General features: G+C 57.8%; 40 protein-coding genes and 2 pseudogenes (1 of these 42 running past the window's edge). 24 read left to right on the top strand and 18 right to left on the bottom strand.

What is annotated here, in order from left to right:
• Positions 1-83, bottom strand: the start of a protein-coding gene (locus XI04_RS03130) for a hypothetical protein (RefSeq protein WP_271623385.1). 325 nt of this gene lie to the left of the window's left edge; the window shows 83 of its 408 coding nt (coding positions 1-83); its start codon is at positions 81-83; the stop codon falls past the left edge of the window.
• Positions 84-417: 334 nt separating this feature from the next.
• Positions 418-810 carry an avidin/streptavidin family protein gene (locus tag XI04_RS03125; protein WP_271623384.1) on the bottom strand — a complete coding sequence of 131 codons (393 nt, stop codon included), beginning with the start codon at positions 808-810 and terminating at the stop codon, positions 418-420.
• 742 nt (positions 811-1,552) lie between these two features.
• Here XI04_RS03125 and XI04_RS03120 point away from each other — a divergent pair.
• The 6 genes from XI04_RS03120 (at position 1,553) to asnB (ending at position 10,778) form a co-directional block, all read left to right on the top strand.
• The gene (locus XI04_RS03120; protein WP_271623383.1) at positions 1,553-2,092 is read left to right on the top strand and encodes a hypothetical protein; all 540 of its coding nucleotides are present in this window, start codon (positions 1,553-1,555) and stop codon (positions 2,090-2,092) included.
• 1,417 nt (positions 2,093-3,509) lie between these two features.
• Positions 3,510-5,057 (top strand): PLP-dependent transferase, encoded by a 1,548-nt coding sequence (locus XI04_RS03115; RefSeq protein WP_271623382.1) that lies wholly within the window; start codon positions 3,510-3,512, stop codon positions 5,055-5,057.
• A 395-nt stretch (positions 5,058-5,452) separates the two neighbouring features.
• Positions 5,453-6,610, top strand: coding sequence for an MFS transporter (locus XI04_RS03110; protein WP_271623381.1), 1,158 nt, complete (start codon positions 5,453-5,455; stop codon positions 6,608-6,610).
• Positions 6,611-7,213: 603 nt separating this feature from the next.
• Positions 7,214-7,825 carry a CDP-alcohol phosphatidyltransferase family protein gene (locus XI04_RS03105; RefSeq protein ID WP_271623380.1) on the top strand — a complete coding sequence of 204 codons (612 nt, stop codon included), beginning with the start codon at positions 7,214-7,216 and terminating at the stop codon, positions 7,823-7,825.
• A 33-nt stretch (positions 7,826-7,858) separates the two neighbouring features.
• Positions 7,859-8,644 carry a formyltransferase family protein gene (locus tag XI04_RS03100; protein WP_271623379.1) on the top strand — a complete coding sequence of 262 codons (786 nt, stop codon included), beginning with the start codon at positions 7,859-7,861 and terminating at the stop codon, positions 8,642-8,644.
• A gap of 241 nt (positions 8,645-8,885) precedes the next feature.
• Positions 8,886-10,778: an asparagine synthase (glutamine-hydrolyzing) gene (asnB, locus tag XI04_RS03095; protein WP_271623378.1), complete on the top strand. Its 1,893-nt coding sequence runs from the start codon at positions 8,886-8,888 to the stop codon at positions 10,776-10,778.
• 423 nt (positions 10,779-11,201) lie between these two features.
• On the opposite strand, the gene XI04_RS03090 is transcribed toward asnB, so the two are convergent.
• The 7 genes from XI04_RS03090 to XI04_RS03060 are packed head-to-tail and all read right to left on the bottom strand — an operon-like array spanning position 11,202 to position 17,321.
• Positions 11,202-11,933: a peptidase C39 family protein gene (locus XI04_RS03090; protein WP_271623377.1), complete on the bottom strand. Its 732-nt coding sequence runs from the start codon at positions 11,931-11,933 to the stop codon at positions 11,202-11,204.
• A 26-nt stretch (positions 11,934-11,959) separates the two neighbouring features.
• Positions 11,960-12,844: an ABC transporter permease gene (locus tag XI04_RS03085; protein ID WP_271623376.1), complete on the bottom strand. Its 885-nt coding sequence runs from the start codon at positions 12,842-12,844 to the stop codon at positions 11,960-11,962.
• Entirely contained in the window at positions 12,845-13,780 is a 936-nt protein-coding gene (locus XI04_RS03080; RefSeq protein ID WP_271623375.1) for an ABC transporter permease, read from the bottom strand.
• Between the two features lie 7 nt (positions 13,781-13,787).
• On the bottom strand, positions 13,788-14,690 hold the full coding sequence (locus XI04_RS03075) for an ABC transporter ATP-binding protein (protein ID WP_271623374.1): 903 nt from the start codon (positions 14,688-14,690) through the stop codon (positions 13,788-13,790).
• The gene (locus XI04_RS03070; RefSeq protein WP_271623373.1) at positions 14,691-15,707 is read right to left on the bottom strand and encodes an ABC transporter ATP-binding protein; all 1,017 of its coding nucleotides are present in this window, start codon (positions 15,705-15,707) and stop codon (positions 14,691-14,693) included.
• A 56-nt stretch (positions 15,708-15,763) separates the two neighbouring features.
• On the bottom strand, positions 15,764-16,687 hold the full coding sequence (locus XI04_RS03065) for an ABC transporter substrate-binding protein (RefSeq protein ID WP_271623491.1): 924 nt from the start codon (positions 16,685-16,687) through the stop codon (positions 15,764-15,766).
• A gap of 19 nt (positions 16,688-16,706) precedes the next feature.
• Complete coding sequence (locus XI04_RS03060; protein WP_271623372.1) at positions 16,707-17,321, bottom strand: ABC transporter substrate-binding protein; 615 nt, start codon at positions 17,319-17,321, stop codon at positions 16,707-16,709.
• A 235-nt stretch (positions 17,322-17,556) separates the two neighbouring features.
• Here XI04_RS03060 and XI04_RS03055 point away from each other — a divergent pair, with 235 nt between their 5' ends.
• Together XI04_RS03055 and phnF are read left to right on the top strand one after the other, a co-directional pair.
• Positions 17,557-19,056: an alkaline phosphatase family protein gene (locus tag XI04_RS03055; protein WP_271623371.1), complete on the top strand. Its 1,500-nt coding sequence runs from the start codon at positions 17,557-17,559 to the stop codon at positions 19,054-19,056.
• Between the two features lie 19 nt (positions 19,057-19,075).
• Positions 19,076-19,876 (top strand): phosphonate metabolism transcriptional regulator PhnF, encoded by an 801-nt coding sequence (phnF, locus tag XI04_RS03050; protein WP_271623370.1) that lies wholly within the window; start codon positions 19,076-19,078, stop codon positions 19,874-19,876.
• Between the two features lie 255 nt (positions 19,877-20,131).
• On the opposite strand, the gene XI04_RS03045 is transcribed toward phnF, so the two are convergent.
• Positions 20,132-20,905 (bottom strand): phosphocholine cytidylyltransferase family protein, encoded by a 774-nt coding sequence (locus XI04_RS03045; RefSeq protein ID WP_271623369.1) that lies wholly within the window; start codon positions 20,903-20,905, stop codon positions 20,132-20,134.
• A 305-nt stretch (positions 20,906-21,210) separates the two neighbouring features.
• Entirely contained in the window at positions 21,211-22,068 is an 858-nt protein-coding gene (gene aepX, locus XI04_RS03040) for a phosphoenolpyruvate mutase (RefSeq protein WP_271623490.1), read from the bottom strand.
• Between the two features lie 604 nt (positions 22,069-22,672).
• Between aepX and XI04_RS03035 the strand changes: the two genes are divergently transcribed.
• The 7 genes and pseudogenes from XI04_RS03035 to XI04_RS03005 all read left to right on the top strand — a co-directional run bounded on the left by XI04_RS03035 (position 22,673) and on the right by XI04_RS03005 (position 30,328).
• Complete coding sequence (locus XI04_RS03035; protein ID WP_271623368.1) at positions 22,673-22,846, top strand: helix-turn-helix domain-containing protein; 174 nt, start codon at positions 22,673-22,675, stop codon at positions 22,844-22,846.
• Between the two features lie 1,489 nt (positions 22,847-24,335).
• Positions 24,336-25,634 (top strand): annotated as a pseudogene (locus XI04_RS03030) (S9 family peptidase); the annotation flags it as partial.
• 45 nt (positions 25,635-25,679) lie between these two features.
• Positions 25,680-26,462: a prolyl oligopeptidase family serine peptidase gene (locus XI04_RS03025; RefSeq protein WP_271623489.1), complete on the top strand. Its 783-nt coding sequence runs from the start codon at positions 25,680-25,682 to the stop codon at positions 26,460-26,462.
• Between the two features lie 993 nt (positions 26,463-27,455).
• Positions 27,456-27,830: a helix-turn-helix domain-containing protein gene (locus XI04_RS03020; protein WP_442868187.1), complete on the top strand. Its 375-nt coding sequence runs from the start codon at positions 27,456-27,458 to the stop codon at positions 27,828-27,830.
• Entirely contained in the window at positions 27,724-29,094 is a 1,371-nt protein-coding gene (locus XI04_RS03015; RefSeq protein ID WP_333914754.1) for a type II toxin-antitoxin system HipA family toxin, read from the top strand. Before XI04_RS03020 ends, XI04_RS03015 begins: the two co-directional genes overlap by 107 nt.
• Before the next feature lie 53 nt (positions 29,095-29,147).
• On the top strand, positions 29,148-29,822 hold the full coding sequence (locus XI04_RS03010; RefSeq protein ID WP_271595847.1) for an IS701 family transposase: 675 nt from the start codon (positions 29,148-29,150) through the stop codon (positions 29,820-29,822).
• Complete coding sequence (locus XI04_RS03005) at positions 29,762-30,328, top strand: transposase (RefSeq protein ID WP_271595846.1); 567 nt, start codon at positions 29,762-29,764, stop codon at positions 30,326-30,328. Before XI04_RS03010 ends, XI04_RS03005 begins: the two co-directional genes overlap by 61 nt.
• A gap of 208 nt (positions 30,329-30,536) precedes the next feature.
• Here the strand turns inward: XI04_RS03005 and XI04_RS03000 are convergent, their stop codons facing one another.
• Together XI04_RS03000 and XI04_RS02995 are read right to left on the bottom strand one after the other, a co-directional pair.
• Positions 30,537-32,729 carry a hypothetical protein gene (locus tag XI04_RS03000; RefSeq protein WP_271623367.1) on the bottom strand — a complete coding sequence of 731 codons (2,193 nt, stop codon included), beginning with the start codon at positions 32,727-32,729 and terminating at the stop codon, positions 30,537-30,539.
• Positions 32,730-33,543: 814 nt separating this feature from the next.
• On the bottom strand, positions 33,544-33,993 hold the full coding sequence (locus tag XI04_RS02995; protein ID WP_271595844.1) for a hypothetical protein: 450 nt from the start codon (positions 33,991-33,993) through the stop codon (positions 33,544-33,546).
• Between the two features lie 706 nt (positions 33,994-34,699).
• Here XI04_RS02995 and XI04_RS02990 point away from each other — a divergent pair.
• Positions 34,700-35,200, top strand: a complete 501-nt coding sequence (locus XI04_RS02990) for a Wadjet anti-phage system protein JetA family protein (protein WP_333913143.1) — start codon at positions 34,700-34,702, stop codon at positions 35,198-35,200.
• Positions 35,201-35,223: 23 nt separating this feature from the next.
• Here the strand turns inward: XI04_RS02990 and XI04_RS38660 are convergent.
• Positions 35,224-35,298: pseudogene (locus XI04_RS38660) on the bottom strand (hypothetical protein); the annotation flags it as partial.
• 674 nt (positions 35,299-35,972) lie between these two features.
• On the opposite strand from XI04_RS38660, the gene XI04_RS02980 reads away from it, so the two are divergent.
• Positions 35,973-36,173 carry a response regulator transcription factor gene (locus XI04_RS02980; RefSeq protein ID WP_271595994.1) on the top strand — a complete coding sequence of 67 codons (201 nt, stop codon included), beginning with the start codon at positions 35,973-35,975 and terminating at the stop codon, positions 36,171-36,173.
• A gap of 761 nt (positions 36,174-36,934) precedes the next feature.
• Positions 36,935-37,141, top strand: coding sequence for a cold-shock protein (locus XI04_RS02975; RefSeq protein WP_036030656.1), 207 nt, complete (start codon positions 36,935-36,937; stop codon positions 37,139-37,141).
• 374 nt (positions 37,142-37,515) lie between these two features.
• Here the strand turns inward: XI04_RS02975 and XI04_RS02970 are convergent, their stop codons facing one another.
• Positions 37,516-37,797: a hypothetical protein gene (locus tag XI04_RS02970; protein WP_271595843.1), complete on the bottom strand. Its 282-nt coding sequence runs from the start codon at positions 37,795-37,797 to the stop codon at positions 37,516-37,518.
• 237 nt (positions 37,798-38,034) lie between these two features.
• Between XI04_RS02970 and XI04_RS02965 the strand changes: the two genes are divergently transcribed.
• Both XI04_RS02965 and XI04_RS02960 read left to right on the top strand, forming a co-directional pair.
• Entirely contained in the window at positions 38,035-38,310 is a 276-nt protein-coding gene (locus tag XI04_RS02965; RefSeq protein WP_271595842.1) for a hypothetical protein, read from the top strand.
• Positions 38,311-41,743: 3,433 nt separating this feature from the next.
• Positions 41,744-41,986 carry a hypothetical protein gene (locus tag XI04_RS02960; RefSeq protein ID WP_271595841.1) on the top strand — a complete coding sequence of 81 codons (243 nt, stop codon included), beginning with the start codon at positions 41,744-41,746 and terminating at the stop codon, positions 41,984-41,986.
• 859 nt (positions 41,987-42,845) lie between these two features.
• Here XI04_RS02960 and XI04_RS02955 read toward each other — a convergent pair.
• Positions 42,846-43,109, bottom strand: a complete 264-nt coding sequence (locus XI04_RS02955; protein ID WP_271595840.1) for a hypothetical protein — start codon at positions 43,107-43,109, stop codon at positions 42,846-42,848.
• A 127-nt stretch (positions 43,110-43,236) separates the two neighbouring features.
• Between XI04_RS02955 and XI04_RS02950 the strand changes: the two genes are divergently transcribed.
• Together XI04_RS02950 and XI04_RS02945 are read left to right on the top strand one after the other, a co-directional pair.
• On the top strand, positions 43,237-44,535 hold the full coding sequence (locus XI04_RS02950; protein WP_271595839.1) for a glycoside hydrolase family 28 protein: 1,299 nt from the start codon (positions 43,237-43,239) through the stop codon (positions 44,533-44,535).
• A 300-nt stretch (positions 44,536-44,835) separates the two neighbouring features.
• Positions 44,836-45,792 (top strand): pectinesterase family protein, encoded by a 957-nt coding sequence (locus XI04_RS02945; RefSeq protein ID WP_271595838.1) that lies wholly within the window; start codon positions 44,836-44,838, stop codon positions 45,790-45,792.
• An 847-nt stretch (positions 45,793-46,639) separates the two neighbouring features.
• On the opposite strand, the gene XI04_RS02940 is transcribed toward XI04_RS02945, so the two are convergent.
• The gene (locus tag XI04_RS02940; RefSeq protein WP_271595837.1) at positions 46,640-48,469 is read right to left on the bottom strand and encodes an NEL-type E3 ubiquitin ligase domain-containing protein; all 1,830 of its coding nucleotides are present in this window, start codon (positions 48,467-48,469) and stop codon (positions 46,640-46,642) included.
• A gap of 685 nt (positions 48,470-49,154) precedes the next feature.
• Between XI04_RS02940 and XI04_RS02935 the strand changes: the two genes are divergently transcribed.
• Entirely contained in the window at positions 49,155-50,873 is a 1,719-nt protein-coding gene (locus XI04_RS02935) for an NEL-type E3 ubiquitin ligase domain-containing protein (protein ID WP_271595836.1), read from the top strand.
• Positions 50,874-52,108: 1,235 nt separating this feature from the next.
• Positions 52,109-54,355 (top strand): hypothetical protein, encoded by a 2,247-nt coding sequence (locus XI04_RS02930; RefSeq protein WP_271595835.1) that lies wholly within the window; start codon positions 52,109-52,111, stop codon positions 54,353-54,355.
• A 904-nt stretch (positions 54,356-55,259) separates the two neighbouring features.
• On the opposite strand, the gene XI04_RS02925 is transcribed toward XI04_RS02930, so the two are convergent.
• Entirely contained in the window at positions 55,260-56,840 is a 1,581-nt protein-coding gene (locus XI04_RS02925) for a carbohydrate porin (protein WP_271595834.1), read from the bottom strand.
• Positions 56,841-57,671 lie beyond the last annotated feature (831 nt).

The raw sequence follows: 57,671 nt of genomic DNA, 5'->3' as shown, positions 1-57,671 counted from the left end.
AGGTAATTCTTCAGGACGGCGAGACTGGCGCGGCCCTCCGGTTGGCCGGCGAGAATTTTAAGTATGGAGAGCTGAAAACTCACATCCGTCAACCAAACGCCGCAACACGAACGCCGTATATATTAGCGGCCCCCCTGCTGAGCCCGCGCTCCGTTTCAAAACAAGAACATGAAGAGTAATGCTAACGCGCGGAACGTCGCACAGTGTGGGCGCAAGCTTAAACTGCCGTTTCGAATGCGGGAACGGGCCTGTTGATCGTATTCATCGGCTACGCCGAAATATTGGGCTGCCAAGCATCCAAGCTGAGTGACGCTGGACAGCCCAGAGCTTTACGAAAGCCAAACCTCAACGTCTCCCAGCGACCAGCCAAACGCGGGAGCGCCAATCGAAGGTCGCGACGTTGCAAGAACAGTGAGACTACCATACGCGCGTGAATGTATCCGCGCCCTTCAACTTGCTGGGCTTGCCGTTCTGGTCAACGTAGAACAGCGTCCATGACGTTGGCATTTTGGAGCCATTAAGTTTGCCAACCCAGCGGGTAAAGGAATTACACTGGGCAAAAGTGACAACAAAATACAACCCCCTGGGAGTAACGGCTCCCGATGCGGGATAGGGGATGCCTTGGCACGCAAAACCGTGAGCGTGGTTTGTGAAAGTTCCTTGTATTGCCCCGCTGGTGGCGGAGAAAACGAACAGTTCTGAACCCCGTTCATTCTTCCAGAATGAAGGAGCGGGAAGACCCTGCGCCGTGGCCTCGCTCGATACCACGAAGCATTGGGCAAGCAGCAAAAGTCCTAGAAGTCTCTTCATATTCAAACCTCGAAGCAAGTAAGTCGCGTAAGGGTAGCAACATAGATCGTGTAGTTTGGTACAACTTGAGGTGACGTTCGCTGCCTTGTCCTGCATTCGGCAGTGGAATGCGGCGCATATACCCGAAGTCGCGCCGGATTCCGGCGCTCTACGGCCTGAGTCTCCCGAAGAGTGGTCGCGGCGTCCCCTCGGTAAGCCGATGCTCAGCTACTTTGATGTGAGGCGAGCGCTCCCGGTCGCCGAAATGGTCGGCGCGATGCGGGACCCAGACGACGAGAGCGACATCGGTTCTCGCGCCTTCGCCAATTGCGCGTCGATTTGCTGGAAAGCAAGTTTGAAGGTCTGCCGGCGTCTCGCAAGCAACCGGCTGACTTCGACCGACCTCGCATCAGCTCGCTAGGTGCGTTAAGCCCCCGTATCCATCCGTTTTCGCCGCTGGATCGGCAAAGCCATAAGAAGGTCTGCGTTTACAATGGAGCACTCCTCGGGGAGAGATCGTGGGAGTCCCGAGGAAAGTCATCCGTCATCTTGGTGTGTTAGTGCTCACTTAACCCCGCCAATTCTTGGAGTTTCAACGGCAAGGAAGTGGCCGTAACAGCAGCAAGGTAGCGCTGGCTCGCGGAGCACGTCGTGAACTGAGCTTGAGCACTGGCAATATTGCGCAAAGAGGTGCTGTCGCCGACCGTACCACTTGACGGTTGGCCGGTATGGCGTCAACGAGAAAAGCCAATAGGAACTGGACATGGATGTGATTGATCAAGCGAACGCCTCGGCGTTGCCGCCCGACTTGCACAGGCTTTCAAGGCGCTTTTCTTGGATCCTCGTGCTTTTGGCCGTCTCCATTGGCCTGTGCGCTGGAGGTGCCTATTATTGGACTAGCGTCGAGACGCTTTCCGGGACGTCATCGGCCCGTGAAGCTGCTCAGATGACAGGCTTGTCACACGAAGAAAAGGAAGCTCTCTGGGAGATCCGATTGGGACAACAGAAGGCAAGTGATGAAATTGAGAAGGCAAGTGATGGAATTGCAGAGCTCAATCGCAACATGGGTGCGCAGCAAGCCGATTTGAAGCGGATGGCGGACCAGATCGAGGCATTGACGGCCAAGATCGAGTCTTTGCAGAATTCACCGGTCCCTACATCTGTGCCTGAGGCTCCTTCTCCACCAGCAGCCCGCCCTGTATCGAGGCCGGTGAAGAGAATGGCCCAGCCCGCTAAGTCAGAAGGCCCAATCTCGGTCGGGGGTGCGCCGCTAATTGCTGATCCCGGCTCCGACCAGCGTTGATACACTCCATAGTGTTGTCGCGGGCGTTTCAGCCTTCCGGCCGGTCGGCCGAGCCTCAGTCGATTTTTCTGCGTCTCTTGAGTTCGAGAGATCAAAAGGTCGAGGGCTGCTTCAACCAGCAGTCCGACGAATGGCGTTGCCGTCGGTACCGGCTGGACCATGTTTTCCTCAACGCGTCTGAAGCACCGACGGCGGACTCTGTGACCCTGCTCAACCGAGCTCAATACGCGTGTTGGACGCATCGATAAGCGACTGCGTGTCTCCACGGCCTCGTTAAAGCATTCCTTGCAGCTGATATTGACCGAGAGCGACCTGCATCAATATGGCTGTCAGGGAGCCCGCTTTGATCAGGAAATGATCCGGAGATCGCGAGAATTCTGCCGGCAAGCTTTCCAGCTGCCGAAGTGGATACCTTTGGCGGAAAGGTGATCGCGACTTCCGGAGGCACGCTGGCGCGACCTGTGGATGTCGTTCCCCCCAATTGGTACGACACTGTTGCCTATGAGCATTCCAGAGAAAGCGCGCGAACGTGGGGTCGCATCAGGGCTCCCGGTGTGATCGAAGGGCCGATCAAGGGCGAAGCGTCCTGGCCTATGTCGAAAAGGTGTTGGTGCCATCCCTCCTGCCCGGCGACACTGTCGTCATCAACAATCTCGGCCACCAGGGAAAGATAGCGCGGCGCGACATCCGACCGGAAGGCGCAAAGCTGTTCTTCCTGTCGCCCCACAGCCCGAGCTCATTCCAATCGAGCAAATCTCCGCCAAGCTCAAGACCCGGCTCCGAAAGGCCGTCGAACCGTAAACGCGGCGTAGACGCGCACGGGTGTCTTGCTGGACTGTTTCACGCCCCCCGGGATGCGCCAACTACCTCGTCAACGCCGAATGCGCCTCAACATGACGCACTCACGCTCAAATCATCAGAATGGCAAAAGCGGGTAACGGTAAAAAGAACGATACCATCCTTTGTCGGGTTTGTTGGGTTCGTGACCCTGGTGTTGGAACGGGTTCGCAGAGCCGAACCGACGGAAACGCAATAAACGAGGGCCTGGCGCAATCAGCGAAGTGGCACGAGTTTTGATGCTTTCCTTGCGGTGCGGCAGGCGTTGCCGGCTGGAATTATGTTTCGGTTACCCTCATGGGGAGTACGGAGGAGGGAAAGCGGAATGACGGGCCTCCGTCAAATCGCATGCTTCAAATTGCATGCTATTGGATGCCGGGGATGGCAGAGCTCGCGACCTCGAACCTATGGGCGAGCCGACTTCGGGAAGAATATTTTGAAGGCTGGCTCCAGCCGCTTTTTATGTGCGGCGAGTACTGGTCTAGCAGGCTCGAGAGTTTGTGCGCGCCCGGGCGGTGCCCTGACGTCAGAAATGCAATCCGCATCGGCTCTTCCCTAAAGCCTTACAGGAGGTGCCTGCATGAGCTTGGATATTGAATGCGATGTTGCGCATGTCAGCCCCGTCGCAGGTCAAGTGTTCCGCGACCTTGGCATTGAGCCGATCATTAACTGCACCGGCGTGCGTACATCCTACGGCGGATGCAATCCAACCCGACCTGTAGTCGCCGCAATGGAAGCGTCGGGTCAGGGCTTTGTCGTTCTGGATGAACTAGCGGAAGCGATCGGACGGAAATTGGCGGCGCTCGCCGGTGCCGAATGGGGGCTCGTGACCGCTGGAAGTGCCGCAGCAGTAAGCCAGGCGGTCGCTGCTTGCGTAGCTGGTAACAATCCAGAAAAGATGCTGAAGCTCCCGTTACGAGGCGAGAAGATGGTGGTCGTCGCTGCTGATCAGCGAATGGCTTACGAACATGCAATTCGAGCAGTCGGTTGTATGGTGCTTCCGATCGGCCGTGCCTCAGACCTGGATCAGCTTCAAATTGAGAAGATCGCAGCAATATGCCTTGTTGCCTCGGATATTCCGAAGTCGGCGTTATCGTTCGAACAAATCGCGCTGCGCTCCAAACAACTGGGAATTCCGCTGATCGTGGACGCGGCCGGACAGGCGCCCAAGTTTCCAAACGTTTGGCTTCAAAACGGTGCCGATCTGCTGATTCATTCAGGCGGGAAGTATATCAGCGGACCGCAATCTACCGGTTTCCTACTCGGCTCGGAAAGATTGTGCAGAGCGGCGTATCTAAATGGGCCTCCTGGCCAGTCGTTTGGTCGGTCAATGAAGGTTGGTAAAGACGAGATCATTGGCGCTTATGTCGCGTTGGAGCAATGGGTAAAGGGAGGGGCTGCTCGTGCGATGGAAAGATGGCGCGAGTGTATTTCGATAATGAAGCGGGAATTTTTGAGCGTACCTGGCCTTTATGTCCAAGAGCTGGAACCGGACTCTGCGTTCTGCAATCCACGAATAGCGGTTGCTTGGGACGTTAGGACGTTCTCAGTGAACGCCAACCTGATCACCAAAAAGCTGGCCATTGCCCGGCCACGCATTGTGTTGCACGACTGTTGGCAAGGCCCCCAACGGATCGTAGTCGATCCGACCAATCTGACCAAAGTTGAAGCCGAGATCGTTGGCCGTTCAATCGTTCATGCCATTGCAGAACCGCCGTTAGCACCAGCGGCACCACCAGAGGGTGCTTTCGAGGAGCTAGCGGGAGCATGGCAAGTCTTTATCGACTTTCTTCACGGCAGCGCTGTCCATGCGTTCACGCTACTACAGGATCACCAAGATGTTGCGGGCACGCACATTGGCGCCGAGGTTTCGGGTAGCTGCCGAGGCGACATAATTGGATCGAAATTGAAGCTGTTTTCACAATTGCCGGGAGACCCCTTGGCCTTAGACTATGAGTTCGAAGGAACGCTTCGCGATGGCAGCCTGACGGGCATTGTTCACTTGGGTGCATCCGCACCCAAGTACAGCGGCATTACCTTTAGGCGGCAGTTCGGACAAGCGACTTGGCGCGCTGAGCGTACCCGAACAAATCACGCCGATAGTGTAAGATGTACAAGGTGTGGCTAGGCAGCGGCCTTTTAGGTAGGTCCGAGCAAACTGCGGAGAATCATGGTGGACAGTAAATCAGCCATGTCCATGCTCGCTTAGTCTTGACGGCCTGGCCAAGCTGATTGAGGCGTATTTGGCCCCCTGCAAATCCAAGTGCATGCCGGCCGCTTGATAGGTGCTTAGTGTGGACGGTTACATCAAGACCGGCTGAGGCGTCACGGTTAACCCGATCAAACGCTTTGAAAATCGGCTTGCCACATACTTCGTACCATGACCATGGCTGGACTCGGACGAAAGTGGCTGCAAACAGAGTCTTCTTTGCTCAGGTGAGCCGCATTAGGTGAGACACTCGGCATATGCGACCGGAACCGAGAAGATCACGACGCCTCTGGGAGGATGATAGGCTGATCGTTGTGGCACTGGGTGCTGCAGGAATTATCAGCTACGGCACACTTTATTATTGCGTAGGGGCCATCGCAAAAGAGGCTTCCCGTGACCTCGCCGTCACAGAGGAGTGGATACTCGCTTGCTTCTCCTTGGCGTTGTTTGCCAGTGCGCTGATGTCGCTGATTGCCGGTCGGCTCATGGACCGATACGGCGCAGGCAAAACCATGAGATTCGCCTCATTCGCTGGAGGTGCTAGTCTGGGAATTGCAGCAATATCTTGGAATGCGGTCGTTTTCGCGATAGCCCTATTCGGCATGCAACTTGCGTCGGCCTTTCTCTTTTACGAGGCCGCATTCGTGTTTTTGGTTCAGCGAGATGCGGTTCATGCCAAAGGGCAAATTGCTCTATTGACATTGATCGTGGCTTTCTCGTCAACGCTGTTTTGGCCGCTGACCTCGCTGTTGCTCGCTTCGATATCCTGGAGGCAGGTCTGTTGGATCTATGGAGGTTGCAATGTTCTTCTCGCCCTTCCTTTAATCCACTTCGTTCTCCGCGGGTTCCCCGTGACACTTGGACGTCAACACAAAGTCCATGGGCCGCAAGCCCGCTCCTTTTCCAAGCTGATCGATCTTGTCTTGGTATCGGTCGGCTTTTCGCTAACGACCTTTGTTTTCTCAGCACTTCTCGGCCAGATGATCCCAATCCTTTCGTCGACCGGTTTAGATATCAAGCGGACAGCGTTGGTTTCGACGCTCTTCGGCCCGTCCCAGGTGGCGGTACGGCTATTTGCAGCTTCGTTTACCGAGAGAATATCCCCAATTCAGCTCACCATGCTCTCATGTGTTATGCTCTCGGCTGCTACATTCGTCATTATGTTGGCGTCTCACACGCTCGTCGGAATTCTAACCTTCATTGCCTTCTTTGGGTTTAGCTCTGGTCTAAATAGCATCTGTCGTGGAAGCTTGCCGCTCTCACTCTTCGGGCCGGACGGGTACGGAACACGTGTCGGGTTGATCACGACGTTCCGATTGGCTACGGCGTCATTTGCGCCGTTCTTCTTCAGTTTAATCCAAAGCAACTATGGTATCGTGCTCGCATTGGCATCTCTAGCTCTCTGCGCAATAGGAAGCACGCTTTCATTCGCATTTGTGAGCGCTCGATCAAAACGAGAGCCGAGCCGTTGAAGAAGTGTGTTTCCACCTCAGAGTGAGCGCGACCTAGACTTGACCGGATAGTAAACAATTATAGGAGGCATCTTCGATGGAGAAATCGCATGCCTAACAAGTTTAGGTCGCCAGCCGAGGTCGCCGCGATCCGGCAGAGCTGTGCTGTGCAAGATCCGGGAGTCGCTGCGCGAGCCGACTGGAGCGACCACCGTGGGCAGACCCAGGCGCCGCAAGCCGCACTCGAATGACCGAAGCGCAGGCTGAGGAGGGGCACGTTGATTTGGCCATCGCGATTGACGCCACCATCGGTGGGGCGTTCCGCAGCGTGTTGCGGCTTTGCCTAGGACGAGGCAGGGAGTGATCCGCGCGGTGACGGTGCTTTGGAGCCTTTGAATTTCCGCCTGTATAGGAGAAGGGCCAAGCTAGCCGATGCTCGCAGTCGTCTCGTCTCAACTTCGCGCGGCGGCTGTTCTAGCTCGAGGAACCATTAAGCGCGCCTACTAGGACTGGCAGTTTGCGAACCTGGCGGACCTCGCCCAATTAAGCGTAGTTGCGTTACGCAAGCGGCGGCAGGGGCGTGATTGCGATCGCCTTCGGCAGAAACAACAATATTGAGGTCCGATGATCGCCTTCCTAGCTGACCGGGCAAACGCCGTTACTGCCCTGGGGATCCTCTGTTCTGGTGCAGCGATGGGGCTAGTAGTGAGAGGGCACCAGGAGGCAGGAATAGCGCTCGGACTCTGGGCCATTATCGCAGATGATGTGGACGGCGAAATTGCCCGGCGCACCAAGAATCGTACAGCGGCCACCAAAGCCATTGGTAAATCTCTCGATGCGTTCTCGGACCTCATCTTTGGATCAGTCATCCCGGCAACTGTCATCGCATCTTTCATCGATTTGCCAGCATCTGCGGTATTCACAGCCTTCATGATATTGATCGGGGCTCTTCGCCTGGCATATTTCGACTATTTCGGATTAGACGATCGCGGCTATTCGACCGGTCTACCTCTCTCCTACGCTCTGCCAGTGCTTGCGGCGATCTTGCTAATTGACCACACGATCGCGCCGCTTGAGTTGGGCATCGTTCTTCCTGCTGTCTTTGTACCGCTATCGCTGCTCCACATCGCCCCGTTCAAGATCAAAGCCTCAGGCACTCTTGTGCATGTCATCACCATCTGCGTAGCGGTCACCGGGTCCGCCGGACTGCTGATTGCGAGTAGAACGGGCGCATAAGCGGTGTCGCCTAGAACGCGATAAGGCTAAGAAATGTCGAGCTTAATTGATGGCGTGGTATTTGCCGGAACCAGGGGACTTGCGACCCGCTGTCTTCTGTTTGTCATCGAGACCTGCGGCAAAGACCACATCGCGGGCATTCTCGGCGCTTCCCGGTACGAGAAAACATGGTGGCGGCATGAAACCAGTGAGGAGCTTTGGCAAGTCGCAGATCGCTTCGGGATACCGTTCTTCGAGTCGATAGACGATGTTCCTCCTCTCGGAAAATTTCTCGTCAGTGTCATGTGGAACAAGATCTTCCCTGCCCGAATCCTCGCAGGCTTTGAGCGAGGAGGCATTAATCTTCATCCAGGCCCGCTCCCTGAATATCGCGGCAGCTTTGCGCGGACGCATGCCATACTCAATGGCGAGAAGAGCTTCGGGGTCACTGTCCACTATCTGTCGGAGCGAGTGGACAGGGGCGATATTATCGGCGAGTTGCAATTCCCCGTGCTGCCTTCAGAGACAGCTCTTTCTTTAGATGCCAGAGCCCAACTTTATGGCTACGCGCTGTTCTGCCAGGTGTGGCTGCGTTTGTTGGACGGATCGGCTACCCGTCGCTCCCAAGACGTGTTGATCGCGCAAGATAAGCGCAAGCCCTGCTTCTATCCCATGCGCATGATGACCGCACTTTTGGATTCGTCGGACGTTCCACGCAGCGCCGAAGAACTCGATCGGCTCTACCGCGCGCTATATCTTCCACCACGTATCGAGCCTCCGAACTGGCTCGTGGAACGAGTCCTGACCAACGAGGTTCGGACGCTCATCCGTGGTGTCTAGCCTCCAAGCGTCAGGTTCGACTTGGCGCGCGCCGCGGCAGGTAATCCGGATTGTTTGAGATCGCGCTATTCGAGGAGGTCAACGGAGGCCAGTCTGTTGCCGGCACACTGCCGCTCGGCGACCTGACCGTGATCCTAGCTCTGGAGGGCCTTTTTGGAGCATCCGGCCTATGGAGGGGTGCCAGCGGGCCGGCGACCCGACCGCCTGGGAGCCGGCCTAGCGCATATGAGGAGGGCTAGCTGTGTGTGGAATTTGCGGATTTATCGGACGGATTACCGATAAATCAGTGACCGAACGGAACCTCGCGCGTTGCGTTCAGAGGCTCGCCCACCGCGGGCCCGACGCAAGTGGCAGTTGCGTGACGTCCTCGTTTGCCTTCGCGCATCGCAGGCTCTCTATCATCGATCCGGACCCTCGGTCAAATCAACCGTTCCTCGATGATGAGCTCGGCCTGGCAGTCACTTACAATGGCGAGATCTACAATTACCGAGACCTAAGGCGGGACTTGCTCAGGCTCGGATACCGCTTTCGCACAGAGTCGGATACGGAGGTAATTTGCAAGGCATTTGCTTGTTGGGGAATTGATAGCGTCAAACGTCTGCGGGGAATGTTTGCTTTCGCAATCCACGACCAAAAGACCGGCACAGCGTTCCTCGTCAGAGATCGGCTCGGAATTAAGCCGTTGTACTACGCTTCCGCAGATAATGGAATTGTCTTTGCCTCACAGCCGTCAGCCATCCTGCATTGGCCGAGAGTCCGCTCAAAGCTCGATCCGGTTGGGCTATCAAGCTTCCTCTCCTACCGTGCCGTCTTCGGCGAGAGGTCGCTGTTTGCAGATATTCAAAAGCTGCAACCTGGCACCTGGCTGAAGATCACAGCGCAATCGCACGAGCATACGCGTTGGTGGGATCCTGCGCGCATCGATGATAATGGTGATTGCAGTTCTCTCGAAACGTTGATCGGCAGCGCCGTGAAGGAACATTTGGAGGCCAACACCCCAGTCGCTGCGCTGCTTTCCGGAGGGCTCGATTCCAGTGTCTTGGCCTTCGAGCTTTCAAGGCAATCTTCACAAAAGCCGACATGCTTTACTGGGGTCGTATGCGATGATGAGTACGATGAAAGCGCCTATGCTGTCGAGGTCGCTAAATCCCTCAAGCTCGCCCACGTCTTGGTTCGGCTGCCCGGGGCAACTAGCCTGGATGTCGTTAAGCGCCTTACCGCATTACGTGGTCATCCAGTCGGCATGCATAACGAGGCGGCGATGTATTTGCTCGCGCTGGCGGTCGGCCACTCTCACAAGGTTCTCCTGACCGGCGAAGGTGCCGACGAGATATTCCTTGGATATAGCCGGATCTTCAGATTGTCCTTCGACCTTCGCCGACAGGCAGTGCTAGCCGCTTTGCCTGACGTCATTGGCCGCCCGGCGCGACGTCATATCGGCCTTCCCAAGTTCAAGGCGAGCGAATTCGACCTCTTTCTTGCGCGGTACACTTACTTTCCCCAAGCCGAGAAGCTGCAGCTGGGGACACCGACATGGAGAAAGGAGATTGTTCACGATGCGGATTTGATCGATTGGATGAATAGCGCCTACCATTCAGGCGGCGCCAGTCCGGTCGAGCGCATAAGGCAATTCTTTGTACGGCATCATTTGCCGGCGCTGCTGGAAATGGTCGACAACACCACAATGGCAGCCGGGGTGGAGTCTCGAGTGCCCTTCACAGACCATCGTATCATTGCGTTGGCTCTGCGCATGCCGTTCTCCGAACATCTGCGCTGGAAGCATGCCTTCGCCCCGTTTCAGGCGGCCTTCACTTCGATTGAGAAATTTAGCGAGACGCTTGACGTTTCCAAGGCCGCTCTGCGCACTCTTTACAGAGATCGAATACCCGCAAGCGTGATCACGAGAAAGAAGCTCGGGTTTCCGTTGCCGTTAGGTAAGTGGGCGACAGACCAGAGCTCGGCGCCGTTTCGAGATTTAATCTTCAAAGACTGTCCCGCGATCGCCGATTATCTCGATGTTGGCGCTCTCCGACGATGGTATGCACGCCACTCTCAAGCGCCCAACGATAGATTCGGAAAACAACTTTGGTTGATCTGCAATCTAGAAGTCTTCCTTCGTGAACTATCTTCATAGATCTTTGTAGGATTGGATGCGTGGGGCGAAGGCAATCCGGAATTCCGCACTCATCAGCAGTAAGCGTCGAGCAGATCAGTACGGAGCGGGAGGATGCCAGAGGGCGAAATGGAGAATGTGTGGACGCGCGATCGTGCGATCCAGTGCGCATGATGCGTTCTGAGGGCAGCTGGGACTGCGGTGAACTAGACCTAATGCATTTAGACACGAGTGGAAGGTAGTCGACCATGATTGCGGCCTAACCGTTCGTGCCTCCGGAAAACCCATGTGAGACTAACGCGCTGTAGGAATGCAGGGTCGGCCATCCTGATCGCTGGTTATGCTACTGTCGGACGCGGCGTATACCGGCGCTGCCCGACCGATGGCACCGATTGAATCAGCTGATGGTGGCTATGTTGGGCTTTTACCGGCTACCAAAATACATCAGCGTTCGGGACCAGAAACGCTCGGCGAGTCAGGCCGAAGTCGAGCGCTAGCACGAATCCTGGGCAGCGGAAGCGCAACATTCGCCATTTTTGGAAGTCCAGCAAGAATGACCGCCCTTTCCCGGTCGGGACCGAACTCCGTCATGCTGGCAAAGCTCTCGTGGTCGACGCGCGTGGCAGCATCTGCCTCGGCGGGATCTTTGAGAGGATCATTGAAGAACACGCAATTGGGGTCGGCCCCGGTCACCACCACCCAATGAGTGATGGTTTTACCTTCGAACTCGATGCTGACCATCACGATGGGATACCACCCCGCCGCCATCCATTTCGAGAGGTCATCGGGGCTGTAAGTGCCAATATGAACAGGGATGCCGCGCTGGTATGCTTCGGCGAGATCTCGCTCCTGGAGAATCTGCATCACCTCTACCTCGCCACCTTGTGAAGCGCGAGACTGAAGAAAGAGCCCATCATGGCTCACGACTACGAGGGTTGCGAAGCCGCGGCGTTTGAGAGCTAATGCCAGACCAACCGGCCCGCAGCCGCCGTGAATGGTCGTTGCCTCGCGCCAGATCTCGAGCTCAGCTGTTTCATTCGGCTGATATCGCTGGTCCAGCGCGGACATGACCATCATCAGGGAAGATGGTCCACAAGTGAACTTCCTCTTTTGCCGATACAGAGGAACGTTCCTGACCAGTTGATTGGTTGAGCTTTCGAAGTCCGGACGAGACATGACGGCACCTTAGATGGATGTGAAAGTTAGCGAGGTCTCATCTGGCGCAGCGATTCGCTGATTGTCATGAGTGCGATCGCTGTCGCTGCGATGACGAGGCCCGGCGCGAGCGCGATCCACCATGCGGTCATCAAATAGTCTCTGCCGAATCCCACCATATTACCCAAGCTGGACATCGGCGGTTGTATCCCCAGTCCCAGAAAGCTCAGGGTGCTTTCCAGGAGAACCGTCTCGGTGAGCCCAAGGGTCATGCCGACCACGATGGTAGGTGCACAGGCAGGCAGAATATGCCTTGCGTAGATATGGACCCGCGAAGCATTGTAGGTCCGCGCCGCCGTCACATGGAGCCGGTTGCGGACCGTCAAAGCCAGTCCTCTCGCGATGCGGGCGTGGCGCTCCCAACCATGCAAGCCCACAAGGCACACAAAGAGTGCCAGGGAATTGCCAAATATTGTTATGACAAGGAGTGCGGTGATCATGAACGGCACAGCAGCCTGCATATCGACAAGCGCCATGACCCCTTCGTCGATCAGTCCGCCAAGCTCGGCAGCGAGAAAGCCCAATGAAACGCCGAGCAGCGTACTGATGAAGGTCCCGCCAGCCGCAACGAGCATGCTGATCTGGATCGAATATATCAAGCGAGCCAGCACGTCCCGGCCGAGCTCGTCGGTGCCTAACAAATGTTCCAGCGCGCCGCCGAAGAGCAGTGGTGGCGAAAGCCGTGCATCCAAGGAGATCTGTGCTGGATGATAGGGGGAGATCACCTGGGCCAGTGCGGCAATCAACAGACATCCGACAATCCATATGGAGGCACCATAGAATCCTATTTTGGGTAGCCTTCGCGGAACGCGCCCGTCTTTCGACGAACGAAAGACGCTCCAACTCCAATCACGCGCCCAGACGGTACTCATCTATGTCTCCGAGGAGTTCGACCGCGGATCGAACCAGGTGTAACCGAGATCGACGGCCAGGTTGGTCATGATCATCGCAGTGCCAGCAAGCAGGACAATTGCCTGGACCACTGGAATATCTCTGCTTCCGACGGATGTGACGAAGAGATTTCCGATACCGGGCCATGAGAAGACCGTCTCGACGACCGTCGAACCAGTTACCGCTCCGCCGATGAGGAGGCCAAGTATGGTCAGGATTGGCACCGCCGCATTGGGCAGTACGTGTTGGATCAATATCCGCGAGAACGGAATGCCGCGCACAAACGCAGCCAACACATACTGGCTATCCAGCGATTCACGAACGGCCACGCGCGTGTAGCGAGCAAGCACGGCCGAGCTTGCGGCCCCCATGGTGACTGCCGGCAGAGCCAAGCTGCGCCAGCTTTCAGCCCCGCCGGTCGGCAACCAATTGAGCTGAATTGAGAACACCAGCATCAGGACGATTGCCAGGAAGAAGCTGGGAACGCACAATCCCACGAGGCTCGCGATCGTGCACGCACGCCCTATGAAGCTCGATGGAAACACCGCGGCAGCTATTCCTCCCGCAATGCCCGTGACCGCTGCCAACGTAAGCGCAGAGCAGGTGAGCATCAGCGTCAACGGAAGGTGGCTGAGGACGACGCCGAGTGCATCCTGTCGGTAAACGTAAGAAACGCCTAAGCTGCCTCGGACGACGTTATGAAGATAGGCCAGGTATTGTACCAGGATCGGGCGGTCGAGCCCCAATTCGCCCGAGTATGCGGCGCGCATGTCGGCGGTCGCATCCGGCCCGAGTAAGACGGTTACGGGATCGCCCGCGCAGCGCATAAGAATGAATACGCTTGTTACCATCAGAACAAGCGTGACAAGTGCGCGGGCAATTTTGCTCGCAAATACCTTCTGGGCTTTTCGCCTCATGCAGCTATCACCTCTGCGCCGGCAAGTGCCGACGCCCTATTGGCTGCGAACAAGGCTTTGAAGTTAATGATTCCATTTCCAGGCCGAGTTCAGAATTGGGCACCGCCCTCAGCAGGGACTTCATGTAATCTGTCTTCGGATCGAGCAGGACCTGTTCGCGTGAACCGCTCTCAACGATGGTTCCGCGCTTTAGGACGTTGATCTCTGAACAGAGATAGGCGACGGATCTGATATCATGGCTGATGAATAAGAGGGAAAGACCCCGGGTCTCCCGCAGATCCGACAGGAGGTTCAGAATCTGAGCTTGAACGGTCATGTCGAGTGCGGAGACGGGCTCATCACAGATCAGAACCTCGGGATCGAGAATAAGCGCCCGCGCTATATTGACCCGCTGCGCCTGTCCGCCGCTTACCTGATGTGGCAATTTGCCGAGGATCTCACCCGATAGGCCAACGGCGGAAATTGCTGCAGCGAGCCGAGCCTGACAACCGGAAGACTTCATTTTGAAGTTCACAAGCAGGGGCGCGATAATTTGTTTCCCGATCGGGGTGGCTGGGTTCAGTGCGTCGATAGGGTTCTGAAAGACAGGTTGGACACGGAGGCGGAACGTAGCCAATCGAGCCGGCGTCAGCAGCTCGCCATCGAAAAAGATCTGGCCCGCTTGTGGCGCTGTCAGCCCAAGCAGAAGCTTCGCAATTGTGCTTTTGCCACTGCCGGACTCCCCAATCAGCCCATGGGCTTCCCCACGACGGATGCTCATGTTGATCTTGGTCAGCCTAGCGCCGCCAAGGACCGCCGCATTGGAGCGGCGAGCAGCCGGGTAACAAAAATCGATATTGCGCAGCTCGAGAATGGGCTCGGTGGACGGGCGCGGTGTGCGAACGGGAGGTGGCCCGATTGGCAACGTCATTCATGCCTCCAAGTTGTGGCATGCCACCACTTGTTGTGGATTGCCCTGCAAGGGGGGCCTTGTGTGTCGGCAAATCTCCATCGTTCCGGAGCACCGAGATGCGAAATTGCAGCCGGCCTGGCGCTGAGTAGGTTCAGGGAGGCTGCCTGCAGGGCTGTGTAGACGGCGGTGATGCCGTGAAAGCGGGGGCACGGCGGAGAATAGCGCGCGCGTATAGGGGTGCAGGGGAGTGCGACCGACAAGATCGGCGCCCCCGATTTCGACCAACTGGCCGGCGTAGAGAACGCCGATGCGATCCGACCGCTGCAGGGCAACGCCGAGGTCATGGGTCACAAAGAGGATTGCCATGTCTGAGCGGAGCCGTTCAAGCAAGTCAAGGATCTGCTTTTGCGTGGTTACGTCGAGAGCTGAGGTCGGCTCGTCTGCGATGAGAAGCTTCGGCTTCATCGCGAGCGCCATTGCAATCATGACGCGCTGATTCATTCCGCCAGACATTTCGTGCGGATATTTTCTCATCGTCTCTCTGGGGTCAGCGATCCCCACATCGCAGAGCAGACTTGCAGCTCTTTCGCTCGCCTCTCGCTTGCTCAAGCCGCCAATCATCTGGACGGTCTCGCGAAGCTGGAATCCAATGCTCCGGACGGGGTTAAGATATAGACTTGGCTGTTGGTAGATCATCGCGCGCAGGCGCCTATCGACATCGGTAAGAGGCCTGCCTTCGATGTGAATGTCGCCGAGCCATCTCAGCTCGGAACTTGCTACTCCCATGATGGTCGAACACAGGACGCTTTTTCCGCTGCCGCTTTCGCCGACAAGCGCGAAAAACTCACCTTTCCGCACCTCGAACCGAACGGCATCCAGGAGGCGCGTCTCGGGCCGGTCTGCAAGAATAACAGTCAATCCATCAATGCTCAGGAGCGGCGGGCTCCCAGCCGCAATCGCTGGGCGCCCGGCATTCCCGTGCTCAAAGGTTTGGACATAAGACGCTTCAAGTGCATGCGAAGTGGTTTGGTCCATGATTCCACCTTCCGAGCAGACAATATTCTTCTACGTCTGGCCCAAGGCGTTCTCGGCTAGATGTTGATTGCGCCTGGCCGAAAATCCATCAAACCCGTCGGCGTCGGTGCCCACTTGATGTTGGCGCGCTTTCCGAAGAACTCGCCAAGCGAATGGAGCACCGTTCCTGGTGGATCAATCTCGTCGAATATGTCGAGCATCTCTTGATAGGCGGCTCGTCTTTCTACCGCATCCTGCGCCGTCAGCAAGATCGTCTCCAGCACGCTGAATCTGTCGTTGCGCCAATACCCACCCCTCTGAAAATTGCTTTGAGACCCCCAGCGCGAGACGAACGAGGCGGTGGGGTCGGGGTAGTATGTTCCATCGGACGAGTTGTTCACAGCGCGATCCAGACGGTCTTCCACCTGTGCCCAATTCTCTTTCATTTGGATGTCGACGTTCAGGCCGGCAGACCTCCACATCGCTGCAATGGCTTGAGTTTCGATAAGCTCAGCCGTGTAATAATTGCCGACTGTTTTGAAAGGAATTGCTGCCCCGTTATAACGGGCTTCGGCAAGAAGTCGCTTCGCCTCTGCCGGATTGTACCGGGGGATTGACCGGTCAGGATTGTAGAGAACGCCGTAAGCAGGATGTTGATGGGAGGGCGGCACACTTATGCGCTTGCGCCAAATGCTATCGACAATGGTCTGCCTATCGATCGCAAGGTTCATGGCGCGCCTTATGCGCGGATCCCGCAGCACCTCGTTCGTGGTCGAATCATAGACCAGCGTGCGGAAGGACATCGTGTCGCCTCCAACCACGTCCAAACGGTTGTCAGCCGCGAGGATATCGAACTGATCCGGCGCTACGGTCGTGACAATATCGAAGTCGCCGGCGCGAAGGCCGGCGACGCGTGCCGCCGGCTCGCGCACCATCCGAAACTCGATTCCCTTCAGCGGCGGCCTTCCACCCCAGTACCCGTCGTGCGCCTCAAGGCGTATGTAGCGGTTTTCGACGGCCTCAACGACCCGGTAGGGCCCCCGCCGCTATGGGAGCTCTGGCCCATTGATCAAACGTCGCCGCCTTCAGATAGGCCGATCTCGAGACGATGCCGGCTCCATAAGAGGTCAGGCGTTTGACAAAAACAGGATCGGGCGCCTTGGTGCGAAACTCGACAGTATGTCGGCCGGTTGCCCGCACCGCGCTCATCGATGGAAAGCTGATTTGGCCAACGCCAAAACCCGGACTGTCCTTTGCGAGCATACGCTCTGCACCAAAAGTAAATGCGACGTCCTCTGCCGTTAGCTCTTCGCCATCGTGGAAGCGAACGTCTTTCCGCAGAGACACGCGATATGTGGTGCTGTCGAGGGCTTCGATGTTTTCAGCCAACATCGGCCGAATCTGCCCGTTGCGCTGATAGTCGATTGCAAAGAGCTTGTCGTAAATACTCTCGAGTACCCGGAAGCTCACGAGCGCCGTAGCACGGGGATGGAGCGGATCGAGCTCGACGCGCAGATCCTGCATTGCAATCCGCAGTGCCGTTCGGCCAGCGTCCTGGGCAAAGACAGAGGTCGATGGGAGCAAGCTCAGCCCGCCGACAAATCTGAGAACCTCGCGTCGGTTGCGAACAGTCATTGAACATCCTTTAGTAGCATCAGCTATCGATTGCGGAGCTTCTGGACCACGTGCTCACGTTTGGGCAGGGCGGGACTCGCACAATGTTTTTCTGCGGGGCCGTTCGAGTACTGTGAGATATAATTCACACCATGTGACACCATCATGACAAACCTAGGTGCCTAGGTAGCGCTGGACAAGAAGGCTGCCACTCCCGTAGGTTGGGGCTGCGGAATCGGAGCGGGAAGGTGGCCAAATGAAATTTGTAATTGTGATGCTCGATGGCCTTCGTCCTGACCAGCTAGACGACGCAGTCACGCCGAATCTCGCCGAGCTGTCCAAAATCGGCCTTCGACTTGACCGCCATACCTCATCTTTTCCCAGTGAGACGCGGGTTTCATCGGCCGCGCTGGCCACGGGCGGACATAGCTCGGCTCATGGAATCATCGGCAACCGTTTTTGGGCAAACGGTCGGTCCATCGACGGATCTTCGCTCTCGGCGCTCCTGACGCTCGGCAGCGAACGCGGTGGCGTCCTCACCGCCACTACGATCGGCGAAGTCTTGGCGGCTCATGGTCGTGCGATGCTGACGATCGGATCTCAGTCGCAGGGCTCTTTTGGACTTTCGAGCTGGGGCAGTTGGCAGGCTGGTGCGCCGGCGTTCTGGGTTCATGACCCATCGAATTTCAGTAACAACGCGGCCGTTCGCCGGATTGCGTCATGCTTTCCGGTGCTCCCTGCCGACGAGCGGCCGGCGCGTGCTACCATTGAGCGTGTCGTCGATCTATTCTTTTCATTTCTCACGAAAGCAGCGCTTCCGGAGGTCAGCCTGCTGTGGCTTTCGGAGCCGGACATTACATATCACATGTTCGGACTTCAGCATCCTACGGCCCGTGAGGTGCTCCACGAGGTCGATCGGCAATTTGGACGCATTTTCGCTTGGTGGAGCGAAAAAGGAGAGCGAGAGGGAGTACAGCTTATTGCTGCATCCGATCACGGGCATGCCATCATTGGAGAAAAGGTCTCCGTATTGAACCACCTGCAGCGGTCGGGATTCAAGGTCGGATACGAGCTCACGCCCGACGTAGACGCCGCAATATCCGCTCAAAGGGTTGTCAACATTTGGGTCCGGGACAGAGAAGGCCATCTTCTGACAGAGATGTATCACAGCCTTTCCGAGCAGCCATGGTTTGGCGTGGCTTTCTCACGTAAGGCCGCTGATGGGTCTCCACTTGTCGCCAACACCCTCCCGCTTTCGGCTGTCATGGCCGAACACCAACGAAGCGCGGATCTGTCGTTTGTTCTCGCCGATTGCAGTGCGGCCAATCGGAACGCTCCGCCCGGCGCCGTGTACTACGATGGAGCCTATCCGATCGGCGTTGGCATGCACGGCGGGCTTTCGGCGCACGAGCTGTCTTCATTATGCATCCTTGCTGGCAATGGCTTTAAAACCGGAGTTGCTGCTGTCCCAACCAGCATCGTTGACCTGGTACCGACGATCCTTTCCAGCTTGAGACTGCCGCTACCGTCGACAGTGCAGGGCCGTATCATTCATGAAGCTTTGCAAGATCGCGAGGACGGAGGTCAGTATGATGTCGAAGATGCGAGCGTCTCAATTGCCTCTTCAGCGGGCCGGGCAACTGTCTTCCGGGAGCGTTACGGACAGCGTCTTTATCTGAGGGGAGCGGCCGTAACGCGGCTGGCGGAACCGAAGAACGATCGACCGGACGCTAATCCGACGCAGTTGAACACCTGAACCACGGACTATTTGGCCTATGTATCAAGGAAAGCGCTGGGAATTTGTTCGATCGAACATCGAAGAAGCTATTGCGTCGAGCCGATTTCGGCCAGGCGAAAAGCTTCCGAACGACGTCGAGCTTGCTCTCAAATATGGTGTCAACCGGCACACTGTAAGATACGCCATTCGGAGACTTGAGCAGGAAGGATTGCTTCGTGTCGAGCAGGGGAGAGGCACCTTCGTTGTCGAACATCCAACACCCTATCTTCTCTCCCCTCAAACCCGGCTGACCGATAATCTCATCTCGCAAGGCCGCTTGGCACGTCGTAAGATCCTGTCTGCTGCAACGGTACCGGCAGACGATCGGCTGGCCGGCTACCTCGACTTGCAGGCCGGTGACGATGTGCTGCGCATCGACACGCTCAGTTACCAGGACGAGATCCCGATCGTCATCGCGCATAGCTACTTTCCGGCGAAACGCACTCCCGGACTGCTGGACAAATTCTCTGGCACCAACTCGATCTCGACAGCTCTCAGGCGCATCGGAATTGACGACTACTCGCAGCAATGGGTGACGATAAGTGCGCGTCTGCCCTTCGCCCATGAAGCGCGCCTGCTGGAAATGTCCACTTCGGCGCCGGTCTTCATCAAAGAGGGCCTTGATTGCTCCGGCCGTATTCCGATCAAATTTGGCGAGAATGTACTTTGCGCACCAAGAATTAGCTTCAGATTCGACTTCAAAGAGATTAGTTCCGCGGAGCAGTCGCTTGCAGGAAAGTCTCGATCCGGAAAAGCGCAAGCGAGCAAATCGAAATCAGCTGCCTCCCTCAAGGTCTAGGTCTCGTCCCATTCCCGTGGTCAAAGCGGCTGGGCGCAAAATGACTGTTTCGCTACCACCATCGCTTGGGACGTGTTTTTACATTGTATGCCGGACGGGCCCTTGCGTTCTGCTAAGACCATAGGCGCCGCTTTGATTGCGGCGTCCGTTCTAGGCCGTTCTTACCTGCCGGGCGTCAGAGGCAGCCGCGAATGTCAAAGACGCGCAGCGACAAACCTTCCGTGACCGTCTTGAACTTCACCCTGGCCGATAGGATCAAACGTAGTCGGCTTCTGCGAAGATGCGCTCGGCGGTACGGAGATCTTCCGCGTCATCGATTTCGTACCACCTGAGACCATCGCATCTCACCGCAGCAAGCAGCAGGCCTCGTGTTTCCACGAGATAGGAAAGAAGCTCCTCGGTGTAGGCCTGGGTAGCTCCGGCCCTGATCATATCGTCTAGGGCCGGAATGACCTCTGTCCGCAGAGTAGACGCGGACAGCCGTAACAGATTCATCGTCTTGTAGAGAGGGGGCCCACCCGCGATAAGATCTCGCCCTGTTTGCTTCAAGCGAAATTCTGAGATAAAGCCAACATCTGACAACAGGACGGCCGATCCCTGCATCAGCTCATGGAAGGGAGCGACAGCAGCAGCGTTGGGCGCTTCAGTGATGATCAGCTGCCGCAATACATTTTCCTCGAAGAAGACGTCGCCCTCAAGAACAAAGTAATCTCCGGAAAGGAGTGCGTTACGCGCCAGCCAGAGCGAATAGGCGCTGCCAGTACGGTCGTAAACGGAGGATTCGATGTAGTTAATCGTAACACTGCCAAAGCGGCTGCCGCAGGCCTTTTGGATCGCCTCTTTACGATACCCCACAACGATCGTTACGTGTTCCACGCCAAGACACCCAAGGTTATGTAGCGCGTTGTACAGTATGGGGGTGCCATGGATTTGGACTAGAGGTTTTGGGCTTAGCTCCGTGAGCGGCCGTAGACGAGAGCCCATTCCAGCGGCAAGAATGAGAGCATGCTTGGGAACATTCATTGGCATTTCAATTCGCTTTCTTCATCCCGCCTATCGCTCTGCAAGCATCGTGAACGCCTCTGTTAAGTGTCAGGTGCCGCAGACTTGTCAGACCACCCCAAAGAGTGAAGGAGGTAGGCGTGACGGTGTATACACTTGCATTAGCCGCTGTGTGTGCCGTAGGCAAAGCTGTTTTGCTATGTCGAGAGCCTCTCCAGGAGTTTATGTCACTGCCAGTTGCGTGACACTGGAGCGGGGCCGACGAAAGGTGAGGGACTCATCGCAGATTTTGAACAAAAGAAGCTTCAGGTGACAAACCCTGCTGCCATGGACTAGCGGGGCTGCAGATACTGCTTTTCGGCCACGGCGAGTTCGTCATACCTCAGGAGCTCGAATATCTCGCTGAGCGGTGCGATCTGAGGCTCAATGCTCGCAACGCTCTCTTGAGCTGCGATACTATCGCAGACGCGCCGCATCGCAGCTGCCGCAGCTCTCATGGAGTGATTGGCCCAGACGACCGTGGAGATGCGCGCATCCCGATAGGCTGAGACTGGCGTTCGATAGTATGTGGTCGGAACGATCACGACCGGTAGCCGGCTCCGCCACTCGGTGACGAACGAAAGCATCTCGTCCGCGGTACTCTTTCGTGAATGAATCAAGATAGCATCGGCTCCCGCGTCGGCATAAGCGTGAGCCCGCAAGATAGCTTCGTTCAATCCGTGCCCGGCAATCAGCGCCTCGATCCTGGCCACGAGAACAAGATTTTCGGCGACTGCATCCTTTGCAGCCCGCAGACGACCAGAGAATTCATCGATATCGGCGAGCGGATGCCGCTCACCAATGAGCGAGTTCAGCTTCGGGAAGCAGCTGTCCTCAAGCGAGACGCCTGCCGCGCCAGCCTGACGAAGTTTCCGTGCGAGCAGGCGAGCATTGTTGAAATTGCCGAAGCCGCCATCCCCATCAACGAGCACAGGTAGCTCTGTCGAGTCCACTATGCGCTCGACGCTCTGGACGAGCTGGCTCCATGAAGCTTCATTGGCATCACGATAGCCCAGCGAGCTGGCAATCGATAGACCAGACGCCCAGAGCCCCTTGAACCCTGACCGCTGTGCGATTGTGGCGGATAGGCCATCATGCGCTTCCATCAGAAACGAGAGCTCATCATTCGAGCAGACCTGGACATGAAGCATTTCGGCAGGCGACGGCCGCGCGCATTGATGAACTGCGGTGGGCCGAACGGCTTGTGGTTGATACTGCATGCCTAAATCCTGTAAGCCGACCTAGATTGCCACCAACGTCACTGCTCATATCGTTTCGGCGTGATGCCGCTCAATGACCAGCATTGGTAGTTTATTGGGACGGCAAAGGCTTGCATGATCGCCATAGGAGGCGCGCCGAACGCAAAGCTTTCGCTATGGGTTGATTGGCCTCGCGCCTAAGGCTGGAAAGAAGGGCTTGGATGCAAAATGAATGACCTGGGTTCGCGAGCCCGTGCTACTCCCCGAGAGAGAATTCCCACACTCCTTCGGGGGAGGAGTGCTTAGGGAAAGCGTGATATCCGGCTCACATAGATTTAGACGCAAATATCGACAGCCACCTTGTCGTAATGCCGCCGGCGGATTGACGACAATGTCGAAAGCCCGTCGATAGGGCTACAGCAGGATGGCAGCCTCATGCGAATGCAACGGCAATCGCCGACGAACTTGTCCGGATTCGCCGATACCTTGCAGGCGCCACTGAGTGGTATGGCATTTGCTGATGCCATTCCTGTTCTGTCGAATCCAGGAGAAAATCATGGCGGATGTGAAAAAGGGTGTGCTGTCGGAACCAGAGAAACAGTGCTTGCGATGGATCGAGCAGGGGAAGTCATCCTGGGAGATCGCAGACATCCTGAACGTGAGCGAGAACACCGTCAATTTTCATGTCAAGAATGCGATGCGAAAGCTGGAAACCTCCAGCCGGACTTAATGCGTCGTCAAAGCGCGACGTCAGGGTATTATCTAAGATGACGGCATCGGTTCCGTTGCCCCTAATGCAAATATGGCGAAGTGTTAGGCACAACTTTGGGTGGCTCCGGCGGAATGTGAAGCAAATTACGGGCCCGCAGCTGTTTATAAGGGTGTGCTTCTATTTCGTCGCCGATCGTCACGGGGCGCCGTGGACCACCAGGGGAGGTGAGATCGCGGCGCAAAACGCTCTTGAAAGCTCGAGGGTCTGTCGGATCCCTGTGTTAATGTTCTGATCGATCCGTCCCCGTGCTGCGGACGCGGCGGTCGGATGCGTGTCCCAATTAGGAGGCGGTCGTAGCGGTTTAGGTACTAAAGTCGTTGTCATCGGAAAGGCTGTGTAGACGGCCTAGGCCGGGCACGAAGACGGCAATGATAGTCCGTGAACCGATTTTCGAAAGCGTGCTGTTAGACGTTGCCCATACTCTAGCGCTCTGCGCGCTACCAAGTGCGGGCAATCCTCACGAAGCGTAGCTGGCTCTATGAGCAACCTCTTCGCTGACCTCCAATGCGAATGTTCGGTTCTTCCGATGATGTAGCGGATTCGAGATAAGCTAAACTTGTTTGCGGCGGAAGCCGCGATCCGGGTATCTCTGGAAAGGCAGGCGACTCCGAAGTCAAGCTGACTGAGTTGGACCACGACCAGAGGGCGCCATCAATGATGTGCAAAGTTGCAGTATCCACGGGGAGGCGAGGTGTGCAACGCGACTACAATCGTTGCGCAATGTAGAGCTCATATGCATTCTCCGCGAGGTGGATACGACAGGTGCCCAGAATTGCTGCTGATGATTTCGCCATTTTGTTGCGCAGAAGAACCTGATCTGGTGCTTGTATGTTGTTTGTTGGCTCAATCCCAAGACGTGTTGCAGCGTAGGTCGTTTCTTGGGCATTTTACTCTCACGTCGCGTGCGCAATTCTCCCGGCAGTCTGTTAACGAATCGAGTTGTCGGCGTGACTTCGTGTGTTGCGCAAGGAAAGAGCTCCTCCAGCTCGGCAATGCTTGCAGCCGACGGATCGGAGATCGCCATGCATACCACCCTTAGCATGATGTCTGTCTGGCTGCTGATCAATGCGCTGATCGTTGTCCTGATGATGCCCGTCGACAAGTCTGCCCGGTGACGCCAACCAGGAGAACCTCGCATGCGGAGGTAAGCAGCATCGCTGCGTCCCAGTCTTGCCACTGAAGATCGAAAGATGCTGGCGCTGTCTCACAGGCTGTCCGCCGACACGCTGTGATGTCCGCTTGGCAACCAATGGCGGCAACGGAACACGGTCGTGCAGCCCCCGAACGGCTGAAACTTGCGACTCGTTAGCCGGCACGCAGCTTGCAGTAAGCGGCGCATGACATCGCGCAGGCCGCGCTATGTCATGCGCTTCCACGGTTTCCGCCGCGTCTGCTTGACGCGCCAGGGCCGGCCAGCGTGCCCGCCGATCTTATCGGGAAAAAGTCCATGAACACGCCACCACTCCTGTCCGCGGTGTTGCCTCCGATTGCTTGCTCCACGTCCAGGGCGCTTTCACAGGAGCGAACGGATGCGGCGGTGACTGACGACCCATTCCTTTGGCTCGAGGAGATGGAAGGGCGAGGCGCGTTGGCTTGGGCTCGCGGCGAGAACGAGAAGACGCTCGGGGTGCTTCAGTCAGATCCTCGCTATCGGCGCTTCTACGAACAGGCGCTCTCCATCTTGCAGGCCAAAGATCGAATCGCAGATGTTCCATTCGAAGGGGGCGGTTTGGAGCAGTTCTGGCGAGACGAGAATCAGGTGCGCGGCGTCTGGCGGCGCACCACGCGTGAGAGCGATCGTAGCCAACACCCAAAGTGGGAAACCATCCTCGACCTGGACGCCTTGGCCGCCGCCGAAAACAGAAATTGAGTCTTTCAAGGTCACAGCGGCCTTCCGCCTGAAGAGCGCCGTTGCCTGATTAGTCTTTCCGATGGCGGAAAGGATGCCGTGTCCATACGAGAGTTCGATCGCGCCGCCAAGACCTTCGTCGCGGACGGCTTTCATCTCCCCGAGGGCAAGCAGGACGTCAGCTGGGTCGATGGTGACACCCTCCTTGTTGCACGGGACTGGGGCGAGGGGACTTTGACGCAAGCCGGCTACGCTTTTGTGGTGAAGGAGCTCAAACGTGCTCAGCCGCTCAGTGAGGCTCGTGAGATCTTTCGGGGCGAGCCCACCGACGTTGGGGCGTCCCCCTTCGTGCTTCGTGACAGCGAGGGTCATATTCATGCGACCGGCGCCGCCCGCGCAATCAGCTCTGTCGAGTCCGAGTATGTGGTCTTCCGCCCCGATGGGCCCGTCAAGCTCAATCTGCCGAAGAAGGCCGAGATCGCCACGCTCGCGTGCGGCCGCCTGCTTGTGAAACTTGATGAGGACTGGTCACCGTCCGCGGGCATCTGCTTCACGGCCGGCTCGATGATCTCGTATGACCTCGATGAATGGAAACAGGATCCGTTGCGCGCCAGACCATCGCTCGTCTTTCAGCCGGGGCCCCGGCAGGCACTGAGCGAGTTCACTCACACAAGGAACTTTTTGATTCTGACGATCCTTGAGAACGTTCAGAGTAAAGCGTTCCTCTACAAGTACGATCAGGGAGCTTGGTCCGCGACACCGATCCCACTGCCGGAAGATACAAATGTCAGCCTGTCAGCCACCTACGATGAAGCCGACCGGGTCATATTCACCGTCTCGAGCTATCTCAGACCAACCTCAGTTTGGTCTTTTGATGCCGAACGCAAAAGCTTGGAGGAATTGAAGAAGGCACCCTCTGCCTTCGATGCGTCGAACCATGTCGTGGAGCAGCTCGAGGCCATTTCGCGTGATGGCACGTCAATTCCATATTTTCTGGTGCGGCCCAAAAACGCAAGGTTTGACGGCACTATCCCGACACTTCTCCATGGCTATGGCGGTTTCCAGGAGTCGCAACTGCCGTCTGATCCGGGACCGATGGGGCGGCTATGGCTCGAACAGGGCAATGCCTATGTCGTTGCGAACCTGCGCGGGGGCGGTGAGTTTGGTCCACAATGGCACCAAGCGGCCCAGGCGGCAACGAAGCAGACGACATGGGATGATTTCATTGCCGTTGCCGATGACCTGATCCGTCGGAAGATCACTAGTCCGCGCCAGCTGGGCGCGATTGGCGGCAGCCAGGGCGGCTTGCTCGTTGGCGCCGCGATCACTCAGCGTCCCGAGCTCTTCAACGCGGCGATCATCGAGGTGCCGCTATTCGACATGCTTCGATACACCAAGCTGGGCGCGGGAGCCTCCTGGATCGGCGAGTACGGTGACCCCGCCATTGCCGAGCAGCGTGCGTGGATCGAAGGCTACTCGCCATACCAGAAGCTGGTGGCGGGCAAGACCTATCCCGCTCCCTTAATTCTTACCTCCACCAAGGACGACCGCACGCATCCGGCGCACGGCCGCAAAGCTGCCGCGAAGCTCGCCGCGCTGGGCCAGCCTTACTTCTATTACGAGAACATCGACGGCGGACATAGCGCCGCGGCCAATCTCGTGGAAGATGCGCGTCAACTCGCCCTTGAATACACCTATGCATCGAGGCGGCTTTGTTCTGAGTAAGTTCGGCGGACGGGCTGATCGAAGTCGATACCTAGAGACCATTGGTTATCTCAACTCCTCACATTGCTCATCTGAATTCATGGAACGCAAGGCGAGAGAGCTGATGAAGGTGGGAGGGCTCGATGAAGCTCGTCAGATGCGCAAATTACCGGTCTGAACAGCCTCCGCCGCTGGCGAGCGGATTTCCTGGCGTCCCAAGCACAACATGACGAGCTGGAAGTAAGTTGCCAGATGGGCTTCCTTGATTGAGGATTGTCAATCCGCGCCATGCCTGCATTGAGCTACGTGACATGCCCTGATCAACCATCTATTTCTCGTACGGTGAAGTCGCTACGCAAGCGGTCACGGATGCGACCAATTGCTTATTCCTCCGCGCAGTCGCCGTCAGAGGCCGCGGCGACGCAGGAACGGCAGATCCAATCGACGCACAGCGTGACGCAGCAGTCGCCTCGGCTGCCACCCCGGCTGCGAAGCGCGCGGCACTTAACTCAGGTAAAGTGCTATCGTTCTCACGCAGCATAGATCCAAATCGACAGCGATTGTTGATGGCCTGGAATGATTGTCTTTCCGCGGTGAGAAAGCGTTTGCGCAGGGTTGCACAATATTGTCTGCCAACTGCACGAGCGGGCGGTATGACCCCGACACATTTCGCGATCGTCAAAACTTCTATTAGGACGCTACTCATTCGCCAAACGTGAGGAGGTCGCCACATCGAGTGGACGCCAAGGACCATGTTTCGCTCGACGGATGAGGGGGGATTCCCTCCCGTCGTCATCGATTTCCAAAGAACCGAGTTGGTATTGGCAGCAGAATTCCCCATCGGTAACTTTCCGGGTCGCCCAACCGGCCTTTGTCTTAAAAGTTCCCGCTCGGTAACCTTTTTGCCTCTTCATATCGGAACTGCGTAAAAAATCCCGCTCGGTAACTTTTCGCTGGACATTCCCCGTTTCAGCTCATAAAGTTCCCGATCGGTAACTTATGACGAGAGGAGCTATGAACACGCCTCCAAAGGGTACTTCCCCCTCATGGGGAAAGGACGCTCCTGGCGAGACCGGTGTCGCGCGCCAAGCCGCCGAGTTCGCTGCAGCATTCGGTCGCCTCATCCAGGAAGAACGCAAACGCCAGGGCCTCCGGCAGGACGAGCTGGCCATGGTGAGTGGGACAGGAAAGCGCTTCATCGTCGACCTCGAGGCCGGAAAAAGCACCTGTCAGCTCGGGCGCAGCCTGCACGTGGCAAACGTGCTCGGGCTGCGCATCGAGGATGTTCTCAAGGACGCCCAAGCCCGCCGCGCGAACACTTCCGAGACACCGGACATTCCCGAGAGCGAGGAGGAGGAGCCTGATGGACCGTCTTCCGGTTTACTTTGAGACGCGAGAGGTCGGCTGGATCACGAGCGCTGACGAAGCGTCAGGCTTCACCTATGCCGAATCCTGGCGCGGGCTGACCGGCGCCTTCCCTGTGTCGCTCACCATGCCGCTCTCGCGGGCGTCCCACGATGCCTCGGCAATTCTGCCATGGGCGGCAAATCTGCTGCCGGAGAACGCAACTCTCGGGATCGTAGGTCATATGCTCGGCAAGTCGCCGGCCGATGTCATCGGTCTTCTTGCCGAGATGGGCCGCGACACCGCCGGCGCGCTCTCCGTCGGACAGCCTGGCACCGGGCTCATCGCCGGAAAATGGCGAGAGATCCCCGACAAGGCCGCGCTCGAGCGCATCCTCAATGAGCTACCCCACAAGCCCTTCCTCGTCGGCGAAAATGGCGTGTCGATGTCGCTTGCCGGTGTGCAGACGAAGCTCGCCGTCGCTCTGGATGGCGACACCCTGTACATACCGATCGACGGCGCGCCATCGACCCACATCATCAAGCCCGATGGCGAGCACTTACCTGGCGCCGTCCAGAACGAGGCATTCTGCCTGACGCTCGCGCGCATGATCGGAATCCCGACGCCGAAGGTGACGACCGGAACGGCAGGCGAACGTAGCTACCTGCTGGTTGAGCGCTATGACCGCCGTCATGACGGCAAGAGGTGGCGGCGGCTGCATCAGGAGGACTTCTGCCAAGCCCTGGGCCGACCGCCAGCTGCCAAGTACCAGAGCAACGATAGAGGCCTAAAAGGACCATCATTGGCCGACATGGTCGGCGTGACCCAGCGCCACATGACAGCACAGGAGACCGCCCGCTTCGTCGACCTTGCCATCTTCAATCCAATGGTGTGGAACACGGATTCCCACGCCAAAAATTACTCGCTGATGCTATCGGCGCGCGGCGCCGCCATGGCGCCAGGCTACGACATCGTCTGTGCGGCGCCATATCCGAAGATCACACGCAACATGGCGCCGAAGATCGGCGGGCAGAAGCAGGCTGATCAGCTTGGACGCAACCACTGGGAGCGCTTCGCCATCGACTGCAAGCTCTCTCCAACACAGACGTTCCGCCGCGTCTCCGAGATTGCTCAGGCCGTGACACACCATGCAATGGTGGCGAAGGCCGAGGTCGAAGCCATGCCTGCCCGCGGCGATCCCGTCCTGGACACTGTCGTGGAGGCGGTGATTTCGCGCGCGCGCGGCTACCTAGAGCGCCTGAAGCAAACGGAGCCAGCGCCGAAAGGCGCGGCAGCCCTATCGCCCTAGCATTACAGTTGCTATTTTCGGTGAGTTCTGGGTGGGACCATGTTCGGAATCTGATGATTGGCGGCGCGTCGGTTGAAGATGCGCTGACGCTGTGGGCTTCCTCGTTGCGAGATGCCAAGCAACGCATCCGTCCGCTGTTTACGCAGGAGCGGGTGGCGGTCTCGGCGGGGCGGTTTCTCGACGGACTGTTGAGTAACGAGCCGCGCAAGACGGGTTGGATGCGGGCTGAAGCGGCCGGCGATCCAGGCCCGTGGCGCCAGCAGGCGATCCTGGGTCGGGGGCAGTGGGATGCCGACGCGCTGCGCGACATTGTGCGTGAGTACGCGCTGGAAACGCTCGCCGATGAGGACGCGGTTCTGGTTATCGATAAGACCGGGTTTTTAAAACAGGACAAGGCATCGTGCGGTGTCGCACGCCAGTACACTGGCTCGGCGGGCAAGATCACCAATTGCCAGATCGGAGTGTTCGCCTCCAATGTGTCGCGGCATGGCCATGCCTTTATCGATCGCACACTCTACCTGCCGGAGGAATGGACGGACGCCCCCGCTCGCCTGATGGCACCGCATGTACCGAGCGATGTGGACTTTGCGACCAAGCCCAAGATCGCGCGTCGAATGATCGCTCGTGCGCCGCAAAGGCGCCGTTCTCGTTCGTGGCGGCGGACAGCGTGTATGGCACGGGCGAGATCGAAACCCTGCTGCGCGAGGCGGGCAAAGGCTATGTTCTGAGTGTTGCTTCCAATCACGTGTTCCGTTCCTGGGGCAAGCCGCAGCCTGTCGCCGGCACCGCCTCCGCGATCGCGCAGAACCTTCCCAAGAACGCCTGGCGCCGCCGTCAGGCGGAGGGACCAAAGGTCCGCGCTGGCACGACTGGGCCTATCTCGAGTTGGGCCGATCTCGACGTCAGTGAATACAACGACGACCTTGCCGGGGAATGGACGCGGGGTCTTCTGATCCGCGGCTTGGCCTTCTTCTCCAGTTGGTGCCCCGAGGGCACCTCCATGCAGAAGCTGGTGTCGGTAGAAGGCCATCGCTCGCCCATCGAGGACAGCTTCGAAACCGCCAAGAACGAGCTCGGCCTTGATCACAACGAAAGCCGCTCCTGGCCTGGCTGGCATCGCCATGTCTCACTCGTCATGCTGGCCTTCGCCATGATAGCCGTCATCCGTCATCGGGCCAATGCTGAGCCAGCGCACAAAAAAACGCGACGCCGGCGCACCAAACATCGTTCCTGATCCGCTGGTCGATCCAGGATATCCGTCGCATCGCTATCAAGCTCGCTCAACGGCGCATCTCGATCGACCGTGTTCTCGCATGGTCGCTCTGGCGGCGAGCTCACCAGGCCGACGCTCGCCGCGCTCACCTCAGACGAAGAATGCAACTGTAATGCTAACTTAGATGAGCCCAGAGCCTCTCTTCGCGAAAAGCCTGATCAGTCTCGAATTATCTGACGTCGGACAGGATGCCAACTGCGTTGTTCAACAAGGACCTACAGAATGCAGGCGTGAGCTTGCCGCGGTGGATCACGACGTTTTCGTGCCCCATCGCGGCTCGCGCGCTCTGCCAGTGCCGATTGTAGCCGCGCTGTTCATTGGATTTCACGTGGCAAGCGGCGAATTCGGCGTCAGCCGCCGTCGCCAACTGCCACGCATGTACCGGCCGCTTCGTATGGATGTGCACCCACATCGGATTCGCCGCCGCACCGTTGCGCAGTGCCTTGGGCCGCAGCTTAATCTCGAACAGCGTCCCCGGATCACCGCTCAACGCGCGCGGAGGATCCGGAGGCTCCAACTCCCCGGCCGCCCGCAACCCTTCAAGGCATTTCTGCGAGGGAAAGCCATAGCTCTTCATGCAATCGATCATGATCGCGGCTCTTTGCCTCTTCAATGAGTTTGCCTGTCCCTGCACCTCGGAATACATCGTCTTGAGCCGGACTATCTTGTCGTGTACTTCGGGCACTTGCGCGGGCGTGAGCAAGCCACTTCGACGAGGCTCCTCCACCGCGGCTACACAGGCTTCGATCTCGGCGGCCTGTCTGTGGAGGCGCTCGACGACGATATTTAGGACGTGGTCGGCGTCCTCGGGTTTCATCTGACGCGCTTGCGAGACGGCGCTTTGCTGAGCGGGCAGATCGAACTTCAAAAGTTCGTCCAATCGCTTGAGCATTCCCGTCAGCGCTTCTCTGGAGGGCGGAGCCTGCCACATCAGCAGGTTTCCGCTCGCCGACGATGACGCCCGCGCGCGGGCCTCCTCCGCGCTCGTGAGTTTCTTTGTACCCAGATCCGAGAGTACGATAACCTTGCGTGTTGAGCCCGTGCCAGCGTCGGACCCGGCGAGCTGCGGCTCAGCGCCTCCAGCTGTCGAACTCCCCTCGCCTGCGGCTGCTGCGCGCCTGCCGTTGCCCTTCCTGCGCGCTGCAGTGCCTTCGCCCACCCCGGCAGTATGTTCCGGCAGCACAGCCCAAGCCGACGGTTCAATCGTGGCTGGTGTCTTTGGCTGAAGTGCCAGCAGCCGCATGACTTCGTCCGCTGTAAGCCACGCGCCTTCCACTATCTGATCCAGCAATTCTAGCGGAAGATCGGCTCCCGCTCCGGCGTCCGTCAGGCTGGCAACCATGCCGCTCACTCCTGACGCAAATTCCGAAAGCCGCTCCATGACTCCTTCCAGAACGTCACGGTGCTCAGCGTCAAGCGGCGCTCCGTTGCGGTTCATCACCGCCTCGGCCGTCGAGGCGAATGCCGGAACAACATCCTCGATGAAGGTCCCGAGCAGACGCACCCGCCCGTCTCCATCGATAAGGGCGTCTCTGACGGCTGGTCCCAACCTGCTCGCTAGGGAGAGCTGCGCGAGAGTGATCTGCGATTCCAGATACTTGTACTTCGTATTGAGTGCATAGCCGGTATGCAGTCGTAGCGCCGCCTCTTCGGACTTCCGCAACTCGGGCGTGCTGCTTGGTAGGTCGGCAGTAGCCGCGCAGACGGACTGCATCCGCTCCGAGCGCAATGCCCTCTTTCTCCACCACTCCATGCAGTGCTCATAGTAGGGCTCCACGCCTGAAAGCACGCGGTTCAGCTGGTCAGGCGAAGCGGTGCGGATGATCCTGCCGAGCAGGGCTGCCGCTTTGTGTCTGCTCTTCTCCAGGTCATCGAAAATCGTAGCAGCCACGGCGTTACCTTCGTCGGCCGCGCCCAGCGTCTCATCGCGGAGCTGGCGAGCCCGATCGTCGGGCAGAATGCGCCCCGCCAAACCTGGGGGCAGAGCAGCGTAGTAGTCCAGAACTGCTGAGCCTGCCTTGACGACTTGATCGATCAGCTCTTGCCTCTCGGACAAGGTCCGGCCGCCCGTGGCTGCCCTACGACAAGTGTTAAAGTCCTCAAGCAGGCTGCCCAACGTTCGCTTTGCTGCCTTAACCTCATCTCTTGTTGGAGCCGCCACATCCGAAGTTGGTTGCCGGTTCACGAGCGGCGCGGTTCTATCTTGAGGCCCGGAGCGCATCCGCTCCACGACGGCCTCGAAAGATTGACTGCGTTCCCCAGGGACGAGGCCGAACTCCAGACTCGAACTGCTCGATACCCCAGTGCTGTCGGCTCCTGCAGCTCCAACGTACGATTTGCCAGCTCGGCCGATGCCCGTCATATTTATCTCCGATAGAAGAGTCGAGAATGCGCAGCCTTCCTGGCTAAACCGCTTCGCTGACGAGTAGCTGACCAAGAGCGTTTTTCCCGATGCACAAGCCCATGTCGCCTCGGGTCCACTTCCATCGCAGCTGCTGTGCTGCTGAAGACAGCGATGCCGGTATAACCGCCTCAGCTGCGGGATCATCACGTGCAGTACATGACCGCAGCCTGAAGCGCGAAATTTTCGCGAGCGCGCTGGACGCAGCACACCGTCACTCGACAGCCTTGCATTGGGGGTTCATTTTTCCTCTGGAAATTGCACGCGATCGGCGCAGCAATGGGCGCGCGGACGTTTCGGGCGAAAATCCGTACGCGGGACATCGGCGCATAATCTAGTGTCCTAAACCAGAAGTTCATGGCGTCTTGGCTGATTGTGAGCGCAGAAGCGTTCGATGGAGCTGAGAATGTCGTCAGCTGATTTGGTCCATCGGAATGGGCTCGGGTCGGCGTTGTGCTGTTCGATGAAGGACGTGATCTCAGTACGTACCTCCGCCACGCTGCGGTAGATGCCGCGCCTGATTTTGCGCTCGGTGATGAGGGCAACGAAACGTTCGACCTGATTGAGCCAGGATGAGCTGGTTGGCGTCAGATGGACGTGCCAGCGCGGTCTTTTGGCCAGCCAGTTACGGATCAGCGGCGTCTTATGGGTTGCCTAATTGTCCTTGACGAGATGGCGTCCAGATCATCCGGCACGGGACTTCGATCTCATCAGAAACTTGCGGAATTCCGTGGCCCGTGGTGCCCGTAACACTTGCCGATGACCCGGCCGGTTGCTAGAGCCGCAAATAGCGATGTCGTGCCATGGCGCTTGTAGTCGTGACTGCGGCGTTCCACCTGACCAGGACGCATGCGGAACGAGGGTTGGCTCCGATCTGGCGCCAAGATCTGTGGCTTTTCGTCGACACACAGCAGATGGCTCGCTCGGGCGGGACCACGTAGAGGCCGACGACGTCGCGAACCTTGGCGACGAAGTTAGGATCGTTTGAAAGCTTGTAGGTCTCCAACCGATGTGGCTGCAGGCCGAAGGTGCGCCATATCCGCTGTACTGTCGAGACCGACAGTCCACTGGCCCTCGCCATGCTGCGCGAGCTCCAGTGAGTGGCCTTGGGCAGTTTCGTCTCAAGGGTGCGGACGATTACTGCCTCGATCCGGGCATCTTCGATCGTGCGCGGCGTCGCTGCTCGATCCAGGAAACCCGTCGCATCGCTATCAAGCTCGCTCAACGGCGCATCTCAATCGACCGTGTTCTCGCATGGTCGCTCTGGCGGCGAGCTCACCAGGCCGCCGATGCACGGCGCGCTCTACGCCGCTGTATGTCTGATAGGCCATCGTACCGACGAGCGTGGCGCGAAGCGGGAAAAGTCCCGCGCGCGCGAGTTCGTTGACGACGAGACTTTCCATGTGGGGAAGGCAGGGTAACCGGCCCGCCTCAACTTTGCTGCCAGCTCGCGTCGCGCGCGATAGCCAATCTTGGCGCGCTGGAAAGCTTCCGCGCGTTTGGCAATCTCGGGATCGTCGGTCGGACCGACATATTTGAGGGTGTCTTCTTCGATCCCTCGCCACCGAGGGCGTGTAGATCTTGTAGTAATAGTATTCGCGGTTGGCTCGCTTCTGTTTTGAGAAAGGTCCCGTTTTCCGGAGCGGCTCGCGAGCCTCAATAAGGATCTCTCGCAGCGACTCGGCGGCTTGATCGTGCAAATCCGCCTCAACGGAGGCCGTCGAAAAACTGAGGCCTGAGATCACCGACCGCAAGCAGCGCGAAGCCGCGCTCGCTGTCCGCGAGGCGCGCAATCAGGCCGCCCAGTTCACTAGTCTAAGAGCCTGCGGGCCATTCTGGCCGACCTGAAGCGCGTCCGACGGACCGTCATGGAGCCGAAAACAGTCGCTACCCGGCTGGAAGCCTTTTTCGAGGAGTTCGTGGAATAACTCCTGCTGAAGGACTTCGAATCCGTTCTCACCGTTAATCATCCGTACCGCTTCCGCGACGCCATCGTCGATCTCGCGCGGAGGATCTCCTACACCCTGGAAACCATGCAGGTCTTCGCCGAGGAGTACACAGCTTCCAGCATGGCAGCCGACATCGAGGACGGTCGAATGGCCGCTGCCGACGACCTGCTGGCCATCGAAAGCATCTTCGATCAGATCGGGGAGATGTTCGACAGGATCGAGGCCTTCCGCAGTCAGCTCGAAACCCGGGTCCGCAACACCATTAAGTACGCCGAGCGAGGCGGGCAGGGACTCGTCGGCAGGGCCGGCGACCTGGTGCGACGCCTGGATGCCCTACCGCGGGATGGCAGGCACCACAAGGCCACAATCGAATGGAGCATAGCTTCAATCCGTGCCCGGCAATCAGCGCCGCGATCCTGGCCACGAGAACAAGAGTCTCGGCGACTGCACTGGCTCCAAGAAGCTTCATTGGCATCACGATAGCTCCGCGAGCTGGTAATCGACAGACCAGACGCCCAGAGCCCCTTAAATCCTGAGCGCTGCGCAATTGTGGCAGAAAGGCCATCATGGGCTTCGATCAAAACGAGAGCTCATCATTCGAGCAGACCTGGACACTAAGCATTACGACAGGCGAGAGCCGCGCGGGTTATTGACCTGCGGTGGACCGAACGGCTCGTGCTTGATGCTGCATGTCTAAATCCTGTAAGCCGACCTAGATTGCCAACAACGTCGCTACTCATATTTTTTCGGCGTGATGCCGCTCAATGACCAGTATTGGTAGTTTATTGGGACCGCAAAGGCTTCCATGATCGCCATAGGGTTGGCGCCGAACGCAGAGCTTTCGCTATGGGTTGATTGGCCTAGCGCCTAAGGCCGGAAAGAAGGGCTTCGGATGCAAAATGAATGACCCGGGTTCGCGAGCCCGTGCTACGTCCCGAGAGAGAATTCCCACACTCCTTCGGGGGAGGAGTGCTTAGGGAAAGGGTGATATCCGGCTCACATAGATTTAGAGCTCACATAGAATTACACGCAAATATCGACAGTCACGGTTGTCGTAATGCCGCCGTCGGATTGACGACAATGTCAAAAGCCCGTTGATAGGGCTACAGCAGGATGGCAGCCTCGTGCGAATGGAACGGCAATCGCCGAAGAACTTGTCCTGATTCGCCGATACTTTGCCGGCGCCACCGAGTGGTATGGCATTTGCTGATGCCATTCCTGTTCTCTCGAACCCAGGAGAAAATCATTGGCGGATGTGCAAGAGGTTGTGCTGTCGGAACGAGAAAAACAGTGCTTGCGATGGATCGAGCAGGGGAAGTCATCCTGGGAGATCGGAGTCATCCTGAACGTGAGCGAGAACACCGTCAACTTTCATGTCAAGAATGCGATGCGAAAGTTGGAAACCACCAGCCGGACGCAGTGCGTCGTCAAGGCGCGGCGTTTGGGTCTTCTTTAAGCCGCGGTTTCGGTGGCGCTGTGGCGAAATACAAGCAGACAGCGATGATAGAGGTGCTGATACTATGAACAGTGCGTGCTTCCATGTCATCGCTGATTGTTACAGTGAGGCGCAACGCGGACAAGGTAATCAAGCTAACGGCGCACGCGCATCACACTCTTGAAACTGGACGGTCAGGGGGGCCCAATGTCGGTCCTCCGTTTGCCAGCCTAGCGGCGTAAACGTGTCGCAAGCTAAAGTGTGGTGGATCATAGCGGCTGGCGTGCTGAAACTGTGATGACCCAAACGCAGCTCGGACGGCCGGGCCGGACCTTAAGTCGGCAATGATGGTCGGCAGACGCATTCCAAAACACGTTGCTGGTAGACGTTGCACGAACTATGACTCTGCGCGCTTAACCAAGTTCGGGTGATTCTCACGAAACGTTGCTGGCTTAGTGACCGATACTTCGCGGACCATCAATGCAGACGTCGTGTTTTTTGATTATTGGGGCGTGTTCGATGCGTGCAACTCGTCTTGTGAACCGTTCGCCGCGGCAACCGAAGCGAAAGGTCAAATCGTCATCCGGATCCACAGGAATGGAAGCGAAGTGCGGTCGCGTCAGGGGCTTTCTCTATCGTTTGCATATTGGACGACAGCTAGGCGATCCGACAGAAAAATGAGACGAGACCTTCGCATCCATACCGCGCTGTTTTTTGCCGCTGCTCTTGATGGCCGGAAGACTCTTCGCTAGATCACAACGGTTCACTATGGAGGTGCCGACGTGGCAATGGGTATTGTGAAGTGGTTCAATCCGACCAAGGGTTATGGATTCATCAGGCCCGAGGATGGAGGCCCCGATGTCTTCGTGCACGTCAGTGCCGTGGAAAAGGCCGGTTACACCACTCTCGAAGAGGGGGCCCGCGTAAGTTATCAGCCCAAGGCCGGGCGTACGGGCAAGATCTCAGCTGAAGATCTCCGGGTTGGCTGATCCGAAAGCCGAATGACGTCTTGGACGAGAGCGGGGTCTCTGTCTCGGGTTGATGAGGATAGTTGTCAGCTAATGGTGAGGTCTTGCTGACGTGACCACTCCCCTTCTCAGCTGAAGCGACATAGCCGAGGCGTGCGCCGTCCAGGCATTTTGGATTGCGACACCGGTGAAGCGCTGTCGGCGCAGAGCCGTCAGTCCCGTGACAAACACTTCTCGGTGCGGGCTGGTAGTGATTGTGGTTCGAGTGCGGTGATTGTTTCATCACGAGAGCCGAGCCCTAGAAAGGCGCGTCAGCATAGCGCCGCACCGTGCTCTGGCGCAGGGTCTGGCGCGTTCTGCTTTGCCTGAACTGCCTGCTGAAGATGGTCCGGAACTTATTGCCTGGCATGCGCCGCCTGAGGCACGAACTCGTCCTGGACCTCCATCAAAGCCGTCGGGCTCGACGCGGAGGATTGTCCACGCTCTGCTCCTTCTGTCAAGGACAGTACCGCTACACCGGAGACTTTGCGAGAAGCTGACGGGCTTTGCCGCTGGCTACAAAAAAAGACGATGCGCCAGTTGCCGCATTCGGTCTTGCCGGTCACGGGCTGCCGTAATCCTAAACGCAATTGTTCAGGACAACTGCCCGCCAGCTTACCAATCTTTTGTGAAGCCACTCCACCATTCCACAGAGTGCCCGTAAACACCATTTCATGCCGTGGTTTACGCGAATTCGACCCAGATATACTTCGGCATAGTTGTCAGCCTCAATCCACGTGAGAGGCGTGCCAGATCGTGCCAATTCTTGGACTCGACAGATCTCACCGTTCAGTCACTGAAGCCCGGTCTGTATATGGACCGGAAGAAGCTGGCCTTTGCCTTGCGTGTCCGCAAGAGCCGAAAGACCTGGGTGGTTGTCAAACAACCGCACCAAAATTCGGCTGGGTCACTATCCTGACTTGAAAGTTGCTGAAGTACGCCGCCGCGGCTTTGCCGCTCTTGGTACTCCCGTTGCGGAAAATGAAACGTCAATGACCTGGGTCAAGAACATGCTGCTTGATTTGGAGAAGCCAATCGATAACGCAAGCGCCAAGGAGGGCGGAGAGACATCGAGAATGATGGGGGCTAAGGCGCCCATGAACTCATTCTGGTGCTTTGCGTTACGACACGGATCTGCGCCTGCAGCATGATCGTACCATACGCTACCTTGCAGGTAATCAGCGGAATTCGGTTTATGCGCGCCGCGAATCGTCGCCCCTCTTGAGGCAGTCACTCTGCAACCCTAGGGTCCATTAGGGGTACAAAATTCCACTGCTGAGCAACTGACCCTTTGAACTGGTAGAGCCAAGTAGGATTGCCATCTTTCATGACGCGGCTTTTGTTCTCGATGCACAGCTTAGTGTCGGCGATACTCAGAATAGCAATTCCCATCGCTGCTTGGGATCGGCAGGGTTGTAGACTGCAAGCATCAGCGCTACTTCCGGAGCGATGCGATCGCCTTCCTGTGCGATTGCGAACTTACCTGCGCTTGACTTCAACGTTGATATGCGAATGTCGGGTTGCAAACATTTTGCGTCCTGATGGGCATGGAGACAGACCAAAAGGACACACTGCACAAGTATACACAGCCAAGCGAGGTACAGCAGCCTTTTGGAAGAAAGGCACGGTGCTTGCTTGGGTGCAGTGAGCGTCACCGGTCTTGCAGGGGCTGTGATGCTGGGGCGGGCCTGACATGTTTCAAGACCATTTCGGGTCCGCCCCGTTACTGCTCGCGAGGCAACATGGAGCAACGTATTCGAGCGGCTTCAGCGGCTATCGCGTTCGCTCATGCGCTCGGGCGCGACGTCCTCAGCGTATACGAACATGAAGGCCGCAAGTACAACAGAATCAGAGTCCGCGTAACTGGGAGCATAACAAACGGCTACGACTTCGAAAGTGAATGCCACATCGCCGGTTCGCTACCGAGTATATATCACTTCGGTGCGGAGTCGCATTGGCTACTGAGGCCCAAGTGCCCAGGAGTCTATAGCGGTCTTGATTATTGCACCTCAACCTCCTTCTCCGTGAGAGTGACAGACAATGGTGTCCAGATAGTCGATTGGCGGAGGAATTCCTTCACATACAACGTCTGGTGGGTGGTCCGCGCAATAGAAGGAAGCCGACAATGGAATTTGTGCTAGCAATTGGCGCTCTACTCGTTTTCACCGCAATCACGGTCGCTTGCCTGTGGGCGCTTGGAGCCCGGCGTGGCTGAGTATCTTGGTGAATGAGCCGATGGAGAAAGCGTTGTTACCATGCCGCTCCTTCTCGTTGAATTTCTGTGTGGTCCGGATTGGCCTGAAGGCCCCCCAAGCGGTCGTGCTGTTGTGGGTGTTGATTGTGTGCAAGAGCCGCCGGAACGGGTGCTGACTGCTCGAAAGCTATACGGGTGCGTGGCCTAACTCGCGGCCCGCTCGCAGGGTCGCGCGTTTTGAGCGGATCACTCTGCAAGCTTAAGGTTCAGTTAATTGGGAGAGTAGGGCAGGTCAGCGGTTGGTGTGACAGCACCAAAACGCCCATCTTGAAGGCCATGATCTCACCGGCGCTTCCTTTGTGGAAAACAAGGCAGTCACCATAGCTCAATACGTGCGCTAGATAGCGTCTATTCAGTGGAAGCGGCGCGCCGCTGACTTGAATGCTCCGATAGCTGTCTTCGCGACGCTTTGTGATGCGCGTGATCTGGCCAGGTGCCATCTGGCTGACTCCGGTTAACTTCTAAAATCATACAGCTCGTCAGAAAGCCGCGACACTCCCGGCTTAAGTAGGCCATTTCCCAATGGACCGCGAACGCATGCGTTATTCTCGCTTGCTGATCGTCCCATGGAAGAACGGCGGGCAGCCACGATCGGTCTCGCCCCAGTGGTCATCGTGCGGTTGCTCTCTCTTCGGTTTTCCTCGGCCGCTGATCCGACCAACTCTCCCGCTCGTTTGTATCCATCCGAGCTAAGCCGCGGATAAAGGATTATGGATCCCGCTACGGGGTTCGCTGTCGGTTACAATTGCCTCCCTCAGCTCGTCGTCAGTGAAGAACCGATGTCCCGCGTTGACGCGGTCAGTCAAGATGGGCGGCACCCTGGGCTCATAGCGGCTTAGCTTATCGAATTGCTGCATCTGCCAACGCAGGTATGCGATCTCATCTTCGACATCACGCTGATAGTATGTGTGGTTGGACTGGTATGCGCTGATCCTACTCCAATAGCCGCACGGAAGCTTCAGCTACGTTCCGAAAGTGGTGGCCTTCATTTCGCCGCGCGCTTCTTAGCGTGCGTTTTCTTCGCAGTCCGACGCTTCATGTTGATCTGCTGCTCGGCAGGCGTGAACCCCATTACCCTTTTGTGATCTTATACTGCGGTTCTGCCTGATCATCGCCCGGCGGGGCCAGATTGAGCCAGCGCGAGGGGACGCTCACACCGCGCTCAGGCTCGGGGACCAAAAATCGCCATCTGTTCTTTGACGGACGGTTGGCCTACTCGACTTGTTCGCGAGACGTGGATCTTCGGGTGGCGGTCTCGCTCCCGCATGAGCAGCTCCACCGTGCTCGCGAGTATCAATTGCGGGAGATTTCGGAGGCCTTGAGTCTCTCATCGGGCAAGCAAGCGAGAAGAGCGAAACCGAAAACCCCGCTGACATTCGAACATTGTCCGGGCTCCCGATCGGCCTGAGCTTGGCGTATTCGCACGCGGGTGCTTGACTCACTCTAGGCTCGACGGTTCAATCTCCCACGCCCGCCAAGATGCCCATGCCGATTGAAGGTGAGACAGTTCGTTCCGAGCGGCGCAGGTGCGTAGCATCGCGACGTAGGATGCAAGCGGGCCACGAACTGATCTTCGACCAGGCTGGGGCCAAACGCGGTTTCAGAATTTAAGCGTGAGATCAGTATCGTGAACAGCCGTGGCATCAGATTGCGATAAGCCTCCAACGCCCTTCTGCATTGCGGATAGATTGCCGATCAGCCGCACAGCACCGTCAGTCTGGCGTTAACGCCCGCCACTGCGGCTCACGCCACAACGTCCTCGCGAAAATGGTGGGAGCATTCTGGCCAACATCGGTTCCCGTAGCGAGCGCTGCTACAGGCTCGTGGTTGCGGCTTTCACCGTCTTGCTCAAAACAACGGTTGTTTCAGTCGCGACAAATAGAGCTGCCGGCAGCCAGATGGCGCGAGAAAAACTACATGATTCTGTCTATGAAAATGCTCGAGGGCATTGGCATGTCGGTTGCTTGAATGTGTGACGGCACCAATTTGGTCATGATATTCCTTCAGCACCCGATCCAGGTATTCAAATGAAACGTGCCCACTTCATCCATGGCAGAGGTCTCTTGATGCACTTTTCAAAACGCGTGCCAGCATCGCGAACTCTGCTACCTTCGGATTGCCGTTTGCTTTGCCAGCCAGAATCCGACGGTCCTACAACGGGCTCGCGATAATGGCGGTCCTCAACAAGATGGTGCACACCGGGGTTAAGACGTTACGCTTCTGGACGATCGTTTGTGCCACCTTTAACCCGTGGCTCAAGCGCCCGTATCGGCGAGATGCCAAGCCTGGGTTCTTGGAGCTAAGCGCCGGCCTTGCATCGGTGGCCACACATGGTCAATGAGCTGTTGCAGGACGATTGGGATCCTGAGAAAATAGTCAGGCAGATGGACGAGCTCAAGGTCAAGCTGCTTCGTGCCCAATCGGTCGTCGCCGAATGTAAGGCAGGATTGGCGGATTTGGAGCTGAGGCTTGAGCGTCGAGCAATCTCATTGCGGATCGATGAACGCCACCACAATTCTGCGCCAAACAATTCAATACGTGACGCTACCGCGCGAACCGCGAAGCATCGATGATCCTGCTCACCAGGAAGCTGCCGTGGCGTTTTCCAGGCGATCATGAGACCATTGAAAGCTGCCGTAACCCAAGTTAACGGCGAGAGTACCGACCGGCTTGCGAGGCGTCATTTTTACGGACCGGGCGGGCGAACTGGAGGCCTGCCGTTATGCCGAGCGGTTTGGTGGTCGCGGTGCGTTGGGCCGGCGGATGGGGCGCGGAGTAACACCACATGCGGGACGTCTCCCCGCGGTGTTGACTAAAGCCTCCTGTCTGGAGGGCTGCTCACGCACATGTCAGGATTGAACGTCAAGAGCTGTCCCCCTTACTCAGGGCCAGTTCGGTCGTTTTATCCGTCTTCCCGGCCGTAACCTCGTCAGCTTTTCGAAAGCTTCTCCGAATACGGATAAACCCATCGATCCTGGACGGGAGGCGGGCGTGCACTCGCACAATTTCGACCTATCTAGTGCTGCCCCTCCACCATCGGTACAGCACGCCTGACTAAACGATCAGCAGCCGAGACTGGCGAAAGAAGATGCCTTTGAGCTGCAACTGAATACAGCGCGCGTGGCAGGCCTTGCCTCGATGCTGCGGTCGCAATCCGCCGTCGAATGTCTCGCGCGCGAATCATGATTACATTCACGAGATGGTGAGCGGTCCAATTACTCGTCGGAAACTCTCACCATCTACGGCTGAGAAGTATCTTCAGATGCTTTAAGAGGGCGGATTTCCCCGGTGAGGGCAGCCAGTCGCTCCAGGCCAGTGATGAGAGTACACTAAACCAGCTCGTCAACACGGTGTTCAAGGAGAACAAGCACGCAGGTGTGGCTTTCCAGACGCTTCAAGAACAGCGCGGAGCTTCAGCAGCAGCAGTCGAGGTCAGGCGCGGGTGAGTGCCGCGGCTTCGGCGGGTACTGGGCGTACACGAATTGCTCCCAGCGAGGCTGATGCGCCGCTTATCGAAATCGTTATCAAGAGCAAGCACTGGGCGCCGACGACTTTGTAGATGAAAAAAAGCCGAATCCGGCGACCCGCTTGATTGGCGCGAGAAGGCCGACCATTGACGAAGCTGTCGGATTTTGAACCATCGCATGACGCTTCGTGTTTTTTGCGCATCTGCAAAGTGCTGCTGCGCAGGTACACGGTCCGGGCCTCTGCTGCGTCTTATAAGTATCATCTTGCGCGCGCCAGTGACGCGCGCGGCGGCAAGATCTAGCCAGCGGCTCCATACCGATGGGGCGTGGATGCCTGACAAAGCACGAGGAGGTCGATGACAAAGCTTTTTCGCAACTTGGCCCTATTGTTCATACTGACCTGCATCGTTGTCGTCCCCGGCGCGAAAGCGCAAGACCGCCGGACTATCACCGAGCCTGTTGCACCTCATACGGTGTGCGAACGCCTCGTGCCGTCTGGCAAGCAAGATACGACCACGTTGCAAAATGCCATCGACCAATGTCCTTCCGGGGCCGCTGTGTACTTAGGGCGTGGCGAGTTCCGGTCGGGCCCACTCGAGATGAAATCGGGTGTGACGTTATGGGTCGGACGCGGGGCGACGCTGATCGCCATCCCCGAACCTGCTGCTTACGACAAGGGCCTCGGACAATGTGGTCGTATTGCGGAAAAGGGCGGCGGATGCCGGCCATTCATCAGCTTTTCCAAAACGAGCGGCGGTGGCATCTACGGAGAAGGCATCATCGATGGTCAGGGGGGCGCAATAATTGGCGGCGGCGCGGAAACCTGGTGGCAGCTAGCGCGCCGCGCTCAAGCCCAGGGCGGCAACCAGAACGCCCCGCGCTTGATCCAGATCGATCATGCGCAGGACATCACTTTCTCTGGTGTCACCTTGCGCAACGCTCCCAACTTTCATGTCGCGATGAACCGGGTCCAAGGTGCCACGTTTTGGGGCCTCATAATCGATTCAACGGCGGATGCGCGCAACACCGATGGCATCGATGTTGCCGCGAGTCAGGATGTGACCATTACCCGCAGCTTGATCCGTACGGGTGACGACAACGTCGCAATCAAGGCCGGCGACAATGGCTCAAGCAGCCATATCTCGATCATTGATAACTATTTCGGCTGGGGGCATGGCATGTCGATCGGCAGTGAGGTGAATTCCGGGGCCAGAGACATATTGGTGCATAATCTGACGCTGGATGGTACGACGTCCGGCCTGCGCATCAAGAGCGATGTTAGCCGAGGCGGTCTGGTCGAGAGCGTGACTTATGAGTACGTGTGCCTGAGGGGCAACCGGTGGCCGCTAGCTTTCGATGCAAAATATGATCCGCGCGCACAAGGCACGAGAATTCCGGTCTATCGGCGAATCGTTCTCCGTCATGTGCATGGCGACACCGGTGTGTTGCTGATCCGCGGCGTAGACGAGGAGCATGCACTTGACGTGACACTCGAAGATGTCCGATTTGCCGACTCCGCCACTTGGCAAGTTGAACATGCGAACGTCACCGCAAAACACTCTGACGTATCACCGCCGCTGCCCGGACAAGCTGCAAAACCGCTGCTGCGCGGCTCGGAGGTATGTTCCAGGGCATTCCGCAACAGCAATCGGTAAGCACTACATCCGGCGCCGAACTCGGGTGGTGAGTTCAGCATCTGGGCCAAGATTACTGGTGCTGACGAAGGTCGGCCTCATGTCCGGACTTGTTTGCAATTGTCTGACGGTTTGCAGGGCCGGGAATGCGAAGGTGACGTGGAGGTTCTGATTTGGCGCGAAAAATGTGTTGCCCATGCGCTGCGGCTATCCCGCAGAGATAGGCTCTGTCGACTGCGTCGAGGTGCCGCTGACTCAACGAAGTGTAGGATCATGCGTATTTTTGTTCACCCTGCTGCACTTCTGACGGGATGTTTCTGCATGTCGTCAGCATACGCTCAGCCACTGTTGGTGTCGCATGCCGAGAATGCAGCCTATCACTCCGTGCAGCAAGCTATCGACGCATTGCCGGCGGAAGGCGGAGATGTTCGGATCGCGCCCGGTATCTATCGTGAGAAGGTCAAAATCTCCAAATCCGGTGTTCATCTCTCAGGCACTGGTAGCAAGCCGGAGAATACCGTCATTGTGTATGGCGATGGCGCGATCAATGTAGGAGGAACCGCCCGGTCGGCGACGCTGGATGCCAATGGCGATGACTTCCGGCTCGAGAATTTGACCATCCAGAACGACTACGCTCTCAACCCGGCCAATCCACCCTCCCAGGCGGTTGCACTATCCCTTACCGGAGACAGGGACGTCGTTACGCGCGTCCGCCTGCTCGGCGCCCAGGACACGCTGCTTGCCGGCAAGGGTCCAAACGGCAGAATGTCACGTCAATACTTCTCGAACTGCTACATCGAAGGGCATGTCGATTTCGTATTTGGCAACGCCAAGGCCTGGTTCCGGAAATGTGAGTTGCACGGCATCGCCAATCAAGCGGTCGTCTTTACCGCTCAGAGCAAGGCAGCACCGGACGAGGACAGCGGCTATGTTTTTGATCATTGCACTCTAAGCGCCGACCCTGCCGCGCGCGATATCGCGCTTGGCCGCCCCTGGCGGCCGTATGCCACAGTGGTCTTTCTGTCGACAAAGATAGATACACAGGTCATTCCGGAGGGCTGGCGCGAATGGGATAGGGGCAAGACCAACAACTTGAGCACGAGCTATTTTGCCGAATATAGATCCTTCGGGGTCGGGGCTAACCCCTTAGGCCGGGAATCTTACTCCCATCAACTGACAGATGGGGAAGCCGCGAAATGGTCGCTGACCGCGTTCTTCGCGGGTGCCACAGATTGGCTGCCTGCGGAACCATATCGATGGAAGACAAAACAACGCTGACGGTGAGGGAACAACGGCGATCCTCGGATGAATGACGGAGAGAGCGGACATGATGGAGAGTGGTGTCCAGCAACCAAACTGCCGGGGGCGTGAGAGGGGCAGCGCTTCGGCTGTCACTCCACGCTTAGAGGAGCTCGTTAAGACGCTCCATCGCTCGCGGCGGGATGCGATCATCCGCTTATCCCACGCTTATTGGCAGCCTGTCCAACTACCCGTCGAAGATTGGCGAAATCGAATGCACAAGCGAGCGCAGAAGGTCATTCTTCAGGCTCAGATGCAGGCAAAGTCGGCTTAAATTACCTGTCAGGCGCCGGCGGTCGGCATTCAAGATACCACCGTCAATGGACTCCTTCTCATGTCAAGTGCCGCGCAACATTTCCAAGTGTGCCGATCAAGGAGAGCCCTGATGCAAGAGCATGCGTTAGGGTAGCAGACCTGCATGGCGCCGCCGGGGCGAGCCGCGGGTAACGGCTGCCGACAACAGGTACTCCATGGCGTCCAAAGCGCCACTTTGCGAGGAAAGACAGCACTTGGATCGGGATGATGGTCGTTTTTCATCGTTCCCGAAGTCAAAACTAAATGGGAGAATGCAAAAGTGCGCGACAGCTCCGAACATTGATCGACGACATGCGCTTCTATGCGTCTGGTTTCAGTAGAGAGCTAGCAGCCAGTCTACTCCAAGCATCGACCTGACCTACATCAAGCGGCAGCATGATAGACAGCAGCAACGCCGGTTTCTCGATCGGCACTCCGCTGCACTCGCTGTGCATTACGCGCCTCTGGGCCACCAACCGGCGCACCAGAGGAACGGCAGCAAAATTAGCAGCATCCTACGGCAAACGCGGCTTCAGAGCGCGAGGCCGTGCTCATTGAGCACCTTATCTCTTAGAGCGCCCTTGATCTCACGGGCGATCTCTTTGCGAACTGCGGGACCCAACACTCGCTTGGCATCTTCGACGAGGCCAGCTTCAGCTCCGGTCAGCCCTTGATCGGCGAGCTGTTGCTCCATTCGGCTGTCGAACTCCTTTCCCATTGCACCAATGAGCTGGTCCTGCGTCTTGGCATGCTCTTCAGGTGCGATGCGGCGAATCACATCGTCCCAAGGCTGCCAATCCATTGCCAAATAGTCGCCAAATTCGGCCGCCTCCCTCTCCCGCACGGATGTCTCTGCCCTGTCAACCTCAGAGTCGGTAACGTCGGAGACCTCAAAGAAGCGCATGTCCGGCGCGACGTGTTGTAGTCCCAGCCGCTCGCGCAGTTTGTTCTGATAGGCAAGAAAGACTTCAACGGCGTCGATGTCTTCTACGTTGTCAACCGAGGCGAGCGAGTGAGCCTTATCGCGCGCGATCGCCTCGAGCGCGTCCATGCGGAACATGACGCGCCCCAATTCGACGAGATCGGCAAGCCGTGCCTTGTTGTCATAGAGGCCGTTCTCGACTTCCGCGATGAGGCGCGCGGTCTGCATGCCGTTCCAGGTTAATGTTCTGCGATCCTCGCAGCTCTGGTTGGCATCCCATGCCAGTTGAAAGTACTGGGCACGCAATTGGGGGTTTTTTGCCGCCTGACGCAGATCATTGGCCACCGATTGCCGAAACCCTTCATTGCCGGAGTTGACGGACTCGAACAGCTTGCCGAGGAAAAGTCCGTATTCCCGAGCGCCCGGCTCTTCTGCAAAGTTCTGCCAAGCGGCAAGCACCTCCCGATCGCCCTCCTGTGGATTGCCCTTCAGCCATTCTGCAACTGTTTCAGCGAGAGCGTCCGCCTGCTCATCGTCTGTCCCGGACGATTCACTTTCGTCGTCGTGCGAAAGGTGGACAGTCGGGCCGACATGACCCTCCGCGCCGAGGATTGTACTCAGGTTCGCCAGCACCTGCTCAGATAGTGGATTTTCAGTGAGAACTAGGGTGCCATCGTCGCCCAAGGCCGTCAGCAGGTTCTCGGGCAGACTGGTCAAATGGTTTTGGCTTACGTCGAGAAACCGGAGCGAAGCTGGGAGAGCCGGCGGCAGATCCGTCAGTTGATTTTGGCTTACGTCGAGAAACTCGAGCATAGCAGGAAGCTCCACCGGTAGACTCGTCAGCTGATTGTGGCTGATGTGGAGAAATTGGAGCGAAGCAGGGAAGGCGTCGGGTAGGTTCAGCAGCCGATTGTAGTTGGCGGAAAGAAATTGGAGCCCGGCAGGTAGGACGGCAGGTAGGCTCTCCAGCCGGTTCGAGTTCACGTCGAGGCCTCTCAGCCCGGCTGGGAGCGGGGGCAGGCTGCTCAGCTGATTGCCACTAACATCAAGACGCTGGAGCGAAGCCGGAAGTTCGTCAGGCAGATTGGTAAGCCGGTTGAAGGGCACATCGAGCACGATGATTTCGCTTGGAAGTCTGGGCAGGCTGGTAAGGGACAGCGACTGGAGATCCAGCATGGCGTCTTCACCGAGAGCATTGACCCGCCTTGCCGCTTCGTCCCGGTCCTCGAGGGGACCCACGTGCTGTTCAGAAGCCCAATTCTCAAGCGTCTCGTGTGCTTCGGTCGCCGCATGGGTTGAATGCCCGGAGTTTGCTGCGAAACCCGTCACGAATGCATCCCATTGTGCCGCCCCCCGCCCGTCTTCCGCCCCTTCTTGTTGGGAAGATGAAGAAGGAATGCCTCCGCCGGGCGGAATCTGTCCTGTCTCAAAAGGATCCATTTCAACTCCCTTACCAAACCGGGCCAACTCAGCCCGTGACGGCGCCATCTAGGACCTAGGACACTTCGCTTTCGGCAAGCTGACGGCCTTATCGCAGTTACCGCAGCGATGGCATCGAAGCAGGCATAATTTCGGTGCAACGATTTGGAACTGTGAATCCCTGGCCGCCCGTTATCTCCGCCTACACGTTTCCGCATCGACGCGGCAGCGGCTTAAAGATCGAGCCCGGGGGCGCGGCACGGTGCGTTACCTCAATGCCAGGCAGGGATTCCTTTTCGGCCGAGTCCGTGAAAAACGAAGACCGGCAGGCGCTCGAACGCTCACCTCCGCGGCCGTCCTTTCACTTGCCAAGGCAATCGGTGCAACGCTGGTCTTTGCGAGTGATTGGGCGTTTTGCAGCGAGACTCGTCAGCTGATCGACAGGTGGCCGTGCTAGCGGCAGAACGCTTTCACGTTAGCGTCCTCCGGGTCTGTCGGCCAACGGAATGGCAGCAAACGTTGCAGCAGCAGCGATCCATTCGCCGCCTCCAAATCGTGTGAAGCTGAACCGCCTTCGACCAGGGCGGGCCGCGCGGGCGCACGTGCGCTCGCTCGAATGATTATTGCGCCAGCGCGCAAACTGCTGCTCCGCGGCTTTGCGCAGCGGCACGCGGATTTCTTAGTTTATGACGAGGGAGATAAGATAATGGACACAGGACAGGCACAGCGGAGCGCAGGTTCTGCCCCGGATACTTTTGAAGAAGGGGAGCGGGAAAGCTACCTCGGCGGCTTCAACCGTGCCTTGGCCAATTTGGTCGAAAGCTTGACAGGGTATCGGACCCCCAGCTCCGCGCGCGCGCGGATCCTGGACGAGTGGGTTGGCGAAGAGGGGCAGGGCTCAGCGGAAAACCGCGGACAGGGGCGCTCGCGAATCAGGGCTGCGGACAACATGCGCTCGCACTTGGTCGATTTGTCATCCCTGTCCTTAACCGCTTTGCCCGACGCCCTGCCGCCGAGACTGCTGAACCTCCGCGCCATGCACAACGAGCTAGGCAGCCTGCCCGCTAGCCTCCCACCTGGTCTCCACGAACTTTTTATTAGCGACAACCGGTTGACCAGTTTGCCGGACGCTCTTCCGGCGAGCCTCTATCGCTTAGAGGTCAGCGATAACAGGTTGACGAGTCTCCCAGATAGCCTTCCGGCGGAGCTGGGGATCCTGAACGCAAACAACAATCGACTGAGCAGGTTGCCCGACGCTCTTCCGAGCAGCCTCACCTCGCTCGCGGTCAGTGGCAATCAGCTGACCGAACTCCCCGAGTCCCTCCCATGGGGTCTCGTTGAACTCGACGTTAGCAGCAATCAATTGGCCAATCTCCCCGAAACCCTTCCGAGCTGGCTTGAATCGATCGATGTCAGCGGTAACCGGCTGACCAGCCTGCCTGAGGATCTGCTACCGGGGAGTTTGGGCCGTCCGCTGCAGAACGTCGAGTTCGGTGATAACCCATTCCCGGACGAAGTCCGCGCTCACCTCGCGGCACCCCATCTTGAGCAGCTGCCTCTGGACGAGGCTGCCGCGCACTGGCTCGGGGACGATCCGACGGCGCTAGCCGAGTGGCAGCACTTTGCGGATGAGCCTGGCGCCCAAGACTACGCCCGGTTCCTAGAAAGGCTACGTGGGACCGTCAATTATGGCAATCACGAGTTTCGGCAGGCCATGGCGGATGATCTGCGGCAGGCGGCGACCAATCCGAGATTGCGCGAACAGTTTTTCACACAGGCTTCTGAAGCCAACGCGAGTTGCGAGGATCGTGTCACTCTGCACTGGAACGGTATGCGGACCGCGCGCCTTAATTCTGACGTCGAGGAGGGGGTGTATGATAATAGGCTCGGCCAACTGATCCAGCGCGGCCGCGTTGCGTTCCGCCTGGACGCGCTGGAAGGGATCGCGCGCGACAGGGTCAACTCGCTCCTCACTCTCCACCCGAACTCAGACGACGTCGAAGTCTACTTGGCCTATCAAAATCTTCTTCGCGAGCCGCTGGAGCTGATTCACGTCGCCCCTGACATGCGCTTTCTGACGGTTTCTCACGTGACATCCGATGATGCGGCGCGCGCGCTGCAGTCGGTTCGCGAGCAAGAAGCGAACCAGTTTACTGACTACATGGCAACCCGCTGGCAACCGTGGGAGACGGTGCTGAGGCGAATCGCTCCTGATGAATATGAAGCGATGCAAGACCGGCTCGTCGAAGCCATGGGCGAGGAGTTTCAAACCCGCTTGGATCAGCGACTGGCCGAGCACGGTCTTCTAGGCGATCCGGATGCCGAGCGGGTGCTCGGAGCCCAAGTCCGAAACGAGCTCGCCGGTGAGATCAAACGCGAAGTCATGCACCGTGTGCTGGCCGAGCGTGGCGGCCTCGAACGCTGAGGTTTCATCACGCCGGAGATATATCTATCAATGCTCTATAGCGGGGCCAAAAATCGATTGTCAAAGCCTCGCCAATTGCCGCGAAGGTGCTTTTGCACTTCGGGAAAATGGGGGCCTTTCGGTCTTCCGATCGATGAAGGCGCGCAAGGCGAGGCATATCTTCGTCAGCTCAACAGCTCCTCGGGATCAGAGCTCCACTGGTCGAAAGTTGTTGAGCAGACCAGACAGGGCGCTGCCGCGGCTAACCAGCTGGTTTGACTTTGAGTTAACTGTTCGTCAGATCTAGTTGAGTTCGAGTCCTTCCAGCGAGATCATCTCGGCAAGCAAGTGTTGGAGTACCGTAGCGATGGCCAATCCGTCATGCGGGAGTCGTGCACGCACTTGACCGAGGCGTTCGAGGCTGCACGACAAGCCTTGCGGTTCCGCAGTCAAGGGCTGAGGCAGACTGAAGCGAACGAATGAAGTCTGCCGGATCTTCATTTGCCGAGCTCGCTTGCCAAGCTCATCCTCGAACTGCGCGCTGCCTGTCCGATCCCGAGCGCCGAGAGGCGCTCGGGATGACTACCGAGAACTCAGGACAACCTGCACATCTTTTTGAAAAAGCTGTCTGGGCGATTTCATGTCTGAACGCGCTGTTCCTCTCGTCTAGGCGACTACGCTCCCTCATGGGCAGCCCTATGTGATCCACGTTTTCCCGGAAACGGCGGATGCGCGGTAAGCCCTCAAAAGGGACGTTCTGCATCCGAGCGAATGCGCCGGACCTGGTAAACCGCAGTAGGCCAATTCGGTCCTTCATAAGCGTAGTCGAAACCAACAAATGGAAGCCCAGGTCACCAGAACGCCTCCCGGTCTGCGTCAAGGAGCGGTCGCTGTCCGTCATTGAAGCAGGATAAGCTGAGCGCCAAAGTTGCGTAGAAGATGCTCGTCACGCATGACCTTAGACATTGTTAGCGGCCGAGAAATCCGGCCTGATGCTTGAATTCCTCGCACGATCGTCAGGACCATCCATTGGTATCATCGGTTTACGAATTCCTCGACTGGAACAGGCTAGGCGAAGAGGTGCGAAAAATTGGAGCGCCTGTCGCCAGGCGGCGGCCGATGCGAGGCCGTCAATCGCGCAGCAATGTCCTAATCTCGTCAGCTTTTCGAAAGGTTGCGGCTACAACAATCCACAATCTGTTTCTTGCTAGACGTACCGATTGCTGTCGGGCCTATACAAACATGAGGAGAGCAGGGTGGATCCGGTTGACCCATTCTTCGATTCAGGAGCCTGGATGCGGGAGTACGCTGCCCTGCAAGAGCGGACCGCGCAGCGAGGAGACAACCAAAGGGAGCACGGCGGTTTCGAACGGCAGCTGGAGGATTTGAGTCTCGATCCGTCAGATGAAAGCAACTCAAATTCGTCCAATCCGGCTCCCGCAGGACGTCGAGCAGTCCGGCGGGAGGATTTCGGCGGTTCGATGCGGGTGCCGCCGGACTCCACTTTTAGGGAGAGTGCGCTGGGCGGCACGCGGCGAAGCGTAGACATTCCCAACTTCCAGCTTCCCGCTTCGGCGCAAGTGCCGCAGTCCAGCTTGCGAGATGATCTGTTCAGCAGCGCGCGCTACAGCTTTCCGGAGGCAGAGTCTGCCGCGTCGGCCAAGAGCGGAAAAAGCGGCGGATTATGGTCACGCTTCAAGTCGGGAATCGGCAAGGCTTTTGGCGGGAGCAGCAGCGAAAAGTACTCGCGCAACGCGGGGCAGGGGGATGCCTTTTCCACGAATCTTCGCATTGACTATGCTCGGCAGCCGGGCCGGACGCGCGCTGTCCCAGAGGAGGACGAGGCGCTAATAAGAGATTTCAGAAACAAGGCGGCGGGTAACCTCACCGACGGCACGATCAAGAATGCCGCAGCCGATTTGCGCCATTTGAGCGCGCGCCTGAGCACCGCTGGCAGGCCCTCAATTGCCGATCGAATTCAACGGGAATCAGAAAACGCGCAGCAGGACAACCCGGAGGTGGAAAACCATCAGCTGGAAGCTGAGCTGGATGAGGATGTCGATACCTACGCACAGGACAGAAGCAGACGCATCAAGGCGGCGTTGAAGAAGCTCCGTGAGGTCAGTGCCGGAAACGCTCTGGCGGCTGATCTCCGCCGACTGGCCCCCCACCGCGCGGACGCAACCCTCATCGACATGTGGTCGGCGGCGGAAAAGGCAGTGCACAGGATCGAGCCGGAGACGATCGACAGGCAAGCTCGCCGCATGTATAGGCTCAGTGAGTGGCTGCAAACGCATGATCGGCCGCCAATGGCTGGCAGACTTTCCACCCCAGCCCTTGAGCAGGATGTCGAGAAGTACAGGCGGGAAACCAAGGACGGCAAGATCAAGGCTGATCTAGTCAAGCTTGGCCAATACCAGCAAATCCGGGAGGCGAACAGGGCGCTTGCATTGCTGCCTCCTGAGGATCCGGGCCAGCGTTCTTGGGAAGCCGCTCGACAGAGGCACTCACTGCAGGCGCCTCCTGCAATGCCAGCTACCCCGAGCGCGGGAGCCTGGGATTGGCTTGGCGAGCAGATCCACGGGCCCACAACATCGATGCGAGCGCCCAGCGATTGGCAGGCCGGTTCGTCGCAACAGCTTCCCGAAACCCCGGCAACGCCGAGCGCGGCAGCCCGGGATTGGCTTGGCGAGCAAATCCACGAACCCGCCTCACCAGTGCCAGCGCCGCACTGGGCCGCGCAAGCTCATTCGCCGCTCGAGCTTCCTGCTACTCCGGCCACCCCCAGCCAGGGAGCCTGGGCCTGGCTTGGGCAGCAAATGCAAGAACCCGCATCGCCGTCATCGGTGAGGCCCCGATCGTCAAACATCTATGGCGGTCTCGACTCCTTCGTTGATCTGGATCCACCCACGCCGCACGACTTGCGTGACGATGCGCGCTCTGCGCCAGCACCTGAATTTGCAGCCACCTCGTGGTTCGCAGGACCGCCGGGGCCGGCTCCGGAGCTGCGGGATATCGGAGCGATCGTTGGCGCCGACTGGCGCCACGGCTCCCAGGCGGCTTCAGACGTGTTGATCGATGTATTGAGCAACATCAATCTGCTGCCAAACCAGTTCGGGCCAAGTCAGTTTGCGATCAATGGGGAGCACTATTCCGCGACTGTCGGGCCGGAAGGCCCAATGGATGTTCGCCTGATCCAACACCCGCGCGCTGGCGGGATAAACGAGGCTGGCCCATCGCAGCCCCTCTATCGTCCCCCGCAGATCATCAGGGCCGCGCGACCCGACGAAGGTACAGTCGATCTTGGGTACTTGATTCGGGGCGGATGGGAGCACCGGGAGCGATTCCTGCCCGATTACCTTGTCCGCGTCCTTGAAGGCCAGCGCATCATGCCCGAAGTCGGGCGCCCGACCTATTTCGAAATCCGTGGAGTGCCTTATAGGGGCGAGTTGGTGGAAAGCGAGGGACGCCGGCGCGTTCGCGTCTATCCCGAACGTGGCTGAAGAACCAAACTTGACTGCTTCCAAATGCTCGGCGGGCAGTTCGCGCGCGGTCTTCGCTGAGGTCGCGCTTGATGGGCCATGCATCCAGTCGATGTAGATTGCAGAGGTGAGGCGTGACGTTGGCGATGGTGCTGGCGGTCGGTTTATCGTGCTACAACTCCAGTGCTCGTACTCAGACACCGAGGTTGGTTTCGAAGACGACTGTCTCTCGACGACGCCGTGTGCACCCCGATCGAGCTCCCCTCGAGAACTGCTCCTCGTCAACAGTAAACCCTTCAGGATCAACGAAGAACGAGAGGCCAGGGGATCCTCCATTGCCGCTGAACCTCGTCACGTAAGTCCTTTCGAGCTGCTGAAGCTCCTTTGAAGGGACGGAACATGGCAAGGGTATGGATTGGTCGCCCAGATGATCCATTAGGCAGCGAAGCTGCTCTTAAGAAGCTGCTCTGGACCGACAAGGACCTGTCCTTCGTGGAGAGCCGACGGTACGGGCGTATTATCCTGCCCACCCTGATGCTCCTCTTGCCGATTAGCCTCGTGCGGCGCGCGGTCCTGCACAGGAGCGCCATCGATGCGTCCGTGGGTATGGCGTCTTCGGGATTGATGAGAGTCCGGTTCTGTTGGGGAAGGATTGAGATTAGCGCTAGTGCGCCTTGGACGCACGATGGGCACGACGCCCCCCAGTCGAGCGAAAGGTCCGTAGATACTTTAATGCTTCAACGAGTCTGTTGCTATTCGCGTCCCCGCTGAACTCGCGCACGTCACCGCCGGGTCAGCGACTTTCCGTCAAGGCCGAGCAACAATGCTTGGCTAGCGCAGATGCGGCGGATCCTTTTCAAAGAGATCGCCGAGCTCAAGTCCCTCGGGTCACGAGGAGTTGGTAGCAGAATGGCGGTTGCGATGATCAGAAGAATATCAACGTAGATAGCAACAGATTGAGCGCGTTTTTAGTCTGAGGTGTGTGCGTGATGCTTGTCGGGTTGTGAATGTATGACAGTCCCACCCCTGCATATATTCCCGGAGCGAGATGGGCGGTATATGTTGCGGTGATTGCTGTTGTGTCGCGATGCGCAAGCTGCCCTTTGGCGAGGGCAGCATCCACCGCAAATTTGCTCCAGCTCGTGTTGCTAGCAACGAGTGCAATCAGATCACTGGGCCGACTGTCAAATGCTCCCCTCGCGTAAAGACGAAGCTCAGAATACCGGCTGATCCTGTTCAGGTCCGGCGGAGCTTCCATAATGGAGAAGCCGCCATAGATGCCGCGAGATGGGATCCCATCTGGGTCGTTCTGCCAGAACTGCCTGTCCGCAGCGATGTAGTGAAAGTTATTCCCGCTTTCCCTCCCTCGCTTGGGATCCGTCAAACTCGTGTACCGGCTGGTGTTGAAACCAACGCCCGCCCGCAGCCACGTATCGGGTACGCCGGGAGCTGCCTTGCTCCTGTAGCCGGCTTCATCAATGAGAAGAATGCCTGCGTGGGGCGTGCTCCAGTTCAAGCCCGTGGGATTCTCCGTTATCTGGACATAGGGACCATCTGGACTAATTGAGCGCTGGACGGAGACCTTGTTGTACAAGCCACGGTCAAAATTGTACTTCAGGTTGACCGCAGGCGTCGGTGCGGCATTGGTGCTCATGCCCCCCTGGAACAAGGCAGACATGTTCGATCCTGTAATCCCTCCGAACAATGTGCCGGTGAATTCATTTTGGTTTCTGAGATAGCCGAGTTTAAGCTCTAGTGTCTTGTCGAAGAAAGTCTGGTAGTAGGCGAGCGTATTGAGCCCCACTCGATCTGGTCCCGGGCGATCCCACGTCCAGTGTTGCTGCTCGGCCCCTAGGACAATTTGTCCGTCGGAAATGCCAAGCCGGCTGAGATCGTAGGTGACGATCATGAAGTTTGCCGACGCGAAGGTCGGATTCTGGCCCATATAGAGCTGGTTTGCGATAGTACTTCTGGCGGCATTCGGCAGCAGATTGTTTGCAAAGCTGTTGTGTGTCCAGCCGATGTAGCCGATGCCGACATCTGCAAGCGCCGCTCTAACGCCGCCCTTGTCCTGATCGATCGTGTCCACAGCGCCAGGTATGTTGAACCACACTCCTTTTTCACGCAGATTGTCGTACCGTGCGAAGGGATCGACCGTCTTTTGCGTTCTAGTCTGAGTAACTCTGTCCGCACGAGCGCGCTTTTCGAAAGGCGCTCCGGGATTTGGTGCTGCCGCCGGGGAACGCGGGCTGGTTGCCAGGCCCATCCGGAGCTTTTCGGCCGGATCAGAAGCCTTTCGTCTTTTGCTGGCCTGATCCACAGGGTGGCTACTAGGATCAAGCCCGCTGGCGCTTTGTGCCAGTACGGAATTGTCGACCAGATAAGCTGCTAGCGAAACTGCGATAACAAGCCAACGTTGCTTTCCCCTCGGCTTTAAATGGAAGGAAAGTGCTTTGTCCGCCGGGGATCCCCACGGAAAACTCGTCTCAAGAAAGCAATCACGCACGGCGCACCTTGCTTCCATCTCTGCCGGCCATGAATAGAATGCGGTGCGGCCTGATTGACCAAGAGTAAGCTCTCAGGGTTTCCGCGTTTGAGGGCGAGGGCGAGGGCGGCGAGCTGGATCTCGATTGTTCCGACAAGAACCACCCACGCCTTGTAAAGCAGTTAGCTCGCGACGCGATGATCCGCTTCGCAACCACGGCTATGAACGAGGGCGGTGCGCCGAGAGCCAGCCCCGAGCGTTGGTTCATCAAGATGCTAGTCACGAGCGCGCAGCGCCTCGCTGCAATGGCCACGAAAGCGTTGCGAATGTCCACTTTGCTCACCGTGAGTCAGCCGATTTGGCGGTGAGGTCAGGCTTCATGAAGCGCTTCATTGGCATCGTTGTCACGGAAACACGAGACAATCGCCAAGCTCGCCGAGGCGCCCTTGAACTTGCGCGTCCGGCAATCACACCACAAGGTCTAACCTGATGGCACAGGAGGCCAGAGGAAACAGCCATACAGCGGCTTTGGTGCCTATCTGCGAGCAAGTCGCTGGCGCTGCTACCGCGGTTGTCAGTGCAAAATCTGTGTTGCATCGGAGTCCATGACGTGCGCGGCGTTCGTTGGTCACGCTTGCCATCTATCCGTCATCTCAAGCAACCCGCCGGAATTGGGAGTTGAACAGCTTGCAATGATAGCTAGTCCGATCGGCCATCGCGGCAGGGCCTTTCAGCCGTTGTGCCTATGTGGCGTGTCCCGGATGAAGTTTGTGAGTCGTCAAGGCCTGAGGCGAGGCTGCTCTATCCAACACAATGCAGGAAGCCGCGGACGATTTGCATTCGTGCGACGCT

The sequence above is a fragment of the Bradyrhizobium sp. CCBAU 11430 genome, assembly GCF_028128855.1.
GTDB lineage: Bacteria > Pseudomonadota > Alphaproteobacteria > Rhizobiales > Xanthobacteraceae > Bradyrhizobium > Bradyrhizobium ottawaense.
Note: the sequence above shows the minus strand (reverse complement) of the source record. Positions and strands in the feature narration are given on the sequence as shown.

Bases quoted from the DNA above. Each gene is read 5' to 3' on its own strand.
- XI04_RS03080 (WP_271623375.1), bottom strand. From the start codon at position 13,780: ATGAGGCGAAAAGCCCAGAAGGTATTTGCGAGCAAAATTGCCCGCGCA.
- XI04_RS03105 (WP_271623380.1), top strand. From the start codon at position 7,214: ATGATCGCCTTCCTAGCTGACCGGGCAAACGCCGTTACTGCCCTGGGG.
- XI04_RS03045 (WP_271623369.1), bottom strand. From the start codon at position 20,905: ATGCCAATGAATGTTCCCAAGCATGCTCTCATTCTTGCCGCTGGAATG.
- XI04_RS02940 (WP_271595837.1), bottom strand. From the start codon at position 48,469: ATGGATCCTTTTGAGACAGGACAGATTCCGCCCGGCGGAGGCATTCCT.
- phnF (WP_271623370.1), top strand. From the start codon at position 19,076: ATGTATCAAGGAAAGCGCTGGGAATTTGTTCGATCGAACATCGAAGAA.
- XI04_RS03015 (WP_333914754.1), top strand. From the start codon at position 27,724: ATGTTCTCAAGGACGCCCAAGCCCGCCGCGCGAACACTTCCGAGACAC.
- XI04_RS03115 (WP_271623382.1), top strand. From the start codon at position 3,510: ATGAGCTTGGATATTGAATGCGATGTTGCGCATGTCAGCCCCGTCGCA.
- XI04_RS03125 (WP_271623384.1), bottom strand. From the start codon at position 810: ATGAAGAGACTTCTAGGACTTTTGCTGCTTGCCCAATGCTTCGTGGTA.
- XI04_RS03000 (WP_271623367.1), bottom strand. From the start codon at position 32,729: ATGACGGGCATCGGCCGAGCTGGCAAATCGTACGTTGGAGCTGCAGGA.
- aepX (WP_271623490.1), bottom strand. From the start codon at position 22,068: ATGCTTCATGTCCAGGTCTGCTCGAATGATGAGCTCTCGTTTCTGATG.
- XI04_RS02950 (WP_271595839.1), top strand. From the start codon at position 43,237: ATGACAAAGCTTTTTCGCAACTTGGCCCTATTGTTCATACTGACCTGC.
- XI04_RS02945 (WP_271595838.1), top strand. From the start codon at position 44,836: ATGTCGTCAGCATACGCTCAGCCACTGTTGGTGTCGCATGCCGAGAAT.
- XI04_RS03055 (WP_271623371.1), top strand. From the start codon at position 17,557: ATGAAATTTGTAATTGTGATGCTCGATGGCCTTCGTCCTGACCAGCTA.
- XI04_RS02935 (WP_271595836.1), top strand. From the start codon at position 49,155: ATGGACACAGGACAGGCACAGCGGAGCGCAGGTTCTGCCCCGGATACT.
- XI04_RS03035 (WP_271623368.1), top strand. From the start codon at position 22,673: ATGGCGGATGTGAAAAAGGGTGTGCTGTCGGAACCAGAGAAACAGTGC.
- XI04_RS03090 (WP_271623377.1), bottom strand. From the start codon at position 11,933: ATGTCTCGTCCGGACTTCGAAAGCTCAACCAATCAACTGGTCAGGAAC.
- XI04_RS03010 (WP_271595847.1), top strand. From the start codon at position 29,148: ATGATTGGCGGCGCGTCGGTTGAAGATGCGCTGACGCTGTGGGCTTCC.
- XI04_RS03085 (WP_271623376.1), bottom strand. From the start codon at position 12,844: ATGAGTACCGTCTGGGCGCGTGATTGGAGTTGGAGCGTCTTTCGTTCG.
- XI04_RS03075 (WP_271623374.1), bottom strand. From the start codon at position 14,690: ATGACGTTGCCAATCGGGCCACCTCCCGTTCGCACACCGCGCCCGTCC.
- XI04_RS03120 (WP_271623383.1), top strand. From the start codon at position 1,553: ATGGATGTGATTGATCAAGCGAACGCCTCGGCGTTGCCGCCCGACTTG.
- XI04_RS03060 (WP_271623372.1), bottom strand. From the start codon at position 17,321: ATGACTGTTCGCAACCGACGCGAGGTTCTCAGATTTGTCGGCGGGCTG.
- XI04_RS03070 (WP_271623373.1), bottom strand. From the start codon at position 15,707: ATGGACCAAACCACTTCGCATGCACTTGAAGCGTCTTATGTCCAAACC.
- XI04_RS03020 (WP_442868187.1), top strand. From the start codon at position 27,456: ATGAACACGCCTCCAAAGGGTACTTCCCCCTCATGGGGAAAGGACGCT.
- XI04_RS03100 (WP_271623379.1), top strand. From the start codon at position 7,859: ATGTCGAGCTTAATTGATGGCGTGGTATTTGCCGGAACCAGGGGACTT.
- XI04_RS02960 (WP_271595841.1), top strand. From the start codon at position 41,744: ATGGTCAATGAGCTGTTGCAGGACGATTGGGATCCTGAGAAAATAGTC.